The following is a 57,671-nucleotide window of genomic DNA, read 5'->3' on the forward strand; positions in this document are numbered from 1 at the left end:
GATCTTGTAGCTGCCGATGTTCAGCGCCGGCGGCTCCGTCGTGCGCAGATAGACTTCGAAGCTGCGCGAAATGCCGTCGTCCGTGAAGTACGGATTGGTTTGCGAAAACGCGATCGTGCGGCTGTAATGGCTGGTATTGAGTTCAATGCCGACCGTGTTGCCGCTACCGGCGAAGTTGGCTTGCGAAATCGAGGCCGACAGGGTGAATTTTTCCGATTGCGAGAAGGCGCCGCCGATCAGGAAGTTACCGGTCGGTTTTTCCACCACCGTCACGTTGACGTCGACCTGGTCGGTCGTACCCTGCGCTTCCGGCGTGTCGATGGTCACGTCCTTGAAGTAGCCGAGGCGGTCGACACGGTCGCGCGACAGCTTGATCTTGTTGCTGTCGTACCAGGACGATTCGAACTGGCGGAATTCGCGGCGGATGACTTCATCGCGCGTGGTGGTGTTGCCGGCGATATTCATGTGGCGCACGTAGACGCGCTTGCCCGGATCGATGAAGAAGGTGAAACCGACTTCATGCTTTTCGCGGTTGATCTCGGGATTGGCGTTAACGTTGGCAAACGCATAGCCGAACGTGGCCAGGCGGTCCTGGATGCGCTTGTTCGTCGCCGTCAGGCGCGCGCCCGAGTAGATGTCGCCTTCGCGCATCAGATTCAGCGCTTTGAGCTCTTCTTCGCGGCCGAACATCTCGCCTTCGAACTTGGTGCCGGCGATCTTGTACTTTTCACCTTCGGTGATGTTGATCGTCAGGTAGATGTCTTTTTTATCGGGCGTGATCGACACTTGCGTCGAATCGACCTGCATCTCGATGTAGCCGCGGTCCAGATAGTAGGACTTCAGCGCTTCGATGTCGCCCGTCAGCTTGGTCTTCGAATACTGGTCGGCCTTGGTGTACCAGCTGAACCAGCCGCCCGTGTTCAGGGCCAGCTGCTCGCGCAGTTCCTTGTCCGTGAAGGCCTTGTTGCCGACGATGTTGATCTGCTTGATGCGGGCCACGTCGCCCTCGTCGACGGCAAACACCACGTTGACGCGGTTGCGCTCGATCGGCGTGACGGTGGTGGTGATCTTCACGCCGTACAGGCCATGCGACAGATACTGGCGCTTGAGTTCCTGTTCCGCGCGGTCGACGGAGGCCTTGTCGAAAATCTTGGCTTCACCGACGCCGATTTCCTTCAGCGCCTTGACCAGCACGTCCTTTTCAAATTCCTTGGTACCGGTAAATGCCACACTGGCGATGGCCGGACGTTCCTCGACCAGCACCACCAGCACGTCGCCATCGGCTTCCAGGCGCACATCCTTGAACATGCCCGTCGCATACAGGGCCTTGATGGCGGCAACGCTCTTCTCGTCGGAGAACGTTTCGCCGACCCGCACCGGCAGGTAGGCAAAGACGGTGCCCGCTTCAGTACGCTGGATCCCTTCGACCCGGATGTCCTTGACAGTAAATGGCTGGACGGCCAGCGCGTGGCCGGAACAGATGGCCATGACGGCGGCGCCGATCAGGCTGCGGCGAAAGGAAGGCAAGGCAAAACGAGCAGAATGTAATTTCATTGGGGTTATTCAATGGGTAAATCAATGGACAACATACACAAAAGATTGCTTGTGCGACTCACGCAATGGCCTCAACCAGCGTCCTAATTCAGCAATCGCAACACGTCATTAAAGACGGCAAGCACCATCAAGGTCAGCAACAAACCTATCCCCAGGCGCTGGGCAATCTCGCCTACGCGCTCCGGCAAGGGGCGTCCGGTCAAAACTTCCAGCGAATAATACAGCAAATGCCCGCCATCCAGAACAGGAATGGGTAGCAAATTCATCACGCCCAGACTGATACTGATGAAGGCGATGAAGCTCAGGTAGCTTACCAAGCCGATGCGCGCCGTCTGGCCCGCGTAATCGGCGATGGTAATGGGTCCCGTCACATTCTTCAGAGAAACCTGGCCGGTGATCATTTTGCCCAGCATTTTCAGGCTCATGACACTGGTATCCCAGACCTTGGCGGACGCCTTGCCCACGGCAGAGAACGGTCCGGAGGCCACGGTGATCATATCCGGCACCTGTCCCAGCTTTGCTTGTATCTTACCAACTGTTACAGCTCCCTCTGCCCCGGCGCCCGGCACGGCGTCCGGCGTAATGGGCAAAGTCAGGTCCTGGCCCTGGCGCAAGAGCTGCAATTGCAAGGTGCGGCCCGGCGCCTGGCTCAGGGTGGCGATGACGGCCGCCACGTCGTGCACGGGCTGTTCGTCGATGGCCAGGATCTGGTCGTTTTTCTGCAGGCCGGCGCGCGCGGCGGCGCCATCGGGCATGATTTCCATCAGCGTGGGCGCGGAACGGGCCAGGGTCAAACCCAGCTTGCCCAGCACGTCGCCTTCCAGGTCCGCCTCCGTCAGACTGGCCGTCGGCAAGGTCGCTTCCTGCTGGCCACGGTCGGGACGGCGCACTTCGATGCGCGCCGGCAGCTTGTCGAGGGTAGCCTGGATCAGTTCCCAGCGCAGCTCGGACCAGCTGGCCACGGGCTTGCCATTCACCGACTCGACCGTATCGCCGCTGCGCAAGCCGGCCGCATGGGCGGCAGTCTGTTCGGCCACGGGGCCGAGCTTGCTCGACGGCTCTTCGATGCCATGCATGAACAGGCCCGCGTACAGCACGATGGCGACGAGGAAGTTGGCCAGCGGGCCGGCGACCACGATGGCGATGCGGCGCCACACGCTCTGGCGCGTGAATTCGCGGCGCAATTCGCTTTCCGGCAAGTCGCTGAGGTCTTGCGCGCGGCTGTCGAGCATGCTGACATAGCCGCCCAGCGGCAGCGCGGAGATCGCCCATTCCGTCTGGTCCTTGCCAAACTTGCGCGAATACACCACTTTCCCCATGCCGATCGAGAAACGCAGCACTTTCACGCCGCACCAGCGCGCCACCAGGTAGTGGCCCAGCTCGTGCAGGGTAATCAGCGAACCGAGCGCGACGATAAAGGCCAGCAACGTGGTGATGAGCGTCATGCAGCCAGCCTTTGCGCGATATACGCGTGCGCGGCCGCTCTGGCCAGGCGGTCCTGCTCCATCACGGCGTCGATGCTCGAAGCGGCGCCATGCGGCACCGTCTCGATCACGTGCGCGATGACCCTGTCGATCTGGCGGAAGCCGATCTGTTCGTCAAGAAACGCTTGCACGGCCACTTCATTGGCCGCATTGAGCAAAGCCGGCGCCGTGCCGCCCGCACGCAAGGCGTCAAAGGCCAGCGCCAGGCAGGGGAAACGGCGGAAATCGGGACGTTCGAACTGCAAGGTGGCCACTTGGGCCAGGTCCAGCTGCGCCACGCCGGAAGCGATGCGCTGCGGATACGCCAGCGCATGGGCGATCGGCGTGCGCATGTCCGGATTGCCCAGCTGGGCCAGCACGGAACCGTCGATGTACGAGACCATCGAATGGATCACGCTTTGCGGGTGGATCAGCACCTCGATCTGGTCGGCCGGCGCGCCGAACAGCCAGTGCGCCTCGATCACTTCCAGGCCCTTGTTCATCATGGTGGCCGAATCGACGGAAATCTTGCGCCCCATGGCCCAGGTCGGATGCCTGCATGCCTGGTCCGGCGTGACCGTGTCGAGCGTCTCGACGTCGCGAGTCAGGAAAGGGCCGCCGGAAGCCGTCAGCACGATTTTCGCCACGCCCGCGGCGCCCGGCGCGCGGCCATGGGCGTGCGGCATGCATTGGAAGATGGCGTTGTGTTCGCTGTCGATGGGCAGCAGCACGGCGCCGTTGTCATGCACGGCATCGATGAACAGCTGGCCGGACATGACCAGCGCTTCTTTATTGGCCAGCAATACTTTCTTGCCGGCACGCGCTGCCGCCAGGGTGGGCGCCAGGCCGGCCGCGCCGACGATGGCCGCCATCACGCCCGTCACCTGTGGCGCGCTGGCGATGTCGCACAGGGCGTCCACGCCGTACTCGACTTGCGTATCGACGCCCTGCCCGCGCAGCAAACGCGTCAGTTCAAGGGCGGCGTCGGCCGTGCCGACGACGGCGCGCCGGGGGCGAAATTGCAGGCACTGGGCGGCCAGTTCGGCCACGCGGCTGTGGGCGCTCAGCGCATACACGCTGTATTGCTCCGGATGACGCGCGAGGACGTCCAGGGTGGACACGCCGATCGAGCCGGTCGCGCCAAGAATGGTGATGTATTGCATGAGTTTCCTTAAAGCCAGCTGGCCACGAGGGCGGCAAATGGCAAGACCGGGATCAGCGCATCGATACGGTCGAGTACGCCGCCATGGCCGGGCAGCAGCTTGCTGCTGTCCTTGATGCCGGCGCGGCGCTTCAGCTGGGATTCGAACAGGTCGCCGACGATGCTGGCCGCAACGATCAGCAGCAGCACCAGCAAGGCCACCAGCCAGCCGCGGCGCAATTGCAGCTGCACGGCGAAGGTGTCTTGCAAGACCGGCAGCGATGGCGCGGCCACGATGGTGATGGCGGAGATGACCAGCACGGCGATGCCGCCGCCGATGGCGCCTTCCCAGGACTTACCTGGGGAAATACTTGGCGCCAGTTTGCGCTTGCCGAACGCCTTGCCCGAGAAATAGGCGCCGATATCGGCGATCCACACGAGGGCCATCACGGACAGCAGGTACAAAGGGCTATGCAGGAACAGGGCGATGATGGCGACGAAGCAGCCGACGATGGTCACCGGGTACACGAAGCTGAGCAAGGTATTGCCCAGGCCTTCGGTGGGCGGCAAGCCTGTTGCCAGCGAAGGCACGAAGCGGATCAGCCAGATGGCCACGCACAGGGCGAACCAGAAATTGAGCTGCGCCATGCCGTTGCCGACAAAAAAAGTATACGCGAAGGCGGCAGTCCAGACGGCGGCGATCAGCAGCGCGTGGCGATTTTTGAAGATGCGGAAGCTTTCCCAGACGGCGGCGCCGAAGAACGCCGTGGCGATCACGGCGAAGGCGGGGAAATAATTCAGATACAGAACCGGCAGCAAGACCGCCAGGAGGACCAGGGCGGTGATTATCCGTGTTTTCAGCATCAGTTTGTCTTTTCAGTTAATTGCGCGCTGGTACGGCCAAAGCGCCGTTCGCGCTGCTGGTAAGACGCGATTGCCGCGTCGAGGCACTCGCCATTGAAGTCGGGCCAGAAAGTTTCGGTGAAAAACAACTCAGTGTACGCCAGTTGCCACAGGAGGAAATTGGAAATGCGCTGCTCGCCGCCCGTGCGGATGAACAGGTCGGGCTCGGGTGCGTAAGCCATGGCCAGGTGCGGCGCCAGTTGCTCTTCCGTGTAAGCGTGTCCGGCAGGCTGGCCATCGGCGAGCGCCTGGGCCGTCATTTTATTGACTGCCTGCATGATGTCCCAGCGGCCGCCGTAGTTGGCGCAGATGGACACCGTCAGGCGCGTGTTGTTCGCCGTCTTGCGCTCCGCATTGGCGATCAGGGTTTGCAGCTCGTCGTTGAAGCGCGACAAGTCACCCACCACCTTCAGGCGGATGTCGTTCGCATGCATCTTGACCACTTCGCGTTCCAGCATCGTGACGAACAGGCGCATCAGCATCGATACCTCTTCTTCCGGGCGGCGCCAGTTTTCCGAGCTGAAAGCAAACAGGGTCAGGTATTCGACGCCGCGCTCGATACAAGCCTCGACGATGCCGCGCACGGCGTCCGCGCCCTTGACGTGGCCAGCCACACGCGGCAGGAAGCGCTTGGTTGCCCAGCGACCATTGCCATCCATAATGATTGCCACATGGCGCGGCACCGTGCCCACTTCAGGTACTGCCGTTGTCGAACTCGAATAGATCATGAAAACACGAATACCAAAAAATAAAAGATAACTATTATGCTCCAAATAGCACTGCCCGGAAAAGCCGTGCTTTCCCGGGCAGCGCCAAAAGGACTGAAAACTAGACGGTCAGCACTTCTTTTTCTTTGTCGACAACCATCTTGTCGATGTCGGCAATAAACTTGTCCGTCAGCTTCTGCACTTCTTCCGACGAGCGGCGCTCATCGTCCTCGGAGCAGGCTTTTTCCTTGACCAGTTTTTTCAGCGACTCATTCGCATCGCGGCGAATGTTACGCACGGCGATCTTCGCGTCTTCCGCTTCGCTCTTGACCAGCTTGACCATTTCCTTGCGGCGCTCTTCCGTCAGCGGCGGCGTCGGAACGCGGATCAGGTCGCCCTGTGCCGATGGGTTCAGACCCAGGTCGGCGTCGCGGATGGCTTTTTCGATGGTGTTGGCCATCTTCTTCTCGTACGGCTGCACGCCGATGGTGCGCGCATCGATCAGGGTCACGTTGGCCACCTGGGTCAACGCCGTCGGCGAACCGTAGTACTCGACCATCACGTGGTCCAGGATACCCGTATGGGCGCGGCCGGTACGCACTTTGGCCAGGTCGGCCCGCAGTGTTTCCAGCGACTTCGTCATGCGTTCCTGGGTATTTTTCTTAACGTCAGCTAAGGACATTGCTGTACTCCTTGTCTTGATAATAATGAATATTGCTACTTCGCTTGCGATGAAAACACCAGCGCAGTCGGGAGTGCCAAAAACCGTTCAGGGCAAGGCGCGGCGCCGAATGTACGGCAAGGCACTGCAACGCAGCCATGGACGGCTTCTCGGCGCTCCGCTTCCCTTATACGTGAACCAAGGTGCCTTCGTCTTCGCCCATGATGACGCGCATCAGCGCGCCCGGCTTGGTGATCGAAAACACTTTAATCGGCAGTTTCTGGTCGCGGCACAGGGCGAATGCGGTGGCATCCATTACTTGCAGATGCTTGGCGATGGCGTCGTCGAACGTAATCGTGTGGAACAGGGTGGCGTTCGGATCCTTCTTCGGATCGGCTGTGTAGACGCCGTCGACCTTGGTGGCCTTCAGGACGATCTCGGCGCTGATCTCGGAACCGCGCAGGGCGGCTGCCGTGTCGGTGGTGAAGAACGGATTGCCGGTACCGGCGGCAAAGACGACCACTTTGCCTTCTTCCAGGTATTGCAGGGCTTTCGGGCGGACGTACGGCTCGACCACTTGTTCGATGCCGATGGCCGACATGACGCGCGCGGTAATGCCGACATGGCGCATGGCATCGGCCAGGGCCAGTGCGTTCATCACGGTGGCAAGCATGCCCATGTAGTCGGCGGTGGCGCGGTCCATGCCTTGCGCACCAGGCGCGACGCCGCGGAAGATATTGCCGCCGCCAATCACGATTGCCAGTTCCACACCCAACTTCGCCACCTCGGCCACATCGGCCACCATGCGCTCGATCGTGGCGCGGTTGATGCCGTAGGGATCATCGCCCATCAGGGCTTCGCCGGACAACTTGAGGAGGACGCGCTTGTAGGCTGGTTTTGACATGAGCTGGGGCTCCATAAATGAGGTTATTCGAGTATGACATGGCGCAGCGCCTTGCAGCGCCGGATAGGCGGGAGGAAGCTGCCCATGCCGCCGCCCGGCACACAGGTGCGGGCGGGCCAAAAAAACGGGCCTCTCGGCCCGCTTTACTTACGCTCCCTGGGAGGCAGCCATCTGTGCTGCGACTTCTGCTGCGAAGTCGTCTTGCTTCTTCTCGATGCCCTCGCCCACTACGTACATGGCGAAACCTTTGACGCTGGTGTTAGCCGCCTTCAGCATTTGCTCAACCGACAGCTTGTCGTTTTTCACGAAAGCTTGGTTCAGCAGGGAAACTTCTTTCAAGAACTTCTGTACGGAACCTTCCAGGCGCTTGGCCAGGATTTCCGGCGATTGCGCTGGCTTGCCTTCGGCGGCCGCTTTGGCTGCGTCTTCTTCGGCTTTCAGTTGTGCAACCGAACGCTCTTTTTCGATCAGTTCCGCAGGAACTTCGTTCGACGACAGCGACACTGGCTTCATGGCAGCGATGTGCATGGCCACGTCTTTGCCCACTTGCTCATCGGGGCCGTCGAATTCGACGATCACGCCAATGCGCGAACCGTGCAGGTACGAAGCCAGCTTGGCGCTGGTTTCGAAACGCTGGAAGCGGCGGATGGTCATGTTTTCGCCGATTTTGCCGATCAGGGCAGCGCGCACGTCTTCCAGGGTCTTGCCATCGAGTGGCAGAGCCAGCAGGGCAGCGACGTCAGCCGGGTTGTGTTCCGCTACCAGACGGGCAGCGTTGTTGGCCAGTGCCAGGAAATCGTCGTTTTTCGCAACGAAGTCGGTTTCCGAGTTCACTTCGACCAGGGCGCCTACGCCATTGGCGATGTAGGTTGCCACGACGCCTTCAGCGGTGATGCGTGCCGATGCTTTCGATGCCTTGCCGCCCAGTTTGACGCGCAGGATCTCTTCCGCACGAGCCATGTCGCCTTCGGCTTCGGTCAGTGCTTTTTTGCATTCCATCATTGGTGCGTCGGTTTTGCCGCGCAATTCGCCTACCATCGCTGCTGTAATCGCTGCCATGTGTTTCTCCTGATTCGGTGAGTCGATAGTCGCGGCCGGGCATGCATGCCTCGCCAGCGGTCACTATCGTTTTTTTGTTAAAAAAAAGGGGGAGCTGCTGCCACCCCTTTTCCCTTACTGCTGTGCTTACAAACGGCTATCTTGCGATAGCCTGGCCATTAAGCCTGTTCGTTAACTTCGACGAATTCGTCGCCAGCGGCTGCTTTAACCATTTCAACAACTTCGTTACCGGCAGCTGCACGGCCTTCGATGATTGCGTCAGCAACACCGCGAGCGTACAACATGATGGCTTTCGAGGAGTCATCGTTACCTGGGATCACGAAGTTCACGCCTTCTGGGGAGTGGTTGGTATCGACAACGCCGATGACCGGGATACCCAGTTTAGCCGCTTCGGTGATCGCACCTTTGTGGTAGCCGACGTCGACGACGAAGATTGCGTCAGGAATGCCGCCCATGTCCTTGATGCCGCCGATCGATTTTTGCAGCTTGATCATTTCGCGGGAGAACATCAGCGCTTCTTTTTTCGACAGCTTCTCGATCGAACCGTCTTCGATCATCACTTCCATGTCTTTCAGACGCTTGATCGAGGTTTTGATCGTTTTGAAGTTGGTCAGCATGCCGCCCAACCAACGTTGATCAACGAAAGGCACGCCAGCGCGTTGTGCTTCAGCAGCGATGATTTCGCGAGCTTGACGCTTGGTGCCAACCATCAGGATGGTGCCACGGTTTGCAGCCAGTTGACGCACGTGCTTCATTGCGTCCTGGTACATCGCCATGGTTTTTTCCAGGTTGATGATGTGGATCTTGTTGCGATGGCCGAAGATGAACGGTGCCATTTTTGGATTCCAAAAACGGGTTTGGTGACCAAAGTGGACACCGGCTTCCAGCATTTCGCGCATTGTTACGGACATTATTAACTCCAGGGTTGGGTCTGGAATCCGATCAGTCACCATACAGGCACCCTTGTCGACCGGATTCGCGTGTTTATATAAATTAAAGACACTGTTTTACTGCATTGCTTAAAAGAGAATTCAAGCAACCCGGGATTCTACACTGAAATGCCTGCCGCATCAAGTCCGCACCGCAAATCGCGCGCCCGGCGGAAACAGCCGGTGCACCACGATGGTGCAAGGCGTGACTGCACCGCCTTTTCATCCGCTTTCTCCCCACAAATCCCCTCCCGGCCATAGGAAGGAGGCGGCGGATTCAGGGCGCCTCGTTTATAATTTCGGCATATTTGCAGACTTTTCCCTATACAACAGGAATCGTCTGTGCTTTTCACCTGAATTCTTGCAGATTGCGAATTACACCATGTCCACCATCCGTATCAATACCGCCGCCGACATCGAAGGCATGCGCATTGCCGGCAAGCTCGGCGCCGAAGTGCTCGACTACATTACCCCCTTCGTCAAGGTGGGCGTCACGACGGGCGAACTCGATCGCCTGTGCCACGAATACATGGTCAACGTGCAAGGCACCATCCCTGCCCCGCTCAACTACTGCCCGCCCGGCTACACGCCCTATCCGAAAGCCATCTGCACCTCCGTCAACGACGTCATCTGCCATGGCATTCCCGGCGACAAGGTCCTGAAAAGCGGCGACTCCGTCAACCTCGACATCACCGTCATCAAGGATGGCTACCACGGCGACAACAGCCGCATGTTCCTTGTCGGCACGCCGACCATCCTGGCCAAGCGCCTGTCGGAAATCACCTATGAGTGCATGTGGCTGGGCATCGATCAGATCAAGCCGGGCGCCCACCTGGGCGATATCGGCCACGCCATCCAGCAGCACGCGGAAAAGGCCGGCTACAGCGTGGTACGCGAATTCTGCGGCCACGGCATCGGCAAGGTCTTCCATGAAGAGCCGCAAGTCTTGCACTACGGCAAGCCAGGCACCCTGGAGCGCCTGGAAGCGGGCATGATTTTCACGGTGGAACCGATGATCAACTCGGGCCGCCGCGAAATCCGCGAAATGAACGATGGCTGGACCATCAAAACCAAGGACCGCAGCCTGTCGGCGCAATGGGAGCACACGGTGCTGGTCACGGAAACGGGCTATGAAGTGCTGACCGTCTCGCCGGGCATGCCGCCGCCGCCCGCCTTTATCGGCAATAAAGCCTGATAAGCGTCATTATTAATCAAGCCTGACCCCACCCGACCCACCGCCACCCAGGGCCCAGATGAAAAAGCAAGTTCGGGAACAGCTGAAACAGCAACTGAAAGCCGACCGCCAGGTCGTCATTGCGGCCTTCCAGACCGACGGCAAGCCTGAAAAACTGCTGCGCAGCCTGCGCCACAGCGTCGATGGCGTGCTGGCGCGGGCCTGGCAGGAAGCGGGCTTGCCGCCAGGCACGGCCCTGGTGGGCGTGGGCGGCTATGGCCGGGGCGAGCTGTTTCCGTATTCCGACGTCGACCTGCTGATCCTGCTGCAACAATCGCCGGACGCCGCCACGCAGGAAAAGCTCGAGGAACTGGTGCAACTGCTGTGGGACCTGGGCCTGGAAATCGGCCACAGCATCCGCACGGTCGATGAATGTCTGGTCGAATCGAAGGCCGACATCACAGTGCAGACGAGCTTGCTCGAAGCGCGTCTCGTGTGCGGCAACGCGGACCTGTTCGCGCAATTGCAGCAGCGCTATGACGCGGCCATGGACGCGCAAGCCTTCTTCCAGGCAAAAACGGCGGAAATGCGCCAGCGCCATGCCAAGTACGAAGACACGGCTTTCAGCCTGGAACCGAATTGCAAGGAAAGCCCGGGCGGCCTGCGCGACCTGCAGGTGATCCTGTGGGTGGCCAAAGCGGCCGGCCTGGCGAACTCGTGGCGCACCTTGGCCACGGGCGGCCTGATCACCCTGACGGAAGCGCGCCAGCTGATGGAAAAGGAGCGCGCCTTCAAGGATATCCGCGTGCGCCTGCACCTGCACGCGGGGCGGCGCGAAGACCGTCTCGTGTTCGACGTGCAGACGGCGATCGCCGAATCGCTGGGCCTGCAAGCGACGGGCAGCGGGCCGCACATGCGCCGCGCCAGCGAATTCCTCATGCAACGCTACTACTGGGCCGCCAAGACGGTGACCCAGCTCAACACGATTTTGCTGCAAAACATCGAAGCGCGGCTGTTCCCGCAGGACGACGTGGCCGTGCCCATCAACGAGCGCTTCAATGAAGTCAACAGCCTGATCGACATCAGCGCCGACGACACGTTCGAGCAATATCCTTCGGCCATGCTGGAAGTCTTCGTGCTCATGACGGAGCGCCCGGCCCTGAAGGGCATGACCTCGCGCGCCACGCGGGCCCTGTGGCACGCGCGCTTCAAGATCGACGCCGCCTTCCGCCAGGATCCCGTCAACCGCGCCCTGTTCCTGCGCATCATGCAAGCCCCTGTCGGCATCATCCACGCGCTGCGGCGCATGAACGAGATGAGCATCCTGGGGCGCTACCTGCCGAATTTCCGCCGCATCGTGGGCCAGATGCAGCACGACCTGTTCCACGTGTACACGGTCGACCAACACATTCTGATGGTGGTGCGCAACATGCGCCGCTTCACCATGAGCGAACACGCGCACGAATATCCGTTCTGCAGCCAGCTGATGGCCGATTTCTCGCAATCGTGGCTGCTGTACGTGGCGGCCCTGTTCCACGACATCGCCAAGGGCCGCGGCGGCGACCACTCGAAGCTGGGCGTGGCCGACGCCACCCAGTTCTGCCAGGACCACGGCCTGTCTGCCGAGGACACGGAACTGGTAGCTTTCTTGGTGGAAAATCACCTGACCATGTCGCAAGTGGCGCAAAAGCAGGACTTGTCCGATCCCGACGTCATCGCCGCCTTTGCGAAAGTGGTCAAGGACGAGCGCCACCTGACGGGCTTGTACCTGCTGACGGTGGCCGACATCCGCGGCACCAGCCCGAAAGTGTGGAATGCCTGGAAGGGCAAGCTGCTGGAAGACCTGTACAAGATCACCCTGCGCGTGCTGGGCGGCGAGCCGCACACGGCCGACCGCGAGCTCAAAAACCGCCAGCAGGAAGCGCTGGCCACCCTGCGCCTGTACGGCTTGCCGCCCGATGCGCACCTGAAACTGTGGCAACAGCTGGACGTGGCGTATTTCCTGCGCCACGACGCGTCCGACATCGCCTGGCAGACGCGCTCGCTGTATAACAAGCTCGACAGCAAGTTGCCGGTGGTAAAATGCCGGCTGGCGCCCATCGGCGAAGGCTTGCAGGTGGCCGTGTACATTCCCGACCAGCCCGACCTGTTCGCGCGCATCTGCAGCTATTTCGACCGCAAGAACTTCAGCATCCTCGACGCGAAGATCCATACGACGAAAAATGGCTATGCGCTCGACACCTTCCTCGTCACCGAGCAAAACTTCGCCAAGAGCTACCGCGACATCATCAGCCTGATCGAGCATGAGCTGGGCGAATTGCTGCAGTCGCAAACGCCGCTGCCGCCGCCGGGCAAGGGACGGCTGTCGCGCCTGTCGCGCACCTTCCCCTTCCAGCCGACGGTGGACTTGCGGCCCGATGAAAAGGGCCAGTACTACCTGCTGTCGGTAGCGGCCAACGACCGCACGGGCCTGCTGTATGCGATCGCCAACGTGTTGACCAAGTACCGCATCAACTTGCACACGGCCAAGATCATGACCCTGGGCGAGCGGGTCGAAGACGTCTTCCTCGTCGACGGCCCCGCGCTCAACAATGCCCGCAACCAGATATTGCTGGAAACCGATTTACTCGATGCGCTGAAAGTGTAAGCTTTCCGCGCAGCGCCTACCCTTACTGAAACTGAAACAACATGACCGAAGAATTATTACGCTTGTCCAAACGCATGTCCGAACTGGGCCTGTGCTCGCGCCGCGAAGCCGATGAATGGATCGCCCGCGGCTGGGTCCGCGTGGATGGTAAGGTGGTGTCCGAACTGGGCAGCAAGGTCTACCCGAGCCAGAGAGTCACCGTGGAACGCCAGGCGGCGGCCGAGCAATCGAAGCGCGTCACCGTGCTGATCAACAAACCCGTCGGCTACGTCAGCGGCCAGGCCGAAGACGGCTACACGCCCGCCGTGGCCCTGATCAAGGCGGAAAACCGCTGGGCGGAAGACCGCAGCCCGGAACAATTCCATCCGACCCAGCTGCGCAGCCTGGTGGCAGCGGGACGGCTGGACATCGATTCCGTCGGCTTGCTGGTCCTGACGCAGGACGGCCGCGTGGCCAAGCAGCTGATCGGCCACGATACCGACATCGACAAGGAATACCTGGTGCGCGTGAGCTACACCAAGGGCGGCACCCTGCCCGACAGCGAGCTGAAAAAGCTCAACCACGGCCTGTGGCTCGACGGCAAGCCGCTGTTGCCGGCCAAGGTGCGCTGGCAAAACGAAGACCAGCTGAGCTTTACCTTGCGCGAAGGCAAGAAACGCCAGATCCGCCGCATGTGCGAAGCCGTGGGTCTGAAGGTGCTGGGTTTGAAACGCGTGCGCATCGGCAAGGTCAAACTGGGCGACTTGCCGACCGGCCAATGGCGTTATTTGAGCGCAGACGAACAGTTTTAAGCGGCGACGTCAAGGCGGCATGCCAGGCCTGCATACATAAGCAACAGGAATATAGTGATATAAAATCAATTATTGTGATTTACTTAGTAAATATTGCCTTAAACCTATACACTATTCCCCATTAGAACAAAAGAGATACGCTGTCGTGAACGATCCCATCCCCAATCCCCTGCGCAAGGGCGCGCCCAGTCTGGCTGACGTGGCCGAGCCGATGGCCCCCGGCACCAAGCCGCACCATATGAGCGATCCGTGGGATATCGGCGAAACCTTGTGCAGCCTGGCTGACAACGGCGACGCCATCTCCATCTACCCGGCTGGCGGCGAAGACCTCATCCTGGGGCGCGTCCTGTCCGTTGACGATGACTTGCCGCAATTCGTGCTGGAACTCAATGAAGGTGCGACCCTGCCGTCTGGCGGCGCCACGTTTGTATCGTGGGTACAAAACGCCAAACTGCAGTTCACCATCAATGGCGAATGGCAAGCGTATCCCGAGCGGCCGAACGTCTACCTGACGAACTTCCCCAGCCATTGCCTGGTCCTGGAGCGGCGCGAATCGGCACGCCTGGAAACACCGCTGGGCGTGTACTACCTGGCCGCCTTCGTGCTCGAGGGCCGTCCATATGAATTGCAGCTGTATGATTTCTCGGCCGGCGGCATCGGCATGCGCGCCCATCCGCGCGACACGGTAGGCCTGTACGTGGGCCGCAAGCTGTCGCGCGTGCGCCTGGAGCTGGGGCCGGACAAGGTCATGATCGCCGACCTGGAAATCCGCCTGTCGCGCACCTTCCGCTCCTTCCTGCTGGGCGAGCAGGTGCAGATCGGCTGCCGCTTCCTGAACCTGACGGATGCCATGCAGGATGAGCTGAAGGCATTGCTCGATAACCTGGGCAGCAGCCGCAAGGTGCGCTAGTTTAGTACTGGGGTCAGACCCTCAACACCGCCAACACATAGCTTTGCGCTAACGCATCCGGGGGTCTGACCCCGGACGTCCAGGTTAAGCGGCAATTAATCGTCGTCGTTCGGATCCAGGTCGGGGAACATGACCTCGGTATAGCCGAACTGCGTGAAGTCGACGATACGCATCGGATACAGGATGCCGTGCAGGTGGTCCACTTCATGCTGCACCACGCGCGCATGGAAGCCGTCGCAGTCGCGGCTGATGGGCTGGCCGAACTGGTCGACGCCTTCGTAGTGCAGCTCGCTCCAGCGCGGCACGCTGCCGCGCAGGCCGGGCACGGACAGGCAGCCTTCAAAACCCTCTTCCTTGCGTTCCGACAAAGGCGTCAGCACGGGGTTGATCAGCACGGTTTCCGGCACTTGCGGCGCGTCGGGATAGCGCAGGTTCTGCTTGAAGCCGTAGATCACCACTTGCAGGTTGACGCCGATCTGCGGCGCCGCCAGGCCTGCGCCATTGGCCGCGTGCATGGTGTCGAACATGTCGGCGATCAAGGCATGCAGTTCGGGCGTATCGAATTCACGCACGGGCTCGGCCATCCGCAGCAGGCGCGGATCGCCCATCTTCAGGATTTCACGTACCGTCATTTTGCGTCCAGTGTCGATTGCAGTTCTTGCAGGTAAGTGCGGAAGGCCGCGCCCGTTTCCGGGTGTTTCATGCCCATCGCCGTCGTTGCCTTCAGATAACCCAGCTTGGAGCCGCAATCATAACGCTGCCCCTTGTAACGGTAAGCCAGCACGCGCTCTTCACGCATCAGGGCGGCGATGCCGTCCGTCAACTGGATTTCACCGCCGGCGCCCGTACCGATTTTTTCCAGGTGCTCGAAGATGCGGCTGGTCAGCACATAACGGCCGACCACGGCGAGGGTCGACGGCGCCTCTTCCGGCACGGGTTTTTCCACGATCCCCGACACCAGCTCCAGGTCAGGCTGATAATGCTGGGCGCTGACGATACCGTACTGCCTGGTTTCCGCGCGCGGCACGTCCTGCACCGCCAGCAGGGAACAGTTTTCATACTGGAACACATCGGCCATCTGCGCCAGCACGGGGCGCACGCCCTCTTCCACATCCATGAAATCGTCGGCCAGCAAGACGGCAAACGGCTCGTCGCCGATCACGGGACGCGCGCACAGCACGGCATGCCCGAGGCCCAGCGGCGCCGACTGGCGGATGTAAATACAATTGATGTGCTTGGGAATGACGTTTTGCACCATTTCCAGCAACTGGCGCTTGCCGGCCGCTTCCAGTTCCGACTCGAGCTCATAGGCCGTATCGAAATGGTCTTCGATGGCGCGCTTGTTGCGGCCCGTGATGAAGATCATTTCCGTGATACCCGCGGCCACGGCTTCCTCGACCGCGTACTGTATCAATGGCTTGTCAACGATAGGCAACATTTCCTTCGGTTGCGCCTTGGTCGCAGGCAAGAAACGGCTGCCCAGGCCGGCGACGGGAAAGACTGCTTTTCTGATTTTTTTCATGGGTCTTCTGTAATGAATGATTAGTCTTGCGCCAACAGGGTCAGCAGACCAGCCTCGTCGAGTATGGCCACACCCAGCTCCTGCGCCTTGGCCAGCTTGCTGCCGGCGTCCGAACCGGCCACGACGTAAGCGGTTTTCTTCGACACCGAACCGCTGACCTTGCCGCCGGCCGCCTCGATCAACTCCGCAGCCTCGTCGCGGCTCATGTTGGGCAAAGTGCCCGTCAAAACAAAGGTCTTGCCGTCCAGTTTGCCGCCAGCAGCTGGCATTTCAGGCAATTGTGACAGTAATTCATTTCGTAGCGCGTCCAGTTGACCAAGCAGCTTGACATTGCCCTCATCGGCCAGCCATTGCGCCAGCGCTTCGGCCACGGCGGCGGGCAAGCCCGCGTGGAAGCTGGCACCTTGCGCCGCCAGACTGGCCAGGGTCACGCCCCGCTCCACCAGCTGTTTGCTGCGCGGCTCCGTCAGCTTCGGAATGCCGATGGCGGCCAGCAAGGTGGTTTGTTCGAGCTGCGTGCGCAGCTTGGCGCTGGGCGCGTGTTCGCCTTGCGGCGTGACACCAGCGTCCAGCAATGCCTGCAACGCCTGCTGGTTCTTTTCTTCGGCAAAGAAATCAGCAATCGACTCGGCCACGGTGCCGCCGATGTCGGGCAGCACGCGCAGCAAGGCGGCCGGCGCCCGGCGCACGTAGTCGAGACTGCCCAACCACTCGGCCAGGGTCTTGGCCGTCGATTCGCCCACGTGGCGGATGCCCAGCGCAAACAGGAAACGCTCGAGCGGCGGGCGCTTGCTGGCCTCGATGCCTGCCAGCAGATTTTCCGCCCACTTGGTGGGAATCTTGCCTTGTTGCACTGTTTCCGGCGTCGAACCGTCGCGCTCGTCGGCGCGCAGCTTCATTTCCAGCAATTTATCCAGGGTCAGGCTGTACAGGTCAGCCAGGCCATGCACGTATTCGAGTTCGACCAGGGTATCGATATAACGTTCCCCCAGACCTTCGATATCCATCATGCGGCGGCCCGCGAAATGACGGAACGCTTCCTTGCGCTGCGCCGAGCAGAACAGGCCGCCCGAGCAGCGGGCGATGGCCTCGCCCTCTTCGCGCACCACGTGCGAGCCGCACACGGGGCACGCTTCCAGCATCTTGAACGGCAGCGGCGCCGGTTTCGGACGTTTTTCCAGCACCACGCTCAGCACTTCCGGAATCACGTCGCCGGCGCGGCGCACGATGACGGTATCGCCCACGCGCACATCCTTGCGCAGCACTTCGTCTTCATTGTGCAAGGTGGCGTTGGTCACCGTCACACCGCCCACGGACACGGGCGCCAGGCGCGCCACGGGCGTCATGGCGCCCGTGCGGCCCACCTGGATATCGATGCCCAGCACTTGCGTCAGCGCTTCTTCGGCGGGGAACTTGTGCGCCAGCGCAAAACGCGGCGCGCGCGACACAAAGCCCAGCTCCTGCTGGTCTTCCGTTGCGTTCACCTTGTAGACGACGCCGTCGATTTCATACGGCAAGGAGGGCCGGCGCGCGCCAATATCGGCGTAGTAGGCAAGCAAGCCCTGCGCGCCCTGCACCACCTTGCGCTCCTTGGACACGGGGATGCCCAGGGTTTCGTACCAGTCCAGCAAGGCCGAATGCGAGGCAGGCATAGCGGCGCCTTCCAGCGCACCGATGCCGTAGGCATAGAAACGCAGCTTGCGCTGCGCCGTGATGCGCGAATCGAGCTGGCGCAGGCTGCCGGCCGCCGCATTGCGGGGGTTGGCGAATTCCTTCTGCCCCGCTTCGCGCTGGCGTTCGTTCAGGCGGGCAAAATCGCCCTTGAACATCATCACTTCGCCGCGCACGTCGAGCACGGCCGGAATCTTATCGCCATGCAAGCGCAGCGGGATGCCGGAAATGGTGCGGATATTCGCCGTCACGTCCTCGCCCGTGGCGCCATCGCCGCGCGTGGCCGCCTGCACGAACAGGCCGCGCTCATAGCGCAGATTGATGGCCAGGCCGTCGAATTTCACTTCGGCAGCATAGTCGACGTCCGTACCATCAAGGTCCAGGCCTTCGCGCACGCGGCGGTCGAAATTGATGATATCGTCATCGGTGAAACCATTGTTCAGCGACAGCATCGGCACCGTGTGCGTGACTTGCTCGAATTGCGGCAAAGGCGCCGCGCCCACGCGCAAGGTGGGCGAGTCGGGCGTACGCAAGTCGGGATGGGCCGCTTCCAGCGTTTGCAGTTCGACGAACAGCTTGTCGTACTCGGCGTCGGGGATGGTGGGATTGTCGAGCACGTGGTAGGCGTGCAGGTGCCGGTTGAGTTCGGCGGTGAGATCCAGGACCCGCGCTGCGGCATCCTGGTTGATCGGATCAGTCATTGTTGCAGGATTCTTCAGCTAAATAAACGCAGGGCGCGGGTGGAACCGGCCGGAATGTCGGCCGCGTCCATTTCCTGGTAAAACTCTTGCACCTGGCCAGCGATCTCGGCCAGCGCCGCATCGGACAAGGCCTGGTTGTAATCGTCGACGATGGTGGCGTCGAGGCGGCCCACCAGCGCCTTGGCGCAGGCGACCATGGCGCCGAAACCGTCGCGCGCGGGCGCCACGCATGGCACGTCCAGCAGCAGTGTCAAACGGGGCGTCGTTTCCTCGGCCAGGGTGACATTCGTCGACAGCGAGAACAGATGGCTGCCTTCGCCGTCGGGCATGACGAAACGGCCGTCCGGACGCACGTCAAAGCCCTGTTTTTCCAGCGCGAACAGCAAGGTGGAAATGGCCCATGGCGCGCCATTCGTGTGCAGGTTCACGCCCAGCTGGGCGTCGTGACCGGCGACGAAACGGTGCAGATTGCGCGCTTCGGCCATCACTTCCATCATGTCGGGCACTTCCGGTTCGGCGCCGATCTCGTCGGCAACGCCGCGCAGGCGCGTAACCAGTTCCGAGTATTCGAGTTCATTCAGGGCCGTGCTGCGGCTGGCCAGCTGTACGCCGCCCTGCATCTTGGTGTAGACACCGCCATGCGTGATCGGTTCCCAGTCGCCATTCACGTGTAAACCAATGAAGTGGACGGGTTTGTTGCCCACCAGACGCAAGGTTTGCAGCACGGGCAGGATCTTGTCGCCGCGCACGGGCGCTTCCAGCGACAAAGGCAGCAGGCAATCGATGAGCGGGTCGACCAGGCTGGTCGCCTGTTCGCTGGCGGCGCTCACTTCCTGCTGCAGCGGCGCGGCCACGGCCGCAGGCGCTTCCACGCCGGCATCGCCGAGCGACGGTTCCGCATGCACGGGGGCGTCCGGCACGGCGCTAGCGGGCGGCGCGCCGAACGATGGTTCGGCCTTGGCGGCGGGCGCGGCGTCAAAGCGCGGTTCCTGACGCAAGACGGGTTCCTGGGCTTCCACCGCAGGGGCGTCGCCCTCGCGCATCAGCACGTCATCGTGGTCGGTGGAAAAAGCCCGCTCCACGCTTTTCTTGGCCTTGTATTCCTGCCATTTGTTGTACGAGAAAACGCCGACGATAAAGACGCCGCCGGCGCCGAACAAGGTAATTTGAAGGTCTGTCATGCTGCTTGTGCCTCGGTTGCAAAATTTGCGGCGGACTCCATGTCCACCGCCACGATGCGCGATACGCCCTGCTCCTGCATCGTCACACCGATCAATTGATGGGCCATTTCCATCGCAATCTTGTTATGCGAAATGAAAAGGAATTGGGTCTGGTCGGACATGCGCTTGACCATGCGGCAGAAGCGTTCCGTGTTCGAATCGTCCAGCGGTGCATCGACTTCGTCGAGCAGGCAGAACGGCGCCGGATTCAGGCGGAACATGGAAAACACCAATGCGGTCGCGGTCAGCGCCTTCTCTCCACCGGACAACAGGTGGATGGTGGCATTTTTCTTGCCGGGAGGCTGCGCCATGACTTGTACACCGGAATCGAGAATCTCGTCGCCCGTCATGGTCAGCCTGGCCTGTCCCCCGCCGAACAGGATGGGGAACAGCTCGGAAAAGTGGTGGTTGACCTTGTCGAACGTGTCTTGCAGCAAGTCGCGCGTTTCCTTGTCGATCTTGTGAATCGCGTCTTCCAGCGTGTTGATCGCTTCCGTCAGGTCGGCGTTCTGGGCGTCGAGGAAATTCTTGCGCTCCGACGCCTGCGCCAGTTCGTCCAGCGCGGCCAGGTTGACGGCCCCCAAGGATGTGATGGCATTGGTCAGGCGCGTGACTTCGCCCTGCAGATACGATGGACGCATATCCGGATGCAGTTTTTCCTTCAAGGCCGCTTCATCGGCGCCCGACTCCAGCAGTTGCTGGGCGAATTGCTCCTGGTTCAGGCGCGCGGCCTGTTCCTTGAGCTGCATTTCCATGATCTTGTCACGCTGCGGCTGCAGGCTGCGTTCCGATTGCGTGCGCGCATCTTCGGACAGGCGCAGCTGCTGCGTAATTTGATCGAGTTCATGGCGCGCGTCGGCCAGCGCCCGCTCCTGCGTCGTGCGGCGCTCGAGCAGATCCTGCAAGCCGTCGGCGGCCGCGCCGCTTTCCAGGCTGGCCAGTTCCTGCTGACCAGCTTCCAGGCTTTCCGTCACTTGCTGGGCCTGCGTACTGGCCGTGGCGATATTGCGGCGCAATTCCTCGATCTTCGCGCGGTGGGCTTTTTCCGCGTATTCCGTATCCTTGGCGGCCCGCTCCAGGTCGCGCAAGGCTTCGCGCGCCTCGGCCAGCCGCTGTTCCTTCTGCAGGAAATCCGTATGGCCGTCTTCGTGCGCTTCCTGCAAATTGCCCAGTTCCATGTCCAGCTGTTCGAATTTCTCTTCCGATTCGGCCTTGATCTGCTGCTGCTCCGCTTCATGCGCGGCGATCTCCGCCAGGTCGGCGCCGATCTGCGTGCTGCGCTGGTTGAAGCGCGCTTCCACTTCCGACAGTTTCACCACGTCCAGTTGAAGGGTATGCACGGAGGAAGTGAGCTGCTGTATGCGCAGGCGCAAGTCCGACAGGTTGCGCGTGAGCGTCGCCACGGCGGCGTCGGCCCGCACGGAACGGGCGCGCGCCTCTTCAGCCAGCAATTGCTGGGCCCGCAGCTGCTTGCCGATATTCTCGATTTCCTGCTGGCGGCCCAGCATGCCTTCCTGCTCCGAGTCGGCCGCATAGAAGCGCACGCTGGTGGTCGTGACCACGTGACCGGCGCGCGTGACGAAATAGCCGCCCGGCGGCAATTTCGCCCGTTCGGCCAGCGCCTCGGCCGCGTCTTCCACGGCGTAGGCGTTGTACAGCCAATCCTGCAGCAAGCCGCGCAAGCCGGGATCGTTCAGTTTCAACAAGTTCAAAAACGGTTTCAGGCCAGGCACGTCCGGCAGGGGCAGCGGCGCCACCGTCGATGGCGCGTACAGGGCCAGCTTGGCCGGCGGCGCGTCCGCAAAGAAAGCCTTGGCCCAGTCGATATTCGACAGTTGCAGGGCCGACGTGCGCTCGCGCAGGATCGACTCCATGGCCGCTTCCCAGCCCGCTTCGATCTGCAGCTTTTGCCACAGACGGGGCAAGGTGTCGAGCTCGTGCTTTTTCAGCCACGGCTGGACCTTGCCCTGGGTCTGCACCCGTTCCTGCAATTGTTTCAAAGCAGAAAGACGCGCTTCCAGCTGGGCGTTGGCCGCCGTCTCGGCATTGACCTGCGCCTGCGCCTCGGCCCGCTCCTGCTCCAGCTTCGGCTGCTGCTCCAGCGCTTCTTCCAGGTAGAAACCCTGCTCTTCCAGGGTTTGCTGCTTTTCTTCCAGCTGCAGTTTCAGGTTTTCCAGGTGGCTGCTGTCGGGCAAACTCAGGCTGTTCTTTTCCTGCTGTAGCCGCTCGCGGCGCGTCAGCAGGCTGGCGAGGATGTTCGAGGCATTGCGCTGGTGCGCCGATTCCAGTTCCAGCTGCTGCTGGGCCTGCATAATCCGCGCGCGCGATTCCGTGCTCTTGTTTTGCGCGGCGCGCCAGGCGGCGTCCAGCTCGGGCAATTGCTCGCCCTTCTGCTCGGCCATCATTTGCGACTGCTCCACCTTGGCGGCCAGTTCCTCGAGGTGGAACTCCGCCTCTTCGATCTGTTCCTGGTATTCGCCGCCCTGCTGCGTCCACTGGTCGCGCTGGGCCGTCAAAGTGGCCAGCTGGGCCTGCAGGCGCGCGCGCGATTCGATGACGAACTTGATCTGCGCTTCCAGGCTGCCGATTTCCGCATTCGTCTGGTACAGATGGCCTTGCGCCGTATGCAAACGGTCGCCCACGGCAAAGTGCGCCTGGCGCATCTGTTCCAGGGTCAGCTCGACATTGCGCAGCTTGGCCGTCTGCTCTTCCAGGTCCGTCTGCGCCTGTTCCACTTCGCGGAAGTAGCGCGTCTGCTCGTTTTGCGCCTCGTTCTTGCGCAGCAGCCACAGCAGTTTCTGCTTTTCTTCCTGGTCCGCCTGCAAGGCGTGGAAACGCGTGGCCACGGCCGCCTGCGCTTCCAGTTTTTCCAGGTTGGCATTGAGTTCGCGCAAGATGTCTTCGACGCGCAGCAGATTCTCGCGTGTGTCCTGCAAGCGGTTTTCCGTCTCGCGGCGGCGTTCCTTGTATTTGGAGACCCCGGCCGCTTCCTCGAGGAAGACGCGCAATTCTTCGGGGCGCGATTCGATGATGCGCGAAATCATGCCCTGGCCGATGATGGCGTAGGCGCGCGGACCGAGGCCCGTGCCGAGGAAGATATCCTGGATGTCGCGCCGGCGCACGGGCTGGCCATTGATGTAATAGGTGGAGGTGCCGTCGCGCGTCAAGGTGCGCTTGACGGCGATCTCGGCGTACTGGCCCCACTGGCCGGACGCCTTGCCGTCGTTGTTATCGAACACCAGCTCGACCGAGGCGCGGCCAGCCGGCTTGCGGTGCGTGGAGCCGTTGAAAATGACGTCCTGCATCGATTCGCCGCGCAATTCGGACGCTTTTGATTCGCCTAGCACCCAGCGCACGGCGTCGATGATGTTCGACTTGCCGCAGCCATTCGGCCCGACCACGCCCACGAGCTGGCCTGGCACCTGAAAATTGGTGGGATCGACGAAAGACTTAAATCCCGACAACTTGATGGAAGAGAGACGCACGTGTTTTAGAGTTCCTGGCCTATGCTGGCGGTTATATTATGGGTGAACCCGGTTCATGTTCAGTTCAGATGCCGCATCGCGACGGCAGCCTGGCCGCTCGCCGCAAAAAAGTGGTTCATCATACCATTTCCTGATGCTTTTCTGGCCAAAAAACCGTCGCGCCAGGTGCCTGCCGGCAGCGGATCAGGGGGCAGGACGGCCATCCTGCGCCAGTTTCCAGTCCGCGCGGGAAAAAACGCGCTCATGGCCGGACAGCACCAGGGCCAGTTTTTGCAGCCATTGTTCGGTCGGCATGGGCTCCGCCTTGAAGCTCAGCACCACCATCAGCGCCAGGCTGGCCAGGGCCAGCGCATGGCTGACGGCAAAATTGACGGCGCCACGGGCATTCCACATGAAGCCCAGCGCCAGCGCCAGGCCCAGCACGCAGCCGCTGACGGCTTCGGACACGCTGTGCGCATGCACGACCACGCGGGATATGGCCACCAGCACGGCAAAGGCCACGCCGACCAGCACGCCGACATGGTGCCAGCGCGGTTCGGCCCGCTGCAGCAGCACATACATCAGCACGGGAAACACGGCGCCGGCGCGCATGGCGTGGCCGCTGAAACCGGTAAAATCGAGCGTGCTGCTGCCCACGCCCCAACTCATGAAGGCCAGCTTCGACAGCACCACGAGGGCCAGGCCGCCGCCGTACCACAAGCTCCAGCTGAGTACCAGCCGCCACTGGCGCGACACGAGCAGCCACAGAGCAATCGCCACGCCAGCCGGCCCCATGACGGACATGTCGGCCGCAAAAGAAATCCCATTCCACCAAGTCATCGTGCCTACGCTTATTTCATGATCAGCGTGCACTATGCCACGACTGGCCCCGCTTGCGCCCGGGTTTTCATCAACTGGGGTCAAGAATTACATTCCATTACAATTTCCATCTCAGAAATTGCCATATGAAAATATCTCGCGGATGCGGCACCGGCGGCGCGTCAGATATTCGTCAGGCGCTTGCCCTTGGGCGGCGCAAAGTCGCGGATCGATTCGACCATGCCCACTTCCAGCGCCTGGTCGGCCGTCAGGTGCAGGTCCGAATATGCGTGCACCTGCCACTGCTCGTCCGTCAGCTTGACGTGGCCGCGCAGGATGCGCTCGGTGCGCATGTCGTCGGCGCGCAAGCCCTCAACGATGATGCTGAGCGCATCGGGGCGCGAACCGGGCGAGGCGGTCGCATGCGACTTGTGCACCATGAAACGGGCCGTGTCGCTGGCATGGCGGTGCCGCCCCGCCAGGAACAGGGTGACGGCGATGGACGCCACGGCGCCCGCGTTGTAGGTGATGATGTCGAGCGGCAACTTGCTGAGGAAGTTGTACAGACAGATGCCATCGCTGACATAGCCGCCGTTGGACTGGATCAGGATGTGCGCGGTGGTGAGCTTGTCTTCCGTGATGTCGGCGGCGGCATTGAAGACGCGCCGCACCATGTCGCTGTTGACGTCGCCCGAGAGGGTAAAGTAACCGTGCTGCTCGGTGTTGTTTTGCGTCTCGCTTTGTGTAGTGTTCATGGCAGGCACCCGCAAGAAAGCCAGGATTTCATCATAGCGCATTCCTGCGCGCCCGGGCGCCCTTTTGCAGCGGAACATTCCCCTCGCCAGCCCCGCAAACCGGGGCTTTTGCTGCAATTTGGCAACGTCTTTACAGATTGACAGAAACACCCTGCTGGCATATATTCCTCCCACTTGATCGGGAGAGGGCAACCCAGCGTTGCCGCCGAAGGGGCACTACCCAAAAACTCTCAGGCAAAAGGACCGATCAGGCGGACTGAAGTTGTTGCTTTGGCGACACTACAGCTCAACTCTGGAGAGCGGCCGCGGCACATGCCGGCGGCCCACCGAAGGGGCGCACGGGGCAAGCCCCCGTAATCTCTCAGGTACAAAGGACAGGGGGGTCAGTGATCACGCTGGAAAGCCGTGTTTGGCTATTCTATGTTTTGTTAACTTCCCCTTTACCTTCGTCCCGAGGAATCCATGACGCTCAAAGCGACCCCACTCAACAACGCCCACCGTGCCCTCGGCGCCCGCATGGTCGATTTCGGCGGCTGGGACATGCCTGTCAACTACGGCTCGCAAATCGAAGAACACAACGCCGTGCGCAGCGACGCCGGCATGTTCGACGTGTCCCATATGTGCGTGGTCGATATCGAAGGCCCGAATGTGCGCGCCTTCCTGCGCGGCTTGCTGGCCAATAACGTCGACAAGCTGCAAGTGTCGGGCAAGGCGCTGTACTCGTGCATGTTGAATGCCGAAGGTACCGTCATCGATGACCTGATCGTCTACTTCTTCAACGAAAACTGGTTCCGCCTCGTCGTCAACGCGGGCACGGCTGAAAAAGACGTGGCGTGGATGCAGCAGCAAAACACCAACACCAACAGCGGCCTGACGATCACCGAGCGCCGCAATGCCAACAATCCAATGGCCCTGGTGGCCGTGCAAGGCCCGAACGCGCGCGCCAAGGTGTGGCAAGTGCTGCCGGAAACGCAAGCCGCGTCCGAAGCCATCAAGCCGTTCAATGTCGTCATCGTCAAGGACACGGCCTTCGGCGAAGTCATGCTGGCGCGCACCGGCTACACGGGCGAAGACGGCTTTGAAATCGGCGTGGCCGCCACCCAGGTGGAAGCGCTGTGGAACGCCCTGATCGCCGCCGGCGTCAAGCCGGCCGGCCTCGGCGCGCGCGACACCCTGCGCCTGGAAGCAGGCATGAATCTGTATGGCCAGGACATGGACGAAAGCGTCAACCCGCTCGACGCCGGCCTGGCGTGGACCATCGACCTGGTCAGCGAGCGCGACTTCATCGGCAAGGCCGCCCTGCTGGCGAAAGGGCAGAACGCGCAATTCGTGGGCCTGATCCTGCGCGAAAAAGGCGGCGTGCTGCGCGCGCACCAGAAAGTCATCATCGCCGGCAGCGACGCCGCGGGCGAAATCACCAGCGGCACCTTCAGTCCGACGATGCAGGAAGCCATTGCTCTCGCGCGCGTGCCGAACGGCGTGGCCGTGGGCGACACCGTGCACGTGGAAATCCGCGGCAAGCAGCTGGCCGCTTCCGTCGTCAAGCTGCCTTTCGTGCGTAACGGTAAAATCCTGGCTGCGTAAGCGTATTTATAGAGCCGCCCGCAAGACCGTACAACCATAATCAATAACGAACACTTACCATCTGGAGCCACACATGAACATTCCTGCAGACCTGAAGTACACCGCTTCCCACGAATGGGTACGCCTTGAAGGCGACGGCACCATCACCGTCGGCATCACCGAGTACGCGCAGGACGCGCTGGGCGATATCGTCTTCGTCGAACTGCCAACCGTGGGCAACAGCTACGGCGCCGGCGACGACGCCGCCGTGGTGGAATCGGTCAAGGCAGCGAGCGACATCTACGCGCCGATCGCCGGCGAAGTCGTGGCCGTCAACGACGACGTCGTCAACTCGCCAGAGTCGATCAATGCCGACGCCTACGCCAACTGGCTGTTCAAGATCAAGCCAGCCGACGTGTCGGCCCTGGACGGCTTGCTCGACGCTGCCGCCTATGGCGCCACCACCAGCGCCTGATCGCGTTTGATTCACGGGCCGCGTTTGCGGCCCGTTTGCATTTAATTTTGCAGCGATACCCCGCCGCCGCGCCCGCGCGCCGCATCCCGGTTTTTCAGTCTTTTTTGGCCTCTATATCATGACCCGCACCAGCCTGACCCAACTCGAAGCACGCGATGCCTTCATCGCCCGCCACATCGGCCCTTCCGCCACCGAACAGCAAGCCATGCTGGCGACCCTCGGCTATCCATCGCGCGCCGCGCTGATCGACGCCCTGGTGCCAAGCAACATCCGCAACAAGGGCGCCCTGCCCCTGGGCGCGTACTCGCAGCCGATGCCGGAACAGGAAGCCCTGTCGCGCCTGAAAGCCATCGCCGGCAAGAACCAGGTACTCAAATCCCTGATCGGCCAGGGCTACTACAACACGTTTACGCCCGGCGTCGTGCTGCGCAATATCTTTGAAAACCCGGCCTGGTACACGGCATACACGCCTTACCAGCCCGAGATTTCGCAGGGCCGCCTGGAAGCGATCCTGAACTTCCAGCAAGTGATCACGGACCTGACCGGCATGGGCATCTCGAACGCCTCGATGCTGGACGAAGGCACGGCCGCCGCCGAAGCGATGACATTGATCCAGCGCGTGGGCAAGTCGAAGTCGAACGTGCTGTACGTCGCCAATGACGTGCTGCCGCAAACCTTGGAAGTGGTGCAGACGCGCGCCCAGCCGATCGGCATCGAGGTGCGCACCTTCGACCCGGCCGAAATCGAGTCGCTGGACGCCTGCTTCGGCGTGCTGCTGCAATACCCTGGCGTAAACGGCGTCGTGCGCGACTACCGCGCCGGCGTGGAAAAACTGCACGCGAATGGCGCCATGGTCATCGTCGCGGCCGACCTGCTGGCCCTGACCATGCTGACGCCGCCGGGCGAATGGGGCGCCGACGTCGTCGTCGGCAACAGCCAGCGCTTCGGCGTGCCGCTCGGTTTCGGCGGCCCGCACGCGGGCTATTTGTCGACGCGCGATGAATTCAAGCGCAATATGTCGGGCCGCCTGGTGGGCGTGACCGTCGATGCGCAAGGCAACAAGGCCTATCGCCTGGCCCTGCAAACGCGCGAACAGCATATCCGCCGCGAAAAAGCCACGTCGAACATCTGCACGGCGCAAGTGCTGCTGGCCGTGATGGCCTCGATGTACGCCGTCTACCACGGCCCTGCCGGCCTGCTGCAGATCGCCCAGCGCGTGCACCGCTTTACGGGCGTGCTGGCGGCGAACCTGAAGACCCTCGGCTACGGCGTCGTCAACGCGAGCTATTTCGACACATTGACCGTCAACGTGGCCGATGCGGCGCAGCTGCACGCGACGGCCATGCACCACGGCGTCAACCTGCGCAAGATCGACGCCACCCACGTCGGCGTGTCGCTCGACGAAACCACCACGCGCGACGATATCGCGCTGCTGTGGAAAGTGTTCGCGCACGGCCTGGCCAACGCGCCTGCCGTGCCGGACCTGGACGTCGTCGAAGCGGCGGTGACCAGCGCGCTGCCGGCGCAGCTGGCGCGCGAGAGCGCCTACCTGACCCACCCCGTCTTCAACAGCTATCACTCGGAACACGAAATGCTGCGCTACCTGCGCAGCCTGGCCGACAAGGACCTGGCGCTGGACCGCACCATGATCCCGCTCGGCTCGTGCACCATGAAGCTGAACGCGACGAGCGAAATGATTCCCGTCACCTGGCCCGAGTTCTCGAACATCCACCCGTTCGCGCCGGACGCGCAAACGGTGGGCTACCGCGAAATGATCGCCCAGCTGGAAGAGATGCTGTGCGCCTTGACGGGCTACGCGGCCGTCTCGCTGCAGCCGAACGCCGGCTCGCAGGGCGAATACGCGGGTCTGCTGGTGATCAAGGCCTACCACGAGTCGCGCGGCGAAGGCCACCGCAACATCTGCCTGATTCCATCGTCGGCGCACGGCACCAATCCCGCATCGGCCAACATGGTCGGCATGCAGGTCGTCGTCACCAGCTGTGACGCCAACGGCAACGTGGACCTGGCCGACCTGAAAGCCAAGGCGGAAAAGCACAGCGCCAACCTGGCCTGCGTGATGGTCACCTATCCATCCACCCACGGCGTGTTTGAAGAAGGCATCCAGGAACTGTGCGAGATCATCCACTCGCACGGCGGCCAGGTCTACATCGACGGCGCCAACATGAATGCGCTGGTCGGCGTGGCCGCTCCCGGCTCTTTCGGCGGCGACGTGTCGCACCTGAACCTGCACAAGACCTTCTGCATCCCGCACGGCGGCGGCGGACCAGGCGTGGGGCCGATCGGCGTCGGCGCCCACCTGGCGAAATTCCTGCCGAATCAGCGCTCGTCCGGCTACCAGCGCGATGCGGCAGGCATCGGCGCCGTCAGCGCCGCGCCATTCGGCTCGGCCAGCATCCTGCCGATTTCGTGGATGTACATCGCCATGATGGGCGCGGAAGGCTTGACGGCAGCGACCGAGACGGCGATTCTGGCAGCGAACTACATCGCGCGCCGCCTGGCGCCGCACTACCCCGTGCTGTATTCGGGCCACGACGGCCTGGTCGCGCACGAGTGCATCCTGGACCTGCGCCCAATCACGGACGCCACCGGCATCAGCAACGAAGACGTGGCCAAGCGTTTGATGGACTTCGGTTTCCATGCGCCGACCATGAGCTTCCCCGTGCCGGGCACCCTGATGATCGAGCCGACGGAAAGCGAATCGAAAGTGGAGATCGACCGCTTCATCGACGCCATGATCGCCATCCGCGGCGAAATCGCCAAGGTCGCCAGCGGCGAATTCGACCACGACGACAACCCGCTGAAAAACGCGCCGCACACGGCACAGGTATTAATGTCGGACAACTGGGAACGCAAGTACAGCCGTGAAATCGCGGCCTACCCGGTCGCTTCCCTGCGTCAGCGCAAATACTGGCCGCCGGTCGGCCGCGCCGACAACGTGTACGGCGACCGCAACCTGTTCTGCGGTTGCGCCCCGATCAGTTCGTACGAGGAAGAATAAGCGCCACGCGCCCGCTTAGGCGGGCGTGCCAGCGATAGAAAGGCAGGCCACGCGGCCTGCTTTTTTTTATCGTAGGTCGGATTAGGCCCGAAGGGCCGTAATCCGACAACATGGTTGGCGTATATGGTGACGTCGGATTACGCTGCGCTAATCCGACCTACAACGCCAGCAAGGCCGCGCCCGGCAATCCCAGGGCGGTGCCCAGCATCGTCAGCAACACGACATCGCGCCGCTCGCAGCGGGCACGATGCGAACTCCAGGCGGCAAACAGCAGCGCCACGGCCACGCCGCTGAGCGAAATGCCCACTTCCGTCATGTCAGCTCTCCCGTCATTGTTGCTTCTTTCATCGTTCCCATCCTTTTCATTGATTGAACAAGCTACCTACCGGTAGGCAGTAAGTGTACAATAAAAAACACGGCGATGTCCATGCCGTGTTTTTGAACGATGAAGGAAGCACAATGCAGCAGCAAACCACTCTCCCCGCCGCCAGTCTAGGGCTGGCGGCTTCCCTGGCCTTGGTGGCCGTGCTCGGTCCGGCCGGCATCGACATGTACCTCGCTTCGATGCCCGCCATGGCGCGCGAACTGCACACTTCGTATGCGAACGTGCAGCTGAGCCTGACCGTCTTCCTGCTGGCCCTGGGCGGCGGGCAGCTGCTGTGCGGGCCGCTGACGGACATGCTGGGCCGGCGCCGTCCGCTGCTGGCCGGTATCGCCGTCTACATCATGGCAGCCGTGTGGGCGTCGCAGGCGGATCAATTGAGCTCCCTGCTGCTGGCGAGGACGGTGCAAGGCCTGGGCGCGGCGCTGACCCTGGTCGTGGTGATGAGCATGGTGCGCGACGTGGCCGACGGCGTGCAGGCGGCGCAGCTGTTTGCCCTGTTGATGACCATCGTGGGCCTGGCGCCCGTGCTGGCACCCGCCGTGGGCGGCTTGCTCGATGCGCACTACGGCTGGCGCGCCGTGATGCTGGCCCTGGCCGCGCTGGGCGCCTTGACCCTGCTCAATAGCGCGCTGTTCCTGCCTGAAACCTTGCCGCCGAAGCAGCGTGTATCGCCGAAAGGCATGCACCGCACGTATGCGCGCATCGCGCTCGACCGCGCCTTCCTGCTGCCCGCGCTGGCCCTGTCGGCCGCATTCTTTTTCCTGTTTGCGTATATTGGCGGCGCGTCGCTCGTGTTCCAGCGCGATTTCGGCCTGTCCGCCGGCAGTTTCGGCCTCGTGTTCGGCGCGACGGGCGTGGCCGTGCTGCTAGGCGCCATGGCCAGCGGCCGCCTGGTGGAAAAGCATGGCGTGGCGCGCCTTTGCGTGGCGGGCAGCGCCGCCATGCTGGGCGGCGCCGTGCTGGCCCTGCTGGGTGCCTGGGCAGGCTTAGGCATCGCCGCCGTCATGCCGGGCATGTTCGTGGCCCTGTTTGGCCTGGGCATGGCGGAAGCGGCGCTGATGGCCATGGCCATGGGTTCGCAACAGCGTGCGCTCGGTTCCACGGCGGCATTGCTGGGCGCCATCCAGATGAGCTTGTCGTCGCTGGCCACGCCGCTGGCGGCCGGCCTGTCCGAACGGGGGCCGCTGCCCTGGCTGCTGTTCTTGACCGTGGCCGGCCTGCTGGTATCATGGCTGACCCTGGCCACTGCGCGCGTCCATCCGGCACACGCCGACAGCCTGGGAGCGCACTGACGCCTCACCCACTCTCACCCCAATGATGAAAAAACGCTCGGCCTCGGCCGATAATATCTGTGCCGTCGCCGTCGTGCACTTTTCCGAACACGGCTACGACGCCTCGTCCCTCAGCGATATCGCCGCGCAGGCGGGCATGCGCAAGGCATCGCTGTATTCCCACTTCACCGGCAAGGATGCCCTCTTTCTCGACGTGTTTGCCGACGCGCTGGCCGAAGAGCAAGCCTTCATGGACGCCTGCTTCGCCGACGAGGCGGCGCTGGCGGCACCGGGCGGCCAGCTGGCCGGCGCCCTGTACTGCGACCGCATGGCGCAGCGCTATGCGGAGTCAGCCCATTTGCGCTTTTTGCTGCGCACCGCGTATTTGCCGCCCGCGCCCCTGCGCGTGGAAGTGGGCACGGGCTACGAAGCCTTGCTGGCGCAATTGCAGCGCCATTACGTGGCCAGCCTGGGGCGATTGGCGCCCGCGCTGCCGCCGCAACGCATCGACCTGTATGCGCAAGCCTACCTGGGCATCGTCGACAGCCTGCATGTGGAGCTGATCTACGCGGGCGGCGCCGCGCTGCAGCAGCGCCATGCAGCCTTGTGGCAAATATTGTCCGATTCGCTGGCGATGGCGGCGCAACCGGCCTGATGCGGTATAGCTAACTGTCACACGCTGAACCGACAACCAGGTCTGACACAAGCCGCCATCGACTCTTCGGAAGCAGCGGTTTGCCACCTTCAAATGTGGTGCGGCTTGCTGCCGGATTTTTCGCATGCGAAGTTCCGCATGCGCCGTTTTCCGTCGTTGGCAGGCTCCGCCCCGTTGCATGCATTGCTTACTGTTTGCAACTGTCGCCCAGCCAGAGCTGATGAGCAGTTCAGCAGTGTCTAGTGAAATCGTGGCAAGTTAAGCATCCAGGAGCATCATCACAGCCGACAATACCAGCAACTGAAAAAAAGCGAGAAACAAAGCTCGTGGTATCGGCGGCATGAGCTGCCATTGCAAGCTCTTCGTCGGTGAAATCAACGCAGACTTATTGCTTCCTACACAATAAAACAATGCCGATACAGCCAAGGAAAAAAACCTTACATTAGTCGGTACAACTTCAGGAGCAAAGGCGCAGCCAAAGAAAATTAAGGAGAAAAAAATAAGGAAATACGGGAAATTTTCTGTCCCAACTGAAGCTGTATTTGAGATTCCATAATTTTTAGCATTGATTTGAGTTATTCAAGTTGCGCTTCGAACGACTGCTCCTTGCCGTTGTTGGCAGGTCACGCCCTTTGATGTTGAAAAACTCAGGTACGTACACCATTAGATCAATATTCTGCGAGCCCAGCACGGCCTGTACCGCCGCCGGTGAACGACCACCGGCGGCCTGGAGGTTGGAGACCTCCCAAAACTGTTGCCACTCAATTTCTTCAACACAATAAACCGAAAGACGTCGGCCGCTGCCAATCGTGCTGGCCGTATAACACTTATTCACGGGTTTCTACGCATGCGGAGCAGCAGCATCGTGGAAGCTGGCAGGGAACGCGCAGCCTTTAGCGAGGCGCGCCACGCCAAAAATGGATCAGGTTTAGGCGTGCACCAGTAGAAAGCAAGTCAGCGGAACGACGGCAAACAGCACAACAAGGCCAAGGCATCCTGATGTCGAGCCGGATCTGAAACCTGCAGGAGTAGCGCGTCAGCGTACCCGAGCATAACGGATTGCCAAGCAGAAAGAATCACACATTGTCACAACAACGTGAATGGCCGTGGCATCGGACTTTCGTGTTCGTCCACACCCACATTACACTTTGGAAACCTAAGATTTCTTCAGTTGACACTGTTGCAGCGCATCCATAAGATGCCCTCATTATTCATTTACGGAGTCCCACGTGGGTACTTGTTCTAGTGACAGTAGCCGATCTTGTATCGGTGATTGCCTCGGCAGCTAAACAGCAAGCAACGCGGAACGCTCTTTCCTCCGTGCCTTGCTGAGCAAGGTGCGGTGTCTCTCGCGGCCAGTCTGGTCGCGCGTCTCTCCACCCTCTTTCCGATCGCGACCGGCTACTGACCCGGATTGCCCGCCAGCACGATTGTGTCTTGGCGGCACGCAAGTCTTGCCTGCGGCTACGCCGCCCGTCAACACCTCGTCGTGAAAGGAAGAGCATGAATCTCTTCACCCGTTTGTTCGAATCGTTCCTGCGCAAGCGCCATACGGCCGGCAACTTCCGGCGCCGCGCCATGCCGCTGGAAAACAGCACCGCCCGGCCCGTGCCCGACCACCTGGCGCGCCAGCTGCTGGCCGCCGCCCATGAAGACCTGGACAGCGCCCTGAACCGCCTGCACACGCGCCTGGAAGGCTTGCGCGATGCCGAGGCGCAAGTCATCGGCGCGCAAACGGGGCCGAACGAGGTCGAACATGAGAAACCGCTGGCCTGGTACCAGCACCTGTGGCTGTGCTACAAGAATCCGTTCAACCTGCTGCTCACCGTGCTCGCCATCGTTTCCTACCTGACGGAAGACCCGAAGGCCACCATCGTCATCGGCACCATGGTCATCCTGTCGACCCTGCTGCGCTTCGTGCAGGAAGGCCGCTCGAACCGGGCCGCCGAACGCCTGAAAGCCATGGTCAGCAATACCGCCACCGTGCTGCGCAATGGCCAGCAGATCGAGCTGCCGATCCGCCAACTGGTGCAGGGCGACATCATCGTGCTGTCGGCCGGCGACATGATCCCCGCCGACTGCCGTTTGCTGTCCGCGAAAGACCTGTTCGTCAGCCAGGCCGCCATGACGGGTGAATCCTTGCCGGTGGAAAAGATGGCCGAGCTGGCCGATGCCCATGGCAAAGACCCGATGGAACTGGCCAATTTGCTGTTCATGGGCACCAACGTGATTTCCGGCGCCGCCACGGCGCTGGTCTTGGCCACGGGCAACCGCACGTATTTCGGCACCATCGCCACCCGGGTGACGGCCACCGAGCGCACGCCGACGGCGTTCGAGGCGGGCGTGAACAGCGTCAGCTGGCTGCTGATCCGTTTCGCCCTCGTGATGGCGCCGCTCGTGTTCCTGATCAATGGCTGGACCAAGGGCGACTGGATGGAAGCATTCCTGTTCGCCCTGTCCGTCGCCGTGGGCCTGACGCCGGAAATGCTGCCGATGATCGTCACCAGCACCCTGGCCAAGGGCGCCGTGAAACTGTCGAAAAAGAAAGTCGTCGTCAAACGCCTCGATGCGATCCAGAACTTCGGCGCCATGGACGTGCTGTGCACGGACAAGACGGGCACCTTGACGCAGGACAAGATCGTGCTGGAGCGCCATACGGACGTGTTCGGCCAGCCGTCCGATGAAGTACTGCAATTTGCCTACCTGAACAGCCACTACCAGACGGGCCTGAAAAACCTGCTCGACCGCGCCGTGCTCGACCACGTGGAATTGCAGACGGAAATGCAACTGGCGCGCGATTACGTGAAAGTCGATGAAATCCCCTTCGATTTCGTGCGCCGCCGCATGTCCGTTGTCGTGTCTGAAAAAAATGACCACCATGAACTGATCTGCAAGGGCGCCGTCGAGGAAATCCTTGCCGCCTGCAGCCACCTGCGCCTGGGCGGTGTCAACATTCCGCTCGACGCCGCCCTGCTGGACAAGGTACTGGAAACCACGCATGGCCTCAACGCGGAAGGATTGCGCGTAGTGGCCGTGGCCGTCAAGGAAGTGCCGCCCCATAAAACCGTGTACGGCGTGGCCGATGAAACGGCGCTGACCCTGATCGGCTATGTGGCGTTTCTTGATCCGCCGAAGGAATCGACGGCGCCCGCCCTGCGCGCGCTGGCGGAACATGGCGTCACCGTGAAAGTATTGACGGGAGACAACCACCTGGTGACGGCGAAGATTTGCCGCGAAGTGGGCCTGGCCGTGCACGGCGTGCTGCAAGGCCCGCAACTGGACGACATGGACGACGCCACTTTGGCCCGCGCTGCGGAAGACAATACCGTGTTTGCCAAGCTCAGCCCGCTGCACAAGGAACGCCTTGTGCGCGCCCTGCGCGGCAACGGCCATATCGTCGGCTTCATGGGCGACGGCATCAACGACGCGCCCGCCCTGCGCGCGGCCGACATCGGTATTTCCGTCGACTCGGCCGTCGATATCGCCAAGGAAGCGGCCGACATCATCCTGCTGGAAAAAAGCCTGATGGTGCTCGAGGAAGGCGTGCTGGAAGGCCGGCGCACCTTCAGCAACATGCTCAAATACATCCGCATGACGGCCAGCTCGAACTTCGGCAATGTGTTTTCCGTGCTGGTGGCCAGCGCCTTTTTGCCGTTCTTGCCCATGCTGCCGCTGCACTTGCTGGTGCAAAACCTGCTGTACGACGTGTCGCAGATCGCCATCCCGTTCGACAATGTCGACGCCGAGCTGATCCAGCAGCCTTTGACCTGGAACCCGCGCGACATCGGCCGCTTCATGGTGTTCTTCGGGCCCATCAGCTCGATCTTCGACATCAGCACGTTTATCCTGATGTGGCATGTGTTCGGCGCGAATACGCCGGAACAACAGACCCTGTTCCAGTCCGGCTGGTTCGTCGTCGGCTTGCTGACGCAGACGCTGATCGTGCACCTGATCCGCACACCCAAGCTGCCCTTCATCGACAGCATCGCGTCCGTGCCCCTGCTGGTGGCCACCACCGTCATCATGGCCGTGGGCGTGTTCCTGCCGATGGGACCGCTGGCGACCTACTTCAAGCTGCAAGCCTTGCCGCTGGGCTATTTCCCATGGCTGCTGGGCATCCTCGTCTGCTACACCGTGCTGACGACGTTCATGAAACGCGTGTATCTGCGCAAATTCGGCTGGCAATAGTATGATGAGCCGCTCTTTCCCCTACAAAAGGCACGCATGAGCGGCTCCTCCCTTTCCAAACGTCATCTCGCCCTGCTGCTGTCGGCCCTCGTCTTTCCCGGCAGCGGGCATTTTGTCTTGCACCGCAAGGCCCGTGGCTGCCTCTTCCTCGTGCCGGCCCTGGTCGCGCTGGCGATCGTAGTGCGCCAGATCATGGCACGATTGGACCAGGTTATGGCACAGATCGACAGCGGCGCCCTGCCCTTGGACGTGCAGCTGATCATGGAAAAAGTGGAAGCGCTCTCCGCCAACGACGGCCCCGCCATGACGGTGGCCGTTTGTGTGCTGGTGGCGTGCTGGATCGGCAGCCTCATCGACACCTTCCTGATCAAGCCATGACGGCGGAGGCAGAGGCGCGCAAACTGCGCAAGGAAGCCAGGATGCAGGCGCGCCGCGCCCAGCTGGCGCTCAAGCGCAAGGACCATGGCGGCCCGCTGGCCTGGCGCGGCTGGTTCGACGGGTCCGCCCATCCGAACCCCGGCAAGCTGGGCATAGGCGCCCTGCTGCTGGGACCGCATGGCGAACGTATCGAAGTGAGCGAAGCGGCCGGTTATGGCAGCAGCAGCGACGCGGAATACGCGGCCCTGACGGCCTTGCTGCAGGCGGCACTCGGCGTGCGCCCGCCGCCCGTGCAACTGCTGCTGTACGGCGACAGCCAGGTGGTGATCAATGATGTGCTGGGAACGACGCCGGTGGGCGCCAAGGGACTGGAAACGCAGAGGGCCACCGTAGTGGCCCTGCTGAAACAATTCACGGATGTGAGTTTGCGCTGGCTGCCGCGCCACAGAAATGGCGAGGCGGACCGGCTGTCGCAACTGGCGATCGCAAGCTTCACCCCAGAGGCTTGAATACCGGGGTCGTACCCTTAGGGTACGACCCCGGCCGTTACTGGGTAAGCAACTTAGGCGGCGCGGCCGAGCTGCAATGCTTCTGCTGGCACCTTGGCTGCCGGACGCTTGGCCCCCTTCAAGCCGCTGACACTGGCCTGCTGCCCATTCAATTTGAACACGCTGACGACCTGCGCCAGGTTGTGCGCCTGGTGCTGCATCGATTCGGCGGCGGCCGCCGATTCTTCCACCAGCGCCGCATTCTGTTGCGTGACGGCATCCATCTGGCCGATGGCCCGGTTGATCTCGTCGATGCCCACGCTTTGCTCGCTGCTGGCCGCCGTGATTTCCGTGATGATGTCGCTCACGCGCTGCACGCTGTCGACGATATCGTTCATGGTCGAACCGGCCTGCGCCACCAGCATGCTGCCCGCGTTGACTTGCTCCACGGACGCGCCGATCAGGGTCTTGATCTCTTTCGCGGCACTGGCCGAGCGCTGGGCCAGATTGCGCACTTCGGACGCCACGACGGCAAAGCCGCGGCCCTGCTCGCCGGCCCGGGCCGCTTCCACGGCCGCATTCAGGGCCAGAATGTTCGTCTGGAAGGCGATGCCGTCGATGACGGAAATGATGTCGACGATCTTGTTCGACGAGGCGTTGATCGACTCCATCGTGCCCACCACCTGCGCCACGACTTCGCCGCCCTTGACGGCCACTTGCGCCGCCGAGGCCGCCAACTGGTTCGCCTGGCGCGCATTGTCCGCATTCTGCTTCACGGTGCTGGTCAATTCTTCCATCGACGACGCCGTCTCTTCCAGGGAACCGGCTTGCTCTTCCGTGCGGGAAGACAGGTCCTGGTTGCCGGCGGCAATTTCCGTCGACGAGGTCGCGATGCTGTCCGTGCCCGTACGCACTTCGCTGACGATGTTGAGCAGGCTCGTGTTCATGTCCTTCAACGCCAGCAGCAATTGCCCCGTTTCATCCTTGGCGCTGGCATCGATCTGCGCCGTCAAGTCGCCATCGGCCACCTTGCGGGCGATATCCACGGCCGTGCGCAGAGGACGCACGATGCCCATCGTCAGCAACCAGGCGCACACGACGCCAAAGCCCAGCGCCAGCACGGCCAGGGTCAGCAGCAAGTTGCGGCTCGTCTTGGCGACATCGTCGATCTCGCGCGCCGTCGTGTCGATGCTGGCGCGCTGGTGCTGCAGCATGTCGTTGACCACTTTCAGGTATTTCGTCGAACCGGGCACGAAGATACCCTGGAAAGCCTTCTCCGCTTCCGCTTCCTGTCCATCCGCCTTCAGCTTCGATACTTGCGCGCGTGAATCGAGGTAAACCTTGCGCTGTTCGCTCACCAGGCGGAACAGTTCCTTTTCTTCCGGGCTGGAAATCAAGGCTTCGATTTTCTTTTGCAGTTCGCCCGAGACGACGGACGACTGTTTCGCCTCTTCCGCAAAATACGCGCCCAAGGTCGTGTCGCTGCTGCGCGCGATGGCCGTGGTGCGGCGCACGCCGCTATCGATCTTGGAATACCAGTCGGAAATATAGCGTTCCTTCGCCAGCGGCAGTTCCATCATGGTGCGCGTGGCCGTGGCCACGTCGTGCAAACGCCACACGCTGATGCCCGTGATCAGCATGGAAAACAGCAAAATCACGGCAAAACCCAGGCCGAGGCGCACACCAATACTGACGTTTCTTAACAAATTCATGTGAATATCCTAAAAAAGCGGAACCAGACTATATAAAAGGGGGACAGCAGAAAGCGGCCGCACGGGGCGGCCGCGGCGGCATCAGCGCGTGCCGATGCGCAAGGTGGTTTGCGGCGCTGCCGGGCGTTTCAGCGCATGTGTGACACCGTTCGCACCGCTGGCCTGCTGCCCGTTAAGCTTAAACACGCTGACGACCTGCGCCAGGTTATGCGCCTGGTGCTGCATCGATTCGGCGGCGGCCGCCGATTCTTCCACCAGCGCCGCATTCTGTTGCGTGACGGCATCCATCTGGCCGATGGCCCGGTTGATCTCGTCGATGCCCACGCTTTGCTCGCTGCTGGCCGCCGTGATTTCCGTGATGATGTCGCTCACGCGCTGCACGCTGTCGACGATGTCGTTCATGGTCGAGCCTGCCTGCGCCACCAGCATGCTGCCCGCGTTGACTTGCTCGACGGACGCGCCGATCAGGGTCTTGATCTCTTTCGCGGCAGAGGCCGAGCGCTGCGCCAGGTTGCGCACTTCCGACGCCACCACGGCAAAGCCGCGGCCCTGCTCGCCGGCACGCGCCGCTTCCACGGCCGCATTCAGGGCCAGAATGTTCGTCTGGAAGGCGATGCCGTCGATGACGGAAATGATGTCGACGATCTTGTTCGACGAGGCGTTGATCGACTCCATCGTGCCCACCACCTGCGCCACGACTTCGCCGCCCTTGACGGCCACTTGCGCGGCCGAGGCCGCCAACTGGTTCGCCTGGCGCGCATTGTCCGCATTCTGTTTCACGGTGGAAGTGAGCTCTTCCATCGACGACGCCGTCTCTTCCAGGGAACCGGCCTGCTCTTCCGTGCGGGAAGACAGGTCCTGGTTGCCGGCGGCAATCTGCGTCGAGGACGTGGCGATGCTGTCCGTGCCGCTGCGCACTTCGCCAACGATGTTGAGCAGGCTCGTATTCATGTCCTTCAGGGCCTGCAGCAATTGCCCCGTTTCATCCTTGGCGCTGGCGTCGATCTGCGCCGTCAAGTCGCCATCGGCCACCTTGCGGGCGATATCCACGGCCGTGCGCAGGGGGCGCACGATGCCCGTCGTCAAGACCCAGGCACAGACAACGCCAAAAGCCAGCGCCAGCGCGGCCAGCACCAGCATCAGGTTGCGGCTGGTATTGGCGACGGCGTCGATCTCGCGCGCCGTCGTGTCGATGCTGGCGCGCTGGTGTTCCAGCAAGTCCTGCACCATCTTCTGGTACTTGGCGGCGGCAGGAACGAAGGTCTTTTCAAACACTTCATTGGCGGCATCGACCTGCGCTTCACCCTTGAGCTTGTAGACCTGGTCGCGCGAACCGATGTACACCTTGCGCTGCTCCAGCAAGCCCGCGAACATGGCTTTTTCCTCGGGCTTGTCGATCAAGGCCTCGATTTTCTTTTGCAGCTCGGCCGAGCTGGCCGACGAGACTTTCGATTCTTCGGCGAAATAACCGCTGAGCGAGGTATCGCTGCTGCGGGCAATGGCGATGGTGCGGCGCACGGCGCTGTCGATGCGGCCATACCAGTCGGAAATATAGCGTTCCTTCGCCAGCGGCTGCTCCATCATGACGCGCGTGGCGCTGGCCACGTCGTGCAGGCGCCAGACGCTGATGCCCGTAATGAGCATGGAAAACAGCAAAATCACGGCAAAACCGAGTCCGAGGCGGACACCGATGCTGACGTTGCGTAATACATTCATGTGACTATCCTAAAAAGCCCTGATGCCAGCATGCCGCACGGCTGATGGCTTCCCTTTGGCGCGCTGGCTGGCGGCGGTGTCAAGGCGGGTGTAAAAGTGAAACTGAAGTGAAACTGGCGCACGGTTCGGCGGAACCGTGCGCCAGGAAATGCGCTAGCGTGCGCCTTGCAGAAAAACCAAGCAATGTCGAGAGTCAATTGTTTTTAAGAAACCCTCTCGGATTAGGATGTCGGGAAATGTTCAGGGGCAATGCAACGCCGTCCCGGACTTTTCCTGGCGGCCTAGGCTGCGAGTTTTTCGATCAGGCCCATGTCGGCGCTGGACATCAGCTGGTCGATGTCGACCAGGATCAGCATGCGCTCGTCGATGGTACCCAGGCCGATCACGTATTCCGTGTTGATCGAACGGCCCATGTCCGGCGCCGGCTTGATCTGTTCCGGCATCAGGGTGGTGACGTCGGAAACGCGGTCGACGACCATGCCGACGACGCGGTTGCCGATATTGAGGATGATGACGACGGTAAACTGGTCATAGCTGGGCGTGCCCAGGTTGAACTTGATGCGCATGTCGACGATCGGCACAATGATGCCGCGCAGGTTGACCACGCCCTTGACGAACTCGGGGGCGTTGGCGATGCGGGTCGGCGTTTCATAGCTGCGGATTTCGCTGACTTTCTGGATGTCGATGCCATACTCTTCCTGGCCCAGGGTAAAGGCCAGGTACTCGGCAGCCTTGGCAACGGTGGCGCCAGTGTCGCTGGAATTGGTGTTCATGATGATCCTTTAGAAATGTCGCAGGACGCGCCTATCACCAATCTTGGACGCCCATAGGGAATTTATTAAATAATGCACTGAAATTGCAATACGGCAATGTTACCGCATGTAAATTTTCAGTGCACTAAAAAAGAGCATCGTTGTTTCCGCTGGACCGCGATTATCTGACTTTGTCGCAAAAGCATCACGCCTGGGCGCCAGCCGCTATGGTGCCGCCCTCTCCCCGCCCTCCTCGTTCGACGGCAGGTTGAATGTCACGGTATACACAAAATCCATGGTGCAAGGCACGCCGCCGCACAGCCCCGGCTTGTAGCGCTGCTTGATGGCGGCAGCCGCGGCGAAGTTCGCCATCTTGTCGTCCGGAGACTCGAAGATGGCCACTTCCTTGCCTTCCCCCTTGCTATTTACCTGCACCGCCAGCACCAGTTGGCCCCGCACCTGCAAGATGCGCTGCGCCGCGTACACTTCACGCAAGAAAGGTGCTAAGCCCTTGAGCGGATAGGGAGGCTCGTCTGTGGCCGGCATGCCTTCGTACTGATCCCGTACGGCAAGCTTCTGCTCCTCACTGAGTTGCGCATAGCTGTAATTCAAGGGAATACCGGCCTTCACACCCTTGTGTTTAATGACTGTGCCTGTTTGCGCCATATCCTCTGTCAAGGTATAGCGGGGAGCTTCCTGGGCCCAGGTGGCCGCATGACCGCAGGCAAGTAACAAACCGAATATCAGCCAATAACGGTGCATGAGCATCCTTTTCAATGTGGAATGATTGTTTTAAAAAAATATCTGATGGGCAATAAAACCCCAAGACGCGCATTCTGCTCAGAAGTAAATAAAAAAGCAAATACCACTAGAGCAATGGATAGTTGCGTGCGCACGTTTTATGCCACACTGGCGCCCCCCGCTTTTTATGATAGTGAACCATGCATTCTTTGCTTTCCCAATGGCAGCCACGCCTGCTGGCGCTGGCCACGGCCGGTCTGGGCGATGACAGCGCCCACGACATCAACCACCTGCACCGCGTCTGGCGCAATGCCAGCGTTCTGCTGCAGGAATATGCGCAGGCCGACGCCCTCACCGTGATGGCTGCCTGCTATCTGCACGACCTGATCAACCTGCCGAAAAACCACCCCGAGCGCCATCTGGCCTCGCGCCAGGCGGCCGCGCTGGCTTGCCGCCAGCTGACGGAACTGGATTTTCCACCAGAAAAACTGGCCGGCGTGGGCCACGCCATCGAGACGCACAGTTTTTCCGCCAACTTGACACCGCACACGATCGAAGCGCAGATCGTCCAGGATGCCGACCGTATCGACGCGCTGGGCGCCGTGGGACTGGCGCGCCTGTTCTACACGGCGGCGCGCATGGATAGCGCGCTGGCGCATGGCACGGATCCGCTGGCAGCGCATCGCCCGCTCGACGACAAGGCCTACGCGCTCGACCATATCGTCACCAAGCTCGACAAGCTGCCCGGCAAGATGCAGACGGCGGCGGGCCGCGCGCTGGCCGAACAGCGCCTGGCCGTGCTGACGGATTTCCGCGCCGCCTTTGCCGACGAATGGGGAATGGGCGCATAAGCTTGGCGGCGATAGCCAGCAACGCGCATGCTGTCTATAATGCAAGCCTCAGCTATCGCGCCGCGCGTCAGCAGCATCCTGTAACGCGCCGGCGCGATGCCAACGCGCCGAAAGCATGCATGTCCGATAAAACCAGCCCCGACAGCCATTCCCCGTCCTCGCCCGCCGCGCCCGCGCGCGCCGGCAATCTCAATTTCATCCTCGTCTGCGTCTTCATCGACATGCTGGGCATCGGCTTGGTGGTGCCCGTGCTGCCCATCCTGATCGGCGACTTTGTCGACGGCAAGGATGCGCAGGCATTCTGGTACGGCATCATGGCGGCCGTCTTCGGCTTGCTGCAGTTCATCTTCATGCCCATGCTGGGCGCCATCAGCGACCGCGTGGGACGCCGTCCCGTGCTGCTGTACTCGATGGCCGGCATGGGCATCAACTTTCTCGCCACGGGCTGGGCGCCGAACCTGGCCTGCCTGTTCATCGGCCGCATCATCGGCGGTGTCTCGTCGGCCAGCATGTCGGTCGCGTCCGCCTACGCCTCCGATATTTCCACGCACGACAACCGTGCCAAGAGTTTCGGCAAGATCGGCGCCGCCTTCGGCCTGGGCTTCATCTGCGGGCCCATGCTGGGCGGCCTGCTGGGCGAGGTCAATCTGCGCCTGCCGTTTTACGTGGCGGCCGGCCTGTCGGCGGCCAATTTCCTCTACGGCTATTTTTGCGTGCCCGAATCGCTGCAGCCCGGTCCCCGCACGCCCTTTACCTGGGCGCGCATCAACCCGTTTGCCGCCCTGCTGAAACTGGTGCGCCGCGTGGAGATCCGCGGTCTGGTGCTGGCCTTCGGCCTGATGACGTTTGCGCAAATGATGCTCAACACCACGTGGGTGCTGTACACGCATTTCCGCTTCGACTGGACGCCGCGCCAGAACGGCATCGCCATGTTCTGCGTGGGCCTGTGCGCGGCCGTCGTGCAGGCGGGCTTGCTGGGCATCCTCATCAAGCGCTTCGGCGAAGTGCGTTTGTCCCTGCTGGGCATGGCCTCCGGCGCCCTCACCTACCTGCTGTACGGGCTGGCGACGCAAGGCTGGATGATGTATGCGCTGATCCTGTGCAACCTGCTGGCCTTTGCCGCCGGTCCGGCCCTGCAGGGCATCATCTCGAAATCATCGAACGCCGGCGAACAGGGTGAACTGATGGGCTCCCTGCAATCGATCAGCAGCCTGGGCATCATCATCATGCCTTTGCTCGGCAGCATGATCCTCGGCGAGGTGAGCCACTTGCCAGCACAGGACTGGCGCATCGGCAGCACCTTCTATCTGTGCGCCATCATGCAAACCCTGGGCATCGTGGTGGCCTGGCGCTACTTCCAGGCGCAGCGCCTGGCCAGACTTGCGGTTTCCACCACAAAGTAGTCGGCAGGATAATATTGCATTTGAGAAATAGATAGGCGAGAATGGGATAATCAAGCGGACGTTGCCGACGCCCGCGATTCGATGGTGAGCAAGGATGGGTATGACTGACTTTTATTCCAGCGCATGGCGCCGGACCGTGGCCATGCTGGCGCTGGCGCTGCCGACCCTGGCGGGCGCGCAATGCTCGCGCGACATCCAGGTGCCCGTCTCGGCCATCGGCGCCAGCGTGGTGGTCAATGGCGCCGCCATCGGCGGCATCTACCCCGACTTGCTGCGCAGCATGGGTGCCAAGCTCGGTTGCAATTTCATCTTCACGGCCGTGCCCCGGGCGCGCCTGGAGGCGATGTTCGAGGCGGGCAAGGCCGATATGCTGATTCCCGCCAGCAGCACGCCGCGGCGCGACCAGCACGGCCTGTTCATCCCCCTGATGGGCAACCGGCCCCTGCTGATCTCGCTGCAAGGCGCACGCGCGCCCATCAACACCATGCAGGAACTGATCGAGCGGCGCGACTTGCGCGTGGCCCTCGTGCGCGGCTACGACTATGGCGCCTCTTACCAGGCGCTGGCCAAGGAACTGAGCAGCCAGGGCCGCCTGTTCTACGAGGTCGATGCGCTGTCCGTGGCGCGCCTGATGCAAAGCGGCTTCATCGACGCCACGATCATGAGCCCCACCATCCTGGCCGGCGTGGCGCAAAACGATGCGCGCGTGTACGGCCTGGCCGACCGCCTGCGCCTGGAAGCCTTGCCGGAATTGCCGTGGGGCATGAGCGGCGTCTACCTGTCGCGCAAGTCGCTGACGGCGGATGACCAGGCGGCCTTGCGCGAACTGCTGGAAAAAGCCAGCCGCTCGGGCACCCTGATGGAAGGCTTCCAGCGCCATCACCGCCAGGAACTGTTGTCGCAGAGCATACGCCCGCGCTAAGGCCTGCATGTCCGGTCTCGTCGTCGCCGTCGTCCTGTTTGCCGCCCTGCTGCATGCCAGCTGGAATGCTATCGTCAAGTCAGGCAAGGATACCTTCCTCACGACCGTGCTCGTCTCCTCTGGCGCGGCCCTGATCTCGCTGGCAATCCTGCCGTTCGTCGTTGCCCCCGCCCCCGCCAGCTGGCCCTACCTGGCCGCCTCGGCCGTGGCGCAGCTCGCCTATTATTCTCTGCTGGCGGCGGCCTACAAGGCGGGCGACATGAGCCACGCCTACCCGCTGATGCGCGGCAGCGCCCCGCTGATCGTGGCGCTGGCCAGCTGGCCGCTGATCGGCGAGCGCCTGTCTTCCATGCAAATGGGCGCCATCGCCTGCATCTGCGCGGGCATCCTCGGCCTGTATATTGCCGCGCGCCGGCCAGTCACGGCCATCGCCGGGAAAAACACGGGACGCGCCACCGCCTTTGCACTGGGCAACGCCTGCGTCATCGCCAGCTATACCCTGATCGACGGCATCGGCGTGCGCCTGTCCGGCGCGCCGGCCGCCTACACCATGTGGATTTTCGTCTTGAACGGCACGGGACTGCTGCTGTGGACGGTGCTGCGCCGCCGCGCCGGCCTGCTTGCTTATGCGCAAACGCAATGGCGTTTGGCCGCCTTCGGCGGTTTCGGCACCCTGGCCTCGTATGGCCTGGCCCTGTGGGCCATGACGCAGGCGCCCGTGGCCGCCATCGCGGCCCTGCGCGAAACGTCGATTTTGTTCGCCATCGCCATTGCGGCCCTGTTCCTGCGCGAAAAAATCAGCCCCCGCCGCTACCTGGCCATCGGCCTGATCGCGGCGGGAGCGGTCTTGATGCGCATCGCCTAGCGGGCGTCGAGCGGCGCGATAGGCAACTCGATGGCGCTGGCCGCCCCTGCCGCGTGGTACACGCGCTGCGTCGCCTTCTTGTAATCGCCTGGCTGGGCCAGGAAGATATTCGGCACGTAGTTTTGCGGGTTGCGGTCGTACAGCGGGAACCAGCTCGACTGTACTTGCACGGCAATGCGGTGGCCGGGCAGGAAGACGTGATTCGCGTTCGGCAAGGCGAAGCGGTAGCGCTCCACTTTGCCCGCCGGTATCGGCGTCGGGTGCTCGAAGCTGTCGCGGTAACGGCCGCGGAAGATATCCATGGCCACCCCCAGCTGGTAGCCGCCCATGGCCGGCTGCGACGGTACTTCGTCCGGATACACGTCGATCAGTTTCACCACCCAGTCGGCATCCGTGCCGCTGGTGGCCGCGAACAGGTTGACCATCGGTGCGCCGGCGATGCGCACGGCCGTTTTCAACGGTTCCGAAACATAGCTGAGCACGTCCGTGCGGTCCGCATAGCCGCGCTGGTCGCTGACCAGCCATGGCTTCCACACGTCGCCATCGGCGAGGCGCACGGGACGGGGCACGAAAGGCACGGGTTTGGCGGGATCGGCCACGTATTCGTCGAAGGCGCCTTGCGCCGCATCCGCAGCGCCCGATGGCGCCGCAAAGCCCAGCCTGGAACCGTCCTGCAGGTAGATCGGCGTCAGCTTGGTGTCGCAGGTCTCGCAAGCCAGCGGCCACTGCTGCAGGCGCTGCCATTGGTTGGTGCCGCTCTGATAGGACACGACGGGCGCCGTGTTCGCTTCCGGCGCGCCATCCTTCAGGTATTGATTGAGGAATGGCTGCATGACTTTTTCGCGGAACTGGCGCGCCGTATCGCCGTCGAACTTCAGGGCGCCCAGGCTGGACCCTTCATAGTTGACGCCGCTGTGGCGCCACGGGCCGATGGCCAGGTAATTGAGGTTGTTGTGCTTGTCGCGCCCTTCCATCGCCGTATAGGTGGCGTAGGGGCCATAGATGTCTTCCTGGTCCCACTGCCCCACCACGTGCATGGTGGGCACGATCAGCGGACGCTTCGCGAGAATTTTATCAAGCGCCTGTTCTTGCCAGTAACTGTCGTAGGCCGGGTGTTCGAACAGCTTTTTCGTATAGGTCAGCTTGTCGATGCCAAATTTCTTCGCGAAATCACCGGCCGAGCCGATGCGCAGATACGCGTCGTAGTCGTCGTAGACGCCCAGCACGGGCGCCTCACCGCTGCCGCGCACGCTCGTTTGCCACGCCAGGTAAGACAAGCTCGGCATGCGGAAGGCGCCGTTATGGAACCAGTCGTCGCCGCGCCAGCCGTCGACCATGGCGCTCATGGGAATGGCCACCTTCAGCGCCGGATGCGGATCGACCAGGGCCATCAGCACCGTATGTCCTTCATACGAGGAACCGAGCATGCCCACCTTGCCATTGCTTTCCGGAATATTTTTCGACAGCCACTCGATGGTGTCCCACGCATCGGTCACGTTATCGACCTTGGTATTGTTCAGCGGGCCGCGCACGGGGCGCGTCATCACGTAATCGCCTTCCGAGCCATGCTTGCCACGCACGTCCTGGAACACGCGGATGTAGCCATTTTCCACCAGGGTGTCGTCGCCCTGCGGCAAGGTGGCCAGCATGCTGGCGCTGGTGGCGCGCTGGGCGCGGCGCGCCGCGTTGTACGGCGTGCGCGTGAGCATGATCGGCGCCCGCTTGGCGTCTTTCGGCACGACGATCACCGTGTACAGCTTGACGCCGTCGCGCATGGGGATCATCACCACGCGCTTGACGTAATCATTCATATCGGGCAGCACCAGCTTGGCGCCGATATCGGGCGTCATCGGCGGCGTTTGCGGGGTTTGCCGGGTTTGCGCCAGCAAGGGAGCGCTGAACAAGGTACTGACAAGCAGGGCCAGTCCGGTGAGCCGGACGGGGGACGACACGCGCATACTGTTCTCCAATGATTCATGCCACGCAAAAGTGGCCGAACGGCAATAGTACTCGGAAAGCAAGTTTTGCATAAGGCAAGCCTCTGACGCGGCGCAGCAGATAAATCGGGGCCGCAACTTGACAGAACGCGCACGAACTGCAACCATAACGCCATGAAATTTATCCCGTCACAACGCGCTTGCTTGAATTGGTGGTCCCGCTCACTTTCGCGCGGCCACTCCATAGTGATGTGAATTTGATCCACGCCGCCTCGATCGGTGGCGTAACAGGCTCAGCCTGGATCATCCCCGATGCAGGCGGCTCAAAAGGAAACTTGATGAGCTTGCCTAACACCCCCGATACCCCCGACACCGACAACGCCCCGGCAGCACCGCTGTCCGCCGCCGCCATCGCGTCGCAATCCGTGATCCTGACGGGCGACCGCCCGACCGGCCCCCTGCACCTGGGTCACTACGTGGGCAGCCTGCGCGACCGCGTCCGCTACCAGAACAGCTACAAGCAATTCATCATGCTGGCCGACGCGCAAGCGCTGACGGACAATATGGAAGACATCGACAAGGTGCACCGCAATGTCGTCGAAGTGGCGCTCGACTACCTCGCCGTCGGCATCGACCCGAGCAAGACCACGGTCTTCATCCAGTCGCAGATCCCGGAACTGGCCGAGCTGACCTTTTACTACCTGAACATCGTCACCGTGGCGCGCCTCGAGCGCAATCCCACCGTCAAGGAAGAAATCCGCCTGCGCGGCTTCGAGCGCGACATTCCAGCCGGTTTCTTGACCTACCCGGCCAGCCAGGCGGCCGACATCACGGCCTTCAAGGCCGGCGTGGTGCCCGTGGGCGAAGACCAGATTCCGATGATCGAGCAAACGAATGAAATCGTGCGCCGTTTCAACCGCATGTACAACCGCGAAGTGCTGATGGAATGCAAGGCGCTGGTGCCGGACATCGGCCGCCTGCCCGGCATCGACGGCAAGGCGAAGATGAGCAAGTCGCTGGGCAACACCATCAACCTGGGCGCGACCCCGGCCGAAATCACGGCTGCCGTGAAAAAAGTCTATACGGACCCGCTGCACCTGCGCGTGGAAGACCCGGGCCACCTGGAAGGCAACATCGCGTTTACCTATCTGGACGCCTTCGATCCGGAAAAAGCGGCGCTGGCCGAAATGAAAGCCCATTACGTGCGCGGCGGCCTGGGCGACAGCATCGTCAAGAAGCGCCTGGATGTGGTCTTGCAGGAAATGCTGGCACCGATCCGCGCCCGCCGCGAAGAGTTCGCCAAGGACAAGGGACAAGTCATCCAGATGCTCAAGGAAGGCACCTTCAAGGCGCGCGAAGTGGCGGCCCGCACGGCCGACGAAGTCAAGTCGGCGCTGGGCCTCAACTACTTCTGATCGCCAGCAGCAATAGCAAACTGATATAGCAAACTGATGCGCTCAGGCGGAGTCGGGTAAAATCCCGCTTCCGCCTGGGCGCAATTCGTTTGTCACCGTGGCACCAGCAATCCGTAGAGAAGACAACGCGCCATGACCGAGACCCCTATCGAACAGCTGCTGCAGCAGCATTTTTCCATCGATGCGCTACAGCAGGCACCCGCGCCCTTGCAGCAGGCCTTGCGCATGCTGGGCGGCTGGCTGGCGGCCGAACGCGCCGAACCGTATCCGCACACGCCGTACGCGGAACTGCTGACGCAGCTGTCCGATACCTGCCTGCCCGCGCATGGCATGCCCATAACGGATTTCCTGCAGGAGCTCGACACCACCGTGCTGGCCAATACGGCCCAGCTGAACCATCCGCAATACATCGGCCACATGACGCAGGCCTTGCCCTGGATCAGCGTGCTGGCCGAAGCGTTTACGGCCACCCTGAACCAGAACCAGGTCAAGATCGAGACGGCGTACGTATCGACCCTGATCGAAAAGCAGATCCTGGGCTGGCTGCACCGCCAGGTGTACCGGCAGCCGGACGCCGTCTACGCGCAGGCCATGGCCGCCACCAGCGGCGCGCTGGGCAATGTCGTCAATGGCGGCACCATGGGCAACCTGACGGCGCTGGCCGTGGCACTGGAAAAACAATTGCCCGGCACGCGCAAACGCGGTCTGTTTGCCGCCATGCAAGAATCCGGCTACGCGGGACTGGCCGTGATCGGTTCGGCCCGCAGCCATTATTCCGTGAAAAAGGCGCTGGCGACCCTGGGCCTCGGCGAAAACGCCCTGCACCTGGTGGCCGTCGACCGCGACAACCGCATCGACGTCACCGCGCTGGAAGCGACGATTGCCGATTTGAAATCGCGCAAGATCAAGGTCGTCGCCATGATCGGCATCGCCGGCACGACGGAAACGGGCGCCATCGACCCGCTGGCCGCCATGGCGGCCATTGCCGCGCGGGAAGGCATCTGGTTCCACGTGGATGCGGCCTGGGGCGGCGCGCTCTTGATCGCGGAACAGTACCGCCCCCTGTACGACGGCATCGCCCTGGCCGACTCCGTCGTCATCGACGGGCATAAATTGCTGTGGGTGCCGATGGCGCAAAGCATGGTGCTGTTCAAGGATGGCGCCAGCCTGAACCTGCTGAAGCACAACGCCAACTACATCTTGCGCGATAACTCGGGCGACCTGGGCCAGACCTCGCTGGAAGGCTCGCGCCGCTTCGACGCCTTGAAACTGTGGACCTCGTTCAAGGTGCTGGGCGTGTCCGGCTACACGACCTTGCTGCAGCAGGCGGCCACCCTGTCCGGCCAGTTGCAGGACTTGTTGGCCGACCAGCAGGATTTCGAACTCGTCACGCGCTCCGACACCTTCATTCTCACCTACCGCTACGTGCCCGCGCCCTTGCGCCAGCGCATGGACAGCTTGCTGGCCGGCGGACAGGTGGAGGCTGCTACAGAACTGAACAAGCAACTGAACACCTTGAACGCCAAGCTGCAAAACCGGCAAAAGGCGCAAGGCCACAGCTTCGTGTCGCGCACGGTCCTCGAATCGACGCGCTACCCTGGCCCGACCAACGTGCTGCGCGTGGTCATGACGAATGTCAAGACACGCCCCCACCACCTGCGCGCCATTTTGGCCGAACAGCGGGCCATCGGCCAGGCGCTGGTGGCGGAACTGGGCCTGTAAGAAACACCCACCCATCGCCCATGACTGGATGACTGATGCACCGCCTGAGCGCCCTCACCGATCTGCTGCAGCATCTGTTGAAATGGCTGCTGCTGGCCTTTGTCGTGGCCGTGCTGGCTGGCACCGCCTCGGCCGGTTTCCTGTTCGCCCTTGAATGGGCAACTGCGACGCGCCTGGCGCACGCCTGGCTGATCTGGCTGCTGCCCGTGGCGGGCTTTGCCGTCGGCTGGCTGTATCTGCGCTACGGCAGCAGTGTCGAGGGCGGCGCGAATCTGCTCATCGATGAAATCCACGATCCGAAAAAAATCATTCCGCTGCGCATGGCGCCGCTGGTGCTGGGCGCCACCGTCATCTCGCATCTGTTCGGCGCCTCCGTCGGACGCGAAGGCACGGCCGTGCAGATGGGCGGCGCGCTGGCCGACCAGCTCACGCGCATGTTTCGCCTGAACAATGAAGACCGCCGCATCATCCTGATGGCCGGCATCAGCGCCGGCTTTGCCTCCGTCTTCGGCACGCCGCTGGCGGGCGCCATCTTCGGTCTGGAAGTGCTGGCCATCGGCCGCTTGCGCTACGAAGCCATGCTGCCCTGCCTGGCCGCCGCCGTCATCGCCGACCAGGTAGGCTTGCTGTGGGGCGTTCAGCATACGCATTACGCCGTGCCCTTGATCCCCGCCCTCTCCGCCTGGACTTTATCCGCCATGGTCATCGCGGGCGTGCTGTTCGGCGTGACCGGTAAACTGTTTGCGCAAGCCACGCACGGCTTGAGCGGCTTGATGAAGCGCAAAATTGCCTACGCCCCGCTGCGCCCGCTGATAGGCGGCCTCGCCGTCGCCGTCGCCGTGTGGCTGCTGGGCACCGACAAATATATCGGCCTGGGCATCCCCACCATCGTCGACGCCCTGAAGGAACCGCTGCCCGCCTGGGATTTCCTCGGCAAGATGGCGTTCACCATCGTCTCGCTGGGCACCGGTTTCAAGGGCGGTGAAGTGACGCCATTGTTCTTCATCGGCGCGACCCTGGGCAATGCGCTGGGGCCGCTGCTGCACCAGCCCGTCGCCTTGCTGGCCGCCATCGGCTTCGTCGCCGTGTTCGCGGGCGCCGCCAACACGCCGATCGCCTCGACCCTGATGGCGATGGAGCTGTTCGGCGCCGAGATCGGCGTGTACGCAGCCATCGCCTGCGTCGTGGCCTACCTGTTTTCCGGCCACGCTGGCATTTACCGGGCGCAGCGGGGCGGACATGCCAAGCGCAGCGCCCACCAGGATCTTGAACCATGACCCAAAATATCTACGACAACGACGCCTTTTTCACGGCCTACAGCCAGCTGCCCCGCTCCATCGGCGGCCTCGACAGCGCGCCCGAATGGCCGGCCCTGCGCGCCATGCTGCCAGACGTACAAGGCATGCAAGTACTCGACCTGGGTTGCGGCTATGGCTGGTTCTGCCGCTGGGCGGCAGAACAGGGAGCGGCGCGGGTATTGGGCGTGGACGTGTCGGAAAAGATGCTGGCGCAGGCTAGCGGCATGGGGACGCCCGCGGCCCTCAGCTATGCCCGGCTTGATCTGGAACAACTGGCCTTGCCGCCAGCCGGCTACGACCTCGTCTATAGCTCGCTGGCCTTCCACTACATCGCGGATTTCGCCACCTTGCTGGCCGCCATCCGCCACGGCTTGAAGCCGGGCGGCAAGCTGGTATTTTCCATCGAGCACCCGATTTTCATGGCGCCGCGCCAGCCGGGCTGGCTGACGGATGGACAGGGCCGCAAGCGCTGGCCCGTCGACAGCTACCAGCGGCAAGGTCCGCGCGTGTCGGACTGGCTGGCGCCCGGCGTGATCAAGCAGCACCGCACTCTGGGCACGACCATCAATGCGCTGCTGCAAGCGGATTTCCAGCTGGAACACGTGGAAGAATGGGGGCCGACAGATGCGCAGGTGGCGCAGCAGCCGGCCCTGGCGGAAGAGCGCGAGCGGCCGATGCTGCTGCTGGTGGGCTGCAGCCTGCGCTAGTCCCTGGCCCGCTCGAACAATTTGCCCGCCAGTTCCTCGATATCGTCGCGCATGGCCAGCGCATCCAGCCATAGCGGGGGAATCGCCTGGGCGCCATAATAGGCGCCGGCAAGCTGGCCGACGATGGCGCCGGTCGTATCGGCATCTTCGCCCAGATTGACAGCGCGCAATACCGCCGCTTCCAGTGAGTCGGTATGGAAGAAGCACCAGAGCGCCGCTTCCAGCGATTCCACGCAATAACCGGTGCCGCGTATCTGCTGCTCCGTTTTGGCGAGGAAACTGCCGCTGGCCAGCTCCACCAGCTTCGGTTCCGCAGGCCGGAACGCAATGCTGTCCAGCAGCGCGTCTTTCGCCGTGCCCGCCAGCGCGCTGCACAGCAAGGCGGCGAGCAGCTGGCAGCTTTCGACGGCTTCCGGCGCCGCGTGAGTGGTGCGGGAACTGTCGGCAGCGCAGGCCATGGCCGCTTCGGCATCGGGATAGGCAAACAGCACGACGGGGACCAGGCGCATGAGCGACCCATTGCCCGCCGTGTCAGGCGCGGCGGAGCCGCTCCAGGGATTGCCCGTCTCCTGGAAACTGGCCAGCGCGCTCCTTACCGTGCCACCGATATCGAAGCAGGTGCCGGTGGAACTCAGGTAGCCCCATTGCCACCAGTTCAAGTACCGCACCATCTGGTCCGCCGCATCGAACGCCCCTTTCTGGACCAGGCTTTCGGCCAGGCACAGCGCCATCGACGTATCGTCGGTCCATTGTCCCGGCTGCAAGCCGAACGGACCGCCGCCAGTCATGCCCGTCACCGGCGCAAAGCTGCCGCGCGGAGAAAATTCCACTGTGGTACCGACGGCATCGCCGCAGGCAAGTCCCAGCAAGGCGCCCAGATAGCGCTTGTGTAAGGTTGGTTTGTGCAAAGTTGACGTCATCATGATTCTCCGTGGATTCCTGGCGGGCTACACTCAACCGGTTTCCGCCACCAGCACGAGGTGCCGCGCTGCGCCTGCCGGCACTGGCCATCGCGCCATAAGGTCAGGCCTCCTTACGCCGCAGCGCCGTATCTCCATGCAGGGCCAGCGGCATGGCCCTGGCCCAGCGGTTCGACGACAGCGAAAACGTCAGTGCGCGCACCTGATGGTACCAGCCGGCGGGCACGTACAGCATGTCGCCCGGCTCGACGAGGCATTCGATCATGGTCGCCTGGCTTGCTAAGGGGAAGCGCTGGAAATCGGGCGCTTCCGGGTCGAAGGGCGAACCGAACAGGATGGCGTTCGCTTCGCTGGGGTACAGAAAAACGTCGTGGTGCGGCGGCGACAAAAAGATGCGCTTGCGGCCCCACACTTGCGCGAAGATATTGTCGTCGTAATCGCAATGCAGGGGCGTCACCGTGCCGGCCGGCCCCACCCAGAAGCGCGGCGGGCCCATCTTGTCGAAATACGTGGGCCAGTGGCACAGGCGGTTCAGCTCGCGCAATTCCAAGTTGCCCAGGTACGGCGGCAACGCGTGCGCCCCTTCTTCCACCATATCCAGATATTGTCCCATCGACATGTCCTGCATGGCGCGGTCGGCCGCGAACGCCGTATTGATATAGTCGCCCACCCGCGCGCGCACGGGCACGTGGCTGAACCGTTCGCGCAAGACCTCTGGCCCCAATGCCGACAAAGGCCAGCGCCGCACCAGCCCGCGCATCAGGAAGGGCAAGCCCAGCGCGGCGCGCGCGCGGAAGGCGGCGGCGTCCAGCATGGCCAGTCGCGGCACTTCGGTAATGGCCGGCAAGTCACGCGCCGCCCGCTTGATGGCCTCGCGCATGGCGTCGATGGACGTGACGCCGCGCACCTGCGCATCCTTGTCTTCGCGCGCCAGCTTGCGTGCCAATGCCGCTTCGGGCGAGCTGAATTCGGCTGGCGGCCGGGGCGGCAGCGCGCGCGGCGCGATGGGGGCGGCCGCAAGCGGGAGCGGCACTTCTTTTTCTACAGACATAAACCTTCTTTGCGATCAAGGCGTCACATGGCATGGCATGGCGCGACAGTGCGCCATTTTAAGCCAGCAAGGCCCGCATGACATATTCCCCCGACGTATCGACACCTGACAAAACCGTCGCGAGCTACCTATACCGACGCGCAGCAGGTTTGGTCAGGTGTACTCAGACAGGTGTTTTGAAGATCGGATCGACGATAAACTGCTGCGCCTTGATGCGCAAGGTGCGTTCCTCGTCCAGCTCGGCGCGCGTTTCGCCCAGCTCTTCGCGTTCCGCTTCCAGTTCCAGGCGGGCGGCCGCCAGTTCCGTTTCCACGCGCGTCAGGCTTTCCAGCTTAAGCTGGGCCTGGATCAGTTCCGCGCGCGCCGCTTCGGCAGCCTCTTCCAGGCGCGGTATTCCCTCGAGCTTGAATTGCGCCTTGGCCAGGTCCATGCGCGCCTGTTCGGCCGCCTCTTCCAGGCGTGGCAAGCCTTCCAGGCGCAGCTGCGCCTTGGCCAGGTCCGTTCTAGCCTGATTCGCCACCTGCCGCTCGCGCTCGAGTTCCTCGCGCAAGGTTTCCAGCTCGCCCGCCTGCAGGTCGAGCAACTCTTGCTGGCGCTCGTTCTCGCTGGCCAGGTCCATCAATTCCTGTTGATTGTCGTTCATCTCGGCTTCATGCGCGCTGTGGCTGGCGCTTAATTCCTGCCCTACATAATCGAGGATGGCTTGCTGCAGCACGGGCGACAGTTCGGCGGCGGCAGCGATCTGGCGCTGCGCGCCCGCCTTGCGACGCTGCAAGAGCTTGCTGATGGTACCCAGGCAGGCAGCGTTGCCCAGCCGTTCGCGCAAGGCGCGCACCGTGATGGCCTGGCCTTCACCCGCCATCGCTTCCATTGCCGCATTGATCTGTTCCGCGCTTACTTTTGCCATGTCGTCTGCTCTTGAATGTTGCCCAGGACAATCTTGCCCAGGGGCATTATCTTATGCCAGCGGCGGCAAAGCGTAAAGTATTTCTCAATAGAAATTGCAATTGCACAACGGAAGCGCGAGAAAACATGCGGGCTGGCGTGTTTTACTCTTCCAGCAAGCCGTTTTCCGTGAGCATATCCTGCACCAGTTCCAGGCGCAGCACGGGATTGTCCTGGCTCAGCAGCAATTGCTTTTGCATGGCGCTCAGGGACAGCAGCTCGCACCAGCGGTTCGCCACCCAGCCGCACTCGTCGAGGCGGTACGGCGGCTGCAGGGGCATTTGATCGGGCGGAATCTTTTGCTCCTGCAAGGTGCGGATCAGGGCACCGAGTGCGTCGGCCACGTTCTGCTGCTCCTGGGGGATGGGAATGGTTTTATCGGGCGGCAAGGTTTCGACCTGCGCCATCCACAAGCCGTTTTTCAACTGTTCGCTGGCGACGATATGAAAGCGCTGCATGCCCATGCATTTGATTTGCAGCAAGCCCGACAAGGGCGCGGCCCAGTCGATGACGCGCGCCAGGGTACCCACGGGCGCCAGGGTTTCCAGCTGGCGCGGCTTGCGCACTTCCGCGCCGTCCAGCAGCTGCACCACGCCGAACGGCTGCTCTCCCATGATGCACTGACGTATCATGTCCAGGTAGCGCACCTCGAAGATCTGCAGGGGCAGATAGCCATCGGGATACAGCACCGTATTGAGCGGGAACAAAGGTATCGAGGTCATGGCGCATGATGGCACGAATGCGATATCCGTGTTGCGCGCCTTGTGCGTCCTTTACTTATAAAAACGGCGCTTTTTCGCCCGCTCCGCCGCCTTCGGCGCCAGCACTTTCACGATCTTTTTCTGAATCGTGCCGCCGGCGGACGTGCCCGGCACGCGGTGTTCCGCCTCGAAACCGGGTTCCTCGTTGCGTTTGAGGGTTTGCCGCGTCAGCGCTTCCACGGCCGACAGCAATTCGACTTCGTCGGCGCAGACGAGGGAAATGGCTTCGCCCGAGGCGCCCGCGCGGCCCGTGCGGCCGATGCGGTGGATATAGTCTTCCGCCACCGTCGGCAAGTCGAAATTGACGACGACGGGCAACTGGTCGATGTCGAGGCCACGGGCGGCCACGTCGGTGGCCACCAGCACCTGCACCTCGGCCGATTTGAAACGGGCCAGCGCGCGCAAGCGGTTCGGCTGGGTCTTGTCGCCGTGGATGGAATCGGCGCGCACGCCCTGCTCCAGCAAGGTGTTCACCAGCAGCTCGACGCCCTTGCGCGTCTTGACGAAGACGAGGACCTGGCCCCAGCGCTTTTTCT

At 62.3% G+C, this 57,671-nt stretch carries 48 protein-coding genes and 2 riboswitches (2 of these 50 only partly in view); of the genes, 20 read left to right on the forward strand and 28 right to left on the reverse strand.

Annotated elements, in window-relative coordinates:
* The 9 genes from bamA to rpsB form a co-directional block, all read right to left on the reverse strand.
* Window positions 1–1,554, reverse strand: partial view of an outer membrane protein assembly factor BamA gene (gene bamA / locus AC1Q6X_RS04160; RefSeq protein WP_070221517.1) — the 5' portion only. It extends 783 nt beyond the left edge of the window; 1,554 of the gene's 2,337 nt are visible here — the first part of the coding sequence; it begins with the start codon at window positions 1,552–1,554; its stop codon lies beyond the left edge, outside the window.
* 83 nt (window positions 1,555–1,637) lie between these two features.
* Window positions 1,638–2,999: an RIP metalloprotease RseP gene (gene rseP, locus AC1Q6X_RS04165; RefSeq protein ID WP_492495300.1), complete on the reverse strand. Its 1,362-nt coding sequence runs from the start codon at window positions 2,997–2,999 to the stop codon at window positions 1,638–1,640.
* A complete protein-coding gene (ispC, locus tag AC1Q6X_RS04170) occupies window positions 2,996–4,180 on the reverse strand; it encodes a 1-deoxy-D-xylulose-5-phosphate reductoisomerase (RefSeq protein WP_070221519.1) in 1,185 nt (394 codons plus the stop codon). The genes rseP and ispC overlap by 4 nt, the downstream gene beginning before the upstream one ends.
* Window positions 4,181–4,188: 8 nt before the next feature.
* Window positions 4,189–5,022, reverse strand: coding sequence for a phosphatidate cytidylyltransferase (locus AC1Q6X_RS04175; RefSeq protein WP_070221520.1), 834 nt, complete (start codon window positions 5,020–5,022; stop codon window positions 4,189–4,191).
* Window positions 5,022–5,789 carry a polyprenyl diphosphate synthase gene (gene uppS / locus AC1Q6X_RS04180; protein WP_492495303.1) on the reverse strand — a complete coding sequence of 256 codons (768 nt, stop codon included), beginning with the start codon at window positions 5,787–5,789 and terminating at the stop codon, window positions 5,022–5,024. The genes AC1Q6X_RS04175 and uppS overlap by 1 nt, the downstream gene beginning before the upstream one ends.
* Window positions 5,790–5,889: 100 nt before the next feature.
* The gene (frr, locus tag AC1Q6X_RS04185) at window positions 5,890–6,450 is read right to left on the reverse strand and encodes a ribosome recycling factor (RefSeq protein WP_070221522.1); all 561 of its coding nucleotides are present in this window, start codon (window positions 6,448–6,450) and stop codon (window positions 5,890–5,892) included.
* Window positions 6,451–6,616: 166 nt separating this feature from the next.
* Complete coding sequence (gene pyrH, locus AC1Q6X_RS04190; RefSeq protein WP_034752258.1) at window positions 6,617–7,333, reverse strand: UMP kinase; 717 nt, start codon at window positions 7,331–7,333, stop codon at window positions 6,617–6,619.
* Between the two features lie 147 nt (window positions 7,334–7,480).
* A complete protein-coding gene (gene tsf / locus AC1Q6X_RS04195) occupies window positions 7,481–8,392 on the reverse strand; it encodes a translation elongation factor Ts (protein ID WP_070221523.1) in 912 nt (303 codons plus the stop codon).
* Window positions 8,393–8,550: 158 nt separating this feature from the next.
* A complete protein-coding gene (rpsB, locus tag AC1Q6X_RS04200) occupies window positions 8,551–9,303 on the reverse strand; it encodes a 30S ribosomal protein S2 (protein WP_010397614.1) in 753 nt (250 codons plus the stop codon).
* A 400-nt stretch (window positions 9,304–9,703) separates the two neighbouring features.
* Between rpsB and map the strand changes: the two genes are divergently transcribed.
* The 4 genes from map (at window position 9,704) to AC1Q6X_RS04220 (ending at window position 14,843) form a co-directional block, all read left to right on the forward strand.
* Window positions 9,704–10,516, forward strand: coding sequence for a type I methionyl aminopeptidase (gene map / locus AC1Q6X_RS04205; RefSeq protein WP_070221576.1), 813 nt, complete (start codon window positions 9,704–9,706; stop codon window positions 10,514–10,516).
* 58 nt (window positions 10,517–10,574) lie between these two features.
* Window positions 10,575–13,142, forward strand: coding sequence for a [protein-PII] uridylyltransferase (locus AC1Q6X_RS04210; RefSeq protein WP_492495306.1), 2,568 nt, complete (start codon window positions 10,575–10,577; stop codon window positions 13,140–13,142).
* 41 nt (window positions 13,143–13,183) lie between these two features.
* Window positions 13,184–13,933: a pseudouridine synthase gene (locus AC1Q6X_RS04215; protein ID WP_034752263.1), complete on the forward strand. Its 750-nt coding sequence runs from the start codon at window positions 13,184–13,186 to the stop codon at window positions 13,931–13,933.
* A 145-nt stretch (window positions 13,934–14,078) separates the two neighbouring features.
* Window positions 14,079–14,843, forward strand: a complete 765-nt coding sequence (locus tag AC1Q6X_RS04220) for a flagellar brake protein (RefSeq protein ID WP_121669219.1) — start codon at window positions 14,079–14,081, stop codon at window positions 14,841–14,843.
* 95 nt (window positions 14,844–14,938) lie between these two features.
* Here the strand turns inward: AC1Q6X_RS04220 and def are convergent, their stop codons facing one another.
* The 7 genes from def to AC1Q6X_RS04255 all read right to left on the reverse strand — a co-directional run bounded on the left by def (window position 14,939) and on the right by AC1Q6X_RS04255 (window position 24,995).
* Window positions 14,939–15,475, reverse strand: coding sequence for a peptide deformylase (gene def / locus AC1Q6X_RS04225; RefSeq protein WP_070221525.1), 537 nt, complete (start codon window positions 15,473–15,475; stop codon window positions 14,939–14,941).
* On the reverse strand, window positions 15,472–16,365 hold the full coding sequence (galU, locus tag AC1Q6X_RS04230) for a UTP--glucose-1-phosphate uridylyltransferase GalU (protein WP_070221526.1): 894 nt from the start codon (window positions 16,363–16,365) through the stop codon (window positions 15,472–15,474). The genes def and galU overlap by 4 nt, the downstream gene beginning before the upstream one ends.
* Window positions 16,366–16,385: 20 nt before the next feature.
* On the reverse strand, window positions 16,386–18,737 hold the full coding sequence (gene ligA / locus AC1Q6X_RS04235) for an NAD-dependent DNA ligase LigA (protein WP_492495309.1): 2,352 nt from the start codon (window positions 18,735–18,737) through the stop codon (window positions 16,386–16,388).
* 14 nt (window positions 18,738–18,751) lie between these two features.
* The gene (locus tag AC1Q6X_RS04240) at window positions 18,752–19,918 is read right to left on the reverse strand and encodes a cell division protein ZipA C-terminal FtsZ-binding domain-containing protein (RefSeq protein WP_492420397.1); all 1,167 of its coding nucleotides are present in this window, start codon (window positions 19,916–19,918) and stop codon (window positions 18,752–18,754) included.
* A complete protein-coding gene (gene smc, locus AC1Q6X_RS04245; protein ID WP_492495311.1) occupies window positions 19,915–23,442 on the reverse strand; it encodes a chromosome segregation protein SMC in 3,528 nt (1,175 codons plus the stop codon). The genes AC1Q6X_RS04240 and smc overlap by 4 nt, the downstream gene beginning before the upstream one ends.
* 183 nt (window positions 23,443–23,625) lie before the next feature.
* Window positions 23,626–24,261, reverse strand: a complete 636-nt coding sequence (locus AC1Q6X_RS04250; protein WP_492495313.1) for a phosphatase PAP2 family protein — start codon at window positions 24,259–24,261, stop codon at window positions 23,626–23,628.
* Window positions 24,262–24,422: 161 nt separating this feature from the next.
* A complete protein-coding gene (locus AC1Q6X_RS04255; RefSeq protein ID WP_070221578.1) occupies window positions 24,423–24,995 on the reverse strand; it encodes an ATP-dependent Clp protease proteolytic subunit in 573 nt (190 codons plus the stop codon).
* A gap of 169 nt (window positions 24,996–25,164) precedes the next feature.
* A riboswitch (glycine riboswitch) is annotated at window positions 25,165–25,251 on the forward strand.
* Window positions 25,252–25,277: 26 nt separating this feature from the next.
* Window positions 25,278–25,383: riboswitch (glycine riboswitch) on the forward strand.
* 74 nt (window positions 25,384–25,457) lie between these two features.
* Between AC1Q6X_RS04255 and gcvT the strand changes: the two genes are divergently transcribed.
* The 3 genes from gcvT to gcvP all read left to right on the forward strand — a co-directional run bounded on the left by gcvT (window position 25,458) and on the right by gcvP (window position 30,052).
* Complete coding sequence (gene gcvT, locus AC1Q6X_RS04260; protein ID WP_492495315.1) at window positions 25,458–26,579, forward strand: glycine cleavage system aminomethyltransferase GcvT; 1,122 nt, start codon at window positions 25,458–25,460, stop codon at window positions 26,577–26,579.
* A 73-nt stretch (window positions 26,580–26,652) separates the two neighbouring features.
* Complete coding sequence (gene gcvH, locus AC1Q6X_RS04265; protein WP_070221532.1) at window positions 26,653–27,033, forward strand: glycine cleavage system protein GcvH; 381 nt, start codon at window positions 26,653–26,655, stop codon at window positions 27,031–27,033.
* 118 nt (window positions 27,034–27,151) lie between these two features.
* A complete protein-coding gene (gene gcvP, locus AC1Q6X_RS04270; protein ID WP_492495318.1) occupies window positions 27,152–30,052 on the forward strand; it encodes an aminomethyl-transferring glycine dehydrogenase in 2,901 nt (966 codons plus the stop codon).
* Between the two features lie 157 nt (window positions 30,053–30,209).
* Here gcvP and AC1Q6X_RS04275 read toward each other — a convergent pair whose 3' ends face one another.
* Window positions 30,210–30,368 (reverse strand): hypothetical protein, encoded by a 159-nt coding sequence (locus tag AC1Q6X_RS04275; RefSeq protein WP_171985004.1) that lies wholly within the window; start codon window positions 30,366–30,368, stop codon window positions 30,210–30,212.
* A 143-nt stretch (window positions 30,369–30,511) separates the two neighbouring features.
* Here AC1Q6X_RS04275 and AC1Q6X_RS04280 point away from each other — a divergent pair, with 143 nt between their 5' ends.
* Both AC1Q6X_RS04280 and AC1Q6X_RS04285 read left to right on the forward strand, forming a co-directional pair.
* Window positions 30,512–31,729 carry a Bcr/CflA family efflux MFS transporter gene (locus AC1Q6X_RS04280; protein ID WP_492495320.1) on the forward strand — a complete coding sequence of 406 codons (1,218 nt, stop codon included), beginning with the start codon at window positions 30,512–30,514 and terminating at the stop codon, window positions 31,727–31,729.
* A 22-nt stretch (window positions 31,730–31,751) separates the two neighbouring features.
* Window positions 31,752–32,363 (forward strand): TetR/AcrR family transcriptional regulator, encoded by a 612-nt coding sequence (locus AC1Q6X_RS04285; RefSeq protein WP_492495322.1) that lies wholly within the window; start codon window positions 31,752–31,754, stop codon window positions 32,361–32,363.
* A 559-nt stretch (window positions 32,364–32,922) separates the two neighbouring features.
* Here the strand turns inward: AC1Q6X_RS04285 and AC1Q6X_RS04290 are convergent.
* Window positions 32,923–33,198 (reverse strand): hypothetical protein, encoded by a 276-nt coding sequence (locus AC1Q6X_RS04290; protein ID WP_492495324.1) that lies wholly within the window; start codon window positions 33,196–33,198, stop codon window positions 32,923–32,925.
* Between the two features lie 668 nt (window positions 33,199–33,866).
* On the opposite strand from AC1Q6X_RS04290, the gene mgtA reads away from it, so the two are divergent.
* From mgtA to AC1Q6X_RS04305, 3 genes are read left to right on the forward strand one after another with little or no spacing between them, the layout of a single operon-like run.
* A complete protein-coding gene (gene mgtA / locus AC1Q6X_RS04295) occupies window positions 33,867–36,551 on the forward strand; it encodes a magnesium-translocating P-type ATPase (RefSeq protein ID WP_121669214.1) in 2,685 nt (894 codons plus the stop codon).
* A gap of 36 nt (window positions 36,552–36,587) precedes the next feature.
* Window positions 36,588–36,929 carry a hypothetical protein gene (locus AC1Q6X_RS04300; RefSeq protein WP_492495327.1) on the forward strand — a complete coding sequence of 114 codons (342 nt, stop codon included), beginning with the start codon at window positions 36,588–36,590 and terminating at the stop codon, window positions 36,927–36,929.
* The gene (locus AC1Q6X_RS04305; protein ID WP_230505592.1) at window positions 36,926–37,438 is read left to right on the forward strand and encodes a ribonuclease HI family protein; all 513 of its coding nucleotides are present in this window, start codon (window positions 36,926–36,928) and stop codon (window positions 37,436–37,438) included. The genes AC1Q6X_RS04300 and AC1Q6X_RS04305 overlap by 4 nt, the downstream gene beginning before the upstream one ends.
* Window positions 37,439–37,491: 53 nt before the next feature.
* Here AC1Q6X_RS04305 and AC1Q6X_RS04310 read toward each other — a convergent pair whose 3' ends face one another.
* The 4 genes from AC1Q6X_RS04310 to AC1Q6X_RS04325 all read right to left on the reverse strand — a co-directional run bounded on the left by AC1Q6X_RS04310 (window position 37,492) and on the right by AC1Q6X_RS04325 (window position 42,359).
* Window positions 37,492–39,129 (reverse strand): methyl-accepting chemotaxis protein, encoded by a 1,638-nt coding sequence (locus tag AC1Q6X_RS04310; RefSeq protein ID WP_492495329.1) that lies wholly within the window; start codon window positions 39,127–39,129, stop codon window positions 37,492–37,494.
* An 81-nt stretch (window positions 39,130–39,210) separates the two neighbouring features.
* Window positions 39,211–40,845 carry a methyl-accepting chemotaxis protein gene (locus tag AC1Q6X_RS04315; RefSeq protein WP_492495331.1) on the reverse strand — a complete coding sequence of 545 codons (1,635 nt, stop codon included), beginning with the start codon at window positions 40,843–40,845 and terminating at the stop codon, window positions 39,211–39,213.
* Between the two features lie 281 nt (window positions 40,846–41,126).
* Window positions 41,127–41,618 carry a chemotaxis protein CheW gene (locus tag AC1Q6X_RS04320; protein WP_034752308.1) on the reverse strand — a complete coding sequence of 164 codons (492 nt, stop codon included), beginning with the start codon at window positions 41,616–41,618 and terminating at the stop codon, window positions 41,127–41,129.
* A 204-nt stretch (window positions 41,619–41,822) separates the two neighbouring features.
* A complete protein-coding gene (locus AC1Q6X_RS04325; RefSeq protein ID WP_230505589.1) occupies window positions 41,823–42,359 on the reverse strand; it encodes an energy transducer TonB in 537 nt (178 codons plus the stop codon).
* A 179-nt stretch (window positions 42,360–42,538) separates the two neighbouring features.
* Between AC1Q6X_RS04325 and AC1Q6X_RS04330 the strand changes: the two genes are divergently transcribed.
* The 4 genes from AC1Q6X_RS04330 (at window position 42,539) to AC1Q6X_RS04345 (ending at window position 46,379) form a co-directional block, all read left to right on the forward strand.
* Window positions 42,539–43,189, forward strand: coding sequence for an HD domain-containing protein (locus AC1Q6X_RS04330; RefSeq protein WP_492495333.1), 651 nt, complete (start codon window positions 42,539–42,541; stop codon window positions 43,187–43,189).
* Between the two features lie 119 nt (window positions 43,190–43,308).
* Entirely contained in the window at window positions 43,309–44,592 is a 1,284-nt protein-coding gene (locus tag AC1Q6X_RS04335) for a TCR/Tet family MFS transporter (RefSeq protein WP_492495335.1), read from the forward strand.
* 100 nt (window positions 44,593–44,692) lie between these two features.
* Complete coding sequence (locus tag AC1Q6X_RS04340; protein ID WP_070221542.1) at window positions 44,693–45,514, forward strand: substrate-binding periplasmic protein; 822 nt, start codon at window positions 44,693–44,695, stop codon at window positions 45,512–45,514.
* Window positions 45,515–45,521: 7 nt separating this feature from the next.
* The gene (locus AC1Q6X_RS04345) at window positions 45,522–46,379 is read left to right on the forward strand and encodes an EamA family transporter (RefSeq protein WP_492495338.1); all 858 of its coding nucleotides are present in this window, start codon (window positions 45,522–45,524) and stop codon (window positions 46,377–46,379) included.
* Here the strand turns inward: AC1Q6X_RS04345 and AC1Q6X_RS04350 are convergent.
* A complete protein-coding gene (locus AC1Q6X_RS04350) occupies window positions 46,376–48,337 on the reverse strand; it encodes a CocE/NonD family hydrolase (RefSeq protein WP_492495340.1) in 1,962 nt (653 codons plus the stop codon). The two genes, AC1Q6X_RS04345 and AC1Q6X_RS04350, sit on opposite strands and share 4 nt — an antisense overlap.
* A gap of 317 nt (window positions 48,338–48,654) precedes the next feature.
* On the opposite strand from AC1Q6X_RS04350, the gene trpS reads away from it, so the two are divergent.
* The 4 genes from trpS to AC1Q6X_RS04370 all read left to right on the forward strand — a co-directional run bounded on the left by trpS (window position 48,655) and on the right by AC1Q6X_RS04370 (window position 53,458).
* Window positions 48,655–49,731, forward strand: coding sequence for a tryptophan--tRNA ligase (gene trpS / locus AC1Q6X_RS04355; protein WP_492495342.1), 1,077 nt, complete (start codon window positions 48,655–48,657; stop codon window positions 49,729–49,731).
* 132 nt (window positions 49,732–49,863) lie between these two features.
* Complete coding sequence (locus tag AC1Q6X_RS04360) at window positions 49,864–51,453, forward strand: pyridoxal-dependent decarboxylase (RefSeq protein ID WP_492495344.1); 1,590 nt, start codon at window positions 49,864–49,866, stop codon at window positions 51,451–51,453.
* A 35-nt stretch (window positions 51,454–51,488) separates the two neighbouring features.
* A complete protein-coding gene (locus AC1Q6X_RS04365) occupies window positions 51,489–52,730 on the forward strand; it encodes a voltage-gated chloride channel family protein (protein WP_121669207.1) in 1,242 nt (413 codons plus the stop codon).
* Window positions 52,727–53,458 (forward strand): class I SAM-dependent methyltransferase, encoded by a 732-nt coding sequence (locus AC1Q6X_RS04370; protein ID WP_492495346.1) that lies wholly within the window; start codon window positions 52,727–52,729, stop codon window positions 53,456–53,458. Before AC1Q6X_RS04365 ends, AC1Q6X_RS04370 begins: the two co-directional genes overlap by 4 nt.
* On the opposite strand, the gene AC1Q6X_RS04375 is transcribed toward AC1Q6X_RS04370, so the two are convergent.
* The 5 genes from AC1Q6X_RS04375 to AC1Q6X_RS04395 form a co-directional block, all read right to left on the reverse strand.
* Complete coding sequence (locus AC1Q6X_RS04375; RefSeq protein ID WP_492404812.1) at window positions 53,455–54,381, reverse strand: ADP-ribosylglycohydrolase family protein; 927 nt, start codon at window positions 54,379–54,381, stop codon at window positions 53,455–53,457. The genes AC1Q6X_RS04370 and AC1Q6X_RS04375 overlap by 4 nt on opposite strands.
* Window positions 54,382–54,481: 100 nt before the next feature.
* Window positions 54,482–55,429, reverse strand: coding sequence for a cupin-like domain-containing protein (locus tag AC1Q6X_RS04380; protein WP_492495348.1), 948 nt, complete (start codon window positions 55,427–55,429; stop codon window positions 54,482–54,484).
* A 163-nt stretch (window positions 55,430–55,592) separates the two neighbouring features.
* Complete coding sequence (locus tag AC1Q6X_RS04385; RefSeq protein WP_492420436.1) at window positions 55,593–56,336, reverse strand: DNA-binding protein; 744 nt, start codon at window positions 56,334–56,336, stop codon at window positions 55,593–55,595.
* Between the two features lie 142 nt (window positions 56,337–56,478).
* The gene (locus AC1Q6X_RS04390; RefSeq protein WP_492495350.1) at window positions 56,479–57,096 is read right to left on the reverse strand and encodes an LON peptidase substrate-binding domain-containing protein; all 618 of its coding nucleotides are present in this window, start codon (window positions 57,094–57,096) and stop codon (window positions 56,479–56,481) included.
* A 51-nt stretch (window positions 57,097–57,147) separates the two neighbouring features.
* Window positions 57,148–57,671: the 3' portion of a DEAD/DEAH box helicase gene (locus AC1Q6X_RS04395; protein WP_070221583.1), read on the reverse strand. 715 nt of this gene lie beyond the right edge of the window; only the last 524 of its 1,239 coding nucleotides appear in the window; its start codon lies off the right edge, out of view; its stop codon occupies window positions 57,148–57,150.

Source organism: Janthinobacterium sp. GW823-FHT06H09 (assembly GCF_058794735.1).

Bases quoted from the DNA above. Each gene is read 5' to 3' on its own strand.
- AC1Q6X_RS04175 (WP_070221520.1), bottom strand. From the start codon at position 5,022: ATGCTGAAAACACGGATAATCACCGCCCTGGTCCTCCTGGCGGTCTTG.
- AC1Q6X_RS04310 (WP_492495329.1), bottom strand. From the start codon at position 39,129: ATGAATTTGTTAAGAAACGTCAGTATTGGTGTGCGCCTCGGCCTGGGT.
- AC1Q6X_RS04215 (WP_034752263.1), top strand. From the start codon at position 13,184: ATGACCGAAGAATTATTACGCTTGTCCAAACGCATGTCCGAACTGGGC.
- AC1Q6X_RS04240 (WP_492420397.1), bottom strand. From the start codon at position 19,918: ATGACAGACCTTCAAATTACCTTGTTCGGCGCCGGCGGCGTCTTTATC.
- AC1Q6X_RS04250 (WP_492495313.1), bottom strand. From the start codon at position 24,261: ATGACTTGGTGGAATGGGATTTCTTTTGCGGCCGACATGTCCGTCATG.
- AC1Q6X_RS04305 (WP_230505592.1), top strand. From the start codon at position 36,926: ATGACGGCGGAGGCAGAGGCGCGCAAACTGCGCAAGGAAGCCAGGATG.
- uppS (WP_492495303.1), bottom strand. From the start codon at position 5,789: ATGATCTATTCGAGTTCGACAACGGCAGTACCTGAAGTGGGCACGGTG.
- AC1Q6X_RS04280 (WP_492495320.1), top strand. From the start codon at position 30,512: ATGCAGCAGCAAACCACTCTCCCCGCCGCCAGTCTAGGGCTGGCGGCT.
- rseP (WP_492495300.1), bottom strand. From the start codon at position 2,999: ATGACGCTCATCACCACGTTGCTGGCCTTTATCGTCGCGCTCGGTTCG.
- AC1Q6X_RS04285 (WP_492495322.1), top strand. From the start codon at position 31,752: ATGATGAAAAAACGCTCGGCCTCGGCCGATAATATCTGTGCCGTCGCC.
- AC1Q6X_RS04330 (WP_492495333.1), top strand. From the start codon at position 42,539: ATGCATTCTTTGCTTTCCCAATGGCAGCCACGCCTGCTGGCGCTGGCC.
- ispC (WP_070221519.1), bottom strand. From the start codon at position 4,180: ATGCAATACATCACCATTCTTGGCGCGACCGGCTCGATCGGCGTGTCC.
- mgtA (WP_121669214.1), top strand. From the start codon at position 33,867: ATGAATCTCTTCACCCGTTTGTTCGAATCGTTCCTGCGCAAGCGCCAT.
- ligA (WP_492495309.1), bottom strand. From the start codon at position 18,737: ATGACTGATCCGATCAACCAGGATGCCGCAGCGCGGGTCCTGGATCTC.
- AC1Q6X_RS04325 (WP_230505589.1), bottom strand. From the start codon at position 42,359: ATGCACCGTTATTGGCTGATATTCGGTTTGTTACTTGCCTGCGGTCAT.
- AC1Q6X_RS04375 (WP_492404812.1), bottom strand. From the start codon at position 54,381: ATGATGACGTCAACTTTGCACAAACCAACCTTACACAAGCGCTATCTG.
- AC1Q6X_RS04275 (WP_171985004.1), bottom strand. From the start codon at position 30,368: ATGACGGAAGTGGGCATTTCGCTCAGCGGCGTGGCCGTGGCGCTGCTG.
- gcvT (WP_492495315.1), top strand. From the start codon at position 25,458: ATGACGCTCAAAGCGACCCCACTCAACAACGCCCACCGTGCCCTCGGC.
- map (WP_070221576.1), top strand. From the start codon at position 9,704: ATGTCCACCATCCGTATCAATACCGCCGCCGACATCGAAGGCATGCGC.
- AC1Q6X_RS04370 (WP_492495346.1), top strand. From the start codon at position 52,727: ATGACCCAAAATATCTACGACAACGACGCCTTTTTCACGGCCTACAGC.
- def (WP_070221525.1), bottom strand. From the start codon at position 15,475: ATGACGGTACGTGAAATCCTGAAGATGGGCGATCCGCGCCTGCTGCGG.
- gcvP (WP_492495318.1), top strand. From the start codon at position 27,152: ATGACCCGCACCAGCCTGACCCAACTCGAAGCACGCGATGCCTTCATC.
- galU (WP_070221526.1), bottom strand. From the start codon at position 16,365: ATGAAAAAAATCAGAAAAGCAGTCTTTCCCGTCGCCGGCCTGGGCAGC.
- AC1Q6X_RS04320 (WP_034752308.1), bottom strand. From the start codon at position 41,618: ATGAACACCAATTCCAGCGACACTGGCGCCACCGTTGCCAAGGCTGCC.
- AC1Q6X_RS04345 (WP_492495338.1), top strand. From the start codon at position 45,522: ATGTCCGGTCTCGTCGTCGCCGTCGTCCTGTTTGCCGCCCTGCTGCAT.
- frr (WP_070221522.1), bottom strand. From the start codon at position 6,450: ATGTCCTTAGCTGACGTTAAGAAAAATACCCAGGAACGCATGACGAAG.
- pyrH (WP_034752258.1), bottom strand. From the start codon at position 7,333: ATGTCAAAACCAGCCTACAAGCGCGTCCTCCTCAAGTTGTCCGGCGAA.
- AC1Q6X_RS04380 (WP_492495348.1), bottom strand. From the start codon at position 55,429: ATGTCTGTAGAAAAAGAAGTGCCGCTCCCGCTTGCGGCCGCCCCCATC.
- AC1Q6X_RS04300 (WP_492495327.1), top strand. From the start codon at position 36,588: ATGAGCGGCTCCTCCCTTTCCAAACGTCATCTCGCCCTGCTGCTGTCG.
- AC1Q6X_RS04315 (WP_492495331.1), bottom strand. From the start codon at position 40,845: ATGAATGTATTACGCAACGTCAGCATCGGTGTCCGCCTCGGACTCGGT.
- AC1Q6X_RS04365 (WP_121669207.1), top strand. From the start codon at position 51,489: ATGCACCGCCTGAGCGCCCTCACCGATCTGCTGCAGCATCTGTTGAAA.
- AC1Q6X_RS04255 (WP_070221578.1), bottom strand. From the start codon at position 24,995: ATGAACACTACACAAAGCGAGACGCAAAACAACACCGAGCAGCACGGT.
- AC1Q6X_RS04360 (WP_492495344.1), top strand. From the start codon at position 49,864: ATGACCGAGACCCCTATCGAACAGCTGCTGCAGCAGCATTTTTCCATC.
- AC1Q6X_RS04390 (WP_492495350.1), bottom strand. From the start codon at position 57,096: ATGACCTCGATACCTTTGTTCCCGCTCAATACGGTGCTGTATCCCGAT.
- AC1Q6X_RS04210 (WP_492495306.1), top strand. From the start codon at position 10,575: ATGAAAAAGCAAGTTCGGGAACAGCTGAAACAGCAACTGAAAGCCGAC.
- tsf (WP_070221523.1), bottom strand. From the start codon at position 8,392: ATGGCAGCGATTACAGCAGCGATGGTAGGCGAATTGCGCGGCAAAACC.
- trpS (WP_492495342.1), top strand. From the start codon at position 48,655: ATGAGCTTGCCTAACACCCCCGATACCCCCGACACCGACAACGCCCCG.
- AC1Q6X_RS04350 (WP_492495340.1), bottom strand. From the start codon at position 48,337: ATGCGCGTGTCGTCCCCCGTCCGGCTCACCGGACTGGCCCTGCTTGTC.
- gcvH (WP_070221532.1), top strand. From the start codon at position 26,653: ATGAACATTCCTGCAGACCTGAAGTACACCGCTTCCCACGAATGGGTA.
- AC1Q6X_RS04385 (WP_492420436.1), bottom strand. From the start codon at position 56,336: ATGGCAAAAGTAAGCGCGGAACAGATCAATGCGGCAATGGAAGCGATG.
- AC1Q6X_RS04340 (WP_070221542.1), top strand. From the start codon at position 44,693: ATGACTGACTTTTATTCCAGCGCATGGCGCCGGACCGTGGCCATGCTG.
- AC1Q6X_RS04335 (WP_492495335.1), top strand. From the start codon at position 43,309: ATGTCCGATAAAACCAGCCCCGACAGCCATTCCCCGTCCTCGCCCGCC.
- rpsB (WP_010397614.1), bottom strand. From the start codon at position 9,303: ATGTCCGTAACAATGCGCGAAATGCTGGAAGCCGGTGTCCACTTTGGT.